The 57671-nt window shown below is 56.8% G+C and carries 47 protein-coding genes and 2 pseudogenes (2 of these 49 cut by a window edge); 28 read left to right on the forward strand and 21 right to left on the reverse strand.

Going from position 1 to position 57671, the window contains the following annotated elements; translation table 11 throughout:
• The 4 genes in view from LAC65_RS16860 to LAC65_RS16875 are tightly spaced (at most 10 nt apart) and all read left to right on the forward strand, a layout consistent with a single transcriptional unit that may run on beyond the window.
• Positions 1 to 202, forward strand: partial view of a GNAT family N-acetyltransferase gene (locus tag LAC65_RS16860; RefSeq protein WP_040113453.1) — the final stretch only. The gene continues 308 nt to the left of window position 1, outside the view; only the last 202 of its 510 coding nucleotides appear in the window; the start codon falls outside the window, past its left edge; its stop codon occupies positions 200 to 202.
• 10 nt (positions 203 to 212) lie between these two features.
• On the forward strand, positions 213 to 1139 hold the full coding sequence (locus LAC65_RS16865) for an amino acid ABC transporter permease (RefSeq protein ID WP_040113454.1): 927 nt from the start codon (positions 213 to 215) through the stop codon (positions 1137 to 1139).
• Complete coding sequence (locus LAC65_RS16870; protein WP_040113455.1) at positions 1123 to 1917, forward strand: amino acid ABC transporter ATP-binding protein; 795 nt, start codon at positions 1123 to 1125, stop codon at positions 1915 to 1917. Before LAC65_RS16865 ends, LAC65_RS16870 begins: the two co-directional genes overlap by 17 nt.
• Entirely contained in the window at positions 1917 to 2819 is a 903-nt protein-coding gene (locus LAC65_RS16875; protein ID WP_040113456.1) for an ABC transporter substrate-binding protein, read from the forward strand. Before LAC65_RS16870 ends, LAC65_RS16875 begins: the two co-directional genes overlap by 1 nt.
• Here LAC65_RS16875 and LAC65_RS16880 read toward each other — a convergent pair.
• The gene (locus LAC65_RS16880) at positions 2813 to 4207 is read right to left on the reverse strand and encodes a putative bifunctional diguanylate cyclase/phosphodiesterase (protein WP_052246544.1); all 1395 of its coding nucleotides are present in this window, start codon (positions 4205 to 4207) and stop codon (positions 2813 to 2815) included. The two genes, LAC65_RS16875 and LAC65_RS16880, sit on opposite strands and share 7 nt — an antisense overlap.
• Positions 4208 to 4544: 337 nt before the next feature.
• On the opposite strand from LAC65_RS16880, the gene LAC65_RS16885 reads away from it, so the two are divergent.
• From LAC65_RS16885 to LAC65_RS16900, 4 genes are all read left to right on the forward strand, one after another.
• The gene (locus LAC65_RS16885; protein ID WP_040113457.1) at positions 4545 to 5105 is read left to right on the forward strand and encodes a non-canonical purine NTP pyrophosphatase; all 561 of its coding nucleotides are present in this window, start codon (positions 4545 to 4547) and stop codon (positions 5103 to 5105) included.
• A complete protein-coding gene (locus LAC65_RS16890) occupies positions 5102 to 5896 on the forward strand; it encodes an SIR2 family protein (protein WP_034829783.1) in 795 nt (264 codons plus the stop codon). The genes LAC65_RS16885 and LAC65_RS16890 overlap by 4 nt, the downstream gene beginning before the upstream one ends.
• A 71-nt stretch (positions 5897 to 5967) precedes the next feature.
• The gene (locus LAC65_RS16895; RefSeq protein ID WP_040113458.1) at positions 5968 to 6291 is read left to right on the forward strand and encodes a YebG family protein; all 324 of its coding nucleotides are present in this window, start codon (positions 5968 to 5970) and stop codon (positions 6289 to 6291) included.
• A 520-nt stretch (positions 6292 to 6811) separates the two neighbouring features.
• Positions 6812 to 8752, forward strand: coding sequence for a methyl-accepting chemotaxis protein (locus tag LAC65_RS16900; RefSeq protein ID WP_040113459.1), 1941 nt, complete (start codon positions 6812 to 6814; stop codon positions 8750 to 8752).
• Positions 8753 to 8784: 32 nt separating this feature from the next.
• Here LAC65_RS16900 and cybB read toward each other — a convergent pair whose 3' ends face one another.
• Both cybB and LAC65_RS16910 read right to left on the reverse strand, forming a co-directional pair.
• Entirely contained in the window at positions 8785 to 9324 is a 540-nt protein-coding gene (cybB, locus tag LAC65_RS16905) for a cytochrome b561 (RefSeq protein WP_040113460.1), read from the reverse strand.
• Positions 9325 to 9416: 92 nt separating this feature from the next.
• Positions 9417 to 10214, reverse strand: a complete 798-nt coding sequence (locus tag LAC65_RS16910; protein ID WP_052246545.1) for an SGNH/GDSL hydrolase family protein — start codon at positions 10212 to 10214, stop codon at positions 9417 to 9419.
• 575 nt (positions 10215 to 10789) lie between these two features.
• Here LAC65_RS16910 and LAC65_RS16915 point away from each other — a divergent pair.
• From LAC65_RS16915 to LAC65_RS16925, 3 genes are all read left to right on the forward strand, one after another.
• The gene (locus LAC65_RS16915) at positions 10790 to 11917 is read left to right on the forward strand and encodes an acyltransferase family protein (RefSeq protein ID WP_040113461.1); all 1128 of its coding nucleotides are present in this window, start codon (positions 10790 to 10792) and stop codon (positions 11915 to 11917) included.
• A 220-nt stretch (positions 11918 to 12137) separates the two neighbouring features.
• Positions 12138 to 14120, forward strand: coding sequence for an autotransporter outer membrane beta-barrel domain-containing protein (locus tag LAC65_RS16920; RefSeq protein WP_203025538.1), 1983 nt, complete (start codon positions 12138 to 12140; stop codon positions 14118 to 14120).
• Between the two features lie 115 nt (positions 14121 to 14235).
• Positions 14236 to 14766: a DUF2058 domain-containing protein gene (locus LAC65_RS16925; protein ID WP_040113462.1), complete on the forward strand. Its 531-nt coding sequence runs from the start codon at positions 14236 to 14238 to the stop codon at positions 14764 to 14766.
• Positions 14767 to 14778: 12 nt separating this feature from the next.
• On the opposite strand, the gene LAC65_RS16930 is transcribed toward LAC65_RS16925, so the two are convergent.
• Together LAC65_RS16930 and LAC65_RS16935 are read right to left on the reverse strand one after the other, a co-directional pair.
• Positions 14779 to 15465 (reverse strand): RluA family pseudouridine synthase, encoded by a 687-nt coding sequence (locus tag LAC65_RS16930; RefSeq protein ID WP_040113463.1) that lies wholly within the window; start codon positions 15463 to 15465, stop codon positions 14779 to 14781.
• Between the two features lie 51 nt (positions 15466 to 15516).
• Positions 15517 to 16845, reverse strand: a complete 1329-nt coding sequence (locus tag LAC65_RS16935) for a glycoside hydrolase family 10-like protein (RefSeq protein WP_052246547.1) — start codon at positions 16843 to 16845, stop codon at positions 15517 to 15519.
• A 115-nt stretch (positions 16846 to 16960) separates the two neighbouring features.
• Here LAC65_RS16935 and LAC65_RS16940 point away from each other — a divergent pair, with 115 nt between their 5' ends.
• Positions 16961 to 17281, forward strand: a complete 321-nt coding sequence (locus tag LAC65_RS16940) for a hypothetical protein (RefSeq protein ID WP_040113465.1) — start codon at positions 16961 to 16963, stop codon at positions 17279 to 17281.
• 29 nt (positions 17282 to 17310) lie between these two features.
• Here LAC65_RS16940 and gabP read toward each other — a convergent pair whose 3' ends face one another.
• Together gabP and gabT are read right to left on the reverse strand one after the other, a co-directional pair.
• Positions 17311 to 18705: a GABA permease gene (gene gabP / locus LAC65_RS16945; RefSeq protein WP_071668316.1), complete on the reverse strand. Its 1395-nt coding sequence runs from the start codon at positions 18703 to 18705 to the stop codon at positions 17311 to 17313.
• A gap of 101 nt (positions 18706 to 18806) precedes the next feature.
• Complete coding sequence (gabT, locus tag LAC65_RS16950) at positions 18807 to 20063, reverse strand: 4-aminobutyrate--2-oxoglutarate transaminase (protein WP_040113467.1); 1257 nt, start codon at positions 20061 to 20063, stop codon at positions 18807 to 18809.
• 109 nt (positions 20064 to 20172) lie between these two features.
• Here gabT and pdxR point away from each other — a divergent pair.
• Positions 20173 to 21686: pseudogene (gene pdxR, locus LAC65_RS16955) on the forward strand (MocR-like pyridoxine biosynthesis transcription factor PdxR).
• Between the two features lie 49 nt (positions 21687 to 21735).
• On the opposite strand, the gene LAC65_RS16960 reads toward pdxR, so the two are convergent.
• The 3 genes from LAC65_RS16960 to LAC65_RS16970 form a co-directional block, all read right to left on the reverse strand.
• Entirely contained in the window at positions 21736 to 23202 is a 1467-nt protein-coding gene (locus tag LAC65_RS16960) for a pyridoxal phosphate-dependent decarboxylase family protein (protein ID WP_040113468.1), read from the reverse strand.
• Between the two features lie 12 nt (positions 23203 to 23214).
• Positions 23215 to 24597, reverse strand: a complete 1383-nt coding sequence (locus LAC65_RS16965) for a diaminobutyrate--2-oxoglutarate transaminase (protein ID WP_040113469.1) — start codon at positions 24595 to 24597, stop codon at positions 23215 to 23217.
• 213 nt (positions 24598 to 24810) lie between these two features.
• On the reverse strand, positions 24811 to 25566 hold the full coding sequence (locus LAC65_RS16970) for a prepilin peptidase (RefSeq protein ID WP_040113470.1): 756 nt from the start codon (positions 25564 to 25566) through the stop codon (positions 24811 to 24813).
• A 461-nt stretch (positions 25567 to 26027) separates the two neighbouring features.
• Between LAC65_RS16970 and arnB the strand changes: the two genes are divergently transcribed.
• The 10 genes and pseudogenes from arnB to LAC65_RS17020 all read left to right on the forward strand — a co-directional run bounded on the left by arnB (position 26028) and on the right by LAC65_RS17020 (position 36745).
• Complete coding sequence (gene arnB / locus LAC65_RS16975) at positions 26028 to 27176, forward strand: UDP-4-amino-4-deoxy-L-arabinose aminotransferase (protein ID WP_040113471.1); 1149 nt, start codon at positions 26028 to 26030, stop codon at positions 27174 to 27176.
• Positions 27166 to 28152, forward strand: a complete 987-nt coding sequence (gene arnC, locus LAC65_RS16980; RefSeq protein ID WP_040113472.1) for an undecaprenyl-phosphate 4-deoxy-4-formamido-L-arabinose transferase — start codon at positions 27166 to 27168, stop codon at positions 28150 to 28152. Before arnB ends, arnC begins: the two co-directional genes overlap by 11 nt.
• Positions 28149 to 30119: pseudogene (gene arnA / locus LAC65_RS16985) on the forward strand (bifunctional UDP-4-amino-4-deoxy-L-arabinose formyltransferase/UDP-glucuronic acid oxidase ArnA); the annotation flags it as partial. The gene arnC and the pseudogene arnA, both read left to right, overlap by 4 nt.
• A gap of 5 nt (positions 30120 to 30124) precedes the next feature.
• Complete coding sequence (gene arnD / locus LAC65_RS16990; protein WP_040113876.1) at positions 30125 to 31015, forward strand: 4-deoxy-4-formamido-L-arabinose-phosphoundecaprenol deformylase; 891 nt, start codon at positions 30125 to 30127, stop codon at positions 31013 to 31015.
• A gap of 13 nt (positions 31016 to 31028) precedes the next feature.
• Positions 31029 to 32684, forward strand: coding sequence for a lipid IV(A) 4-amino-4-deoxy-L-arabinosyltransferase (arnT, locus tag LAC65_RS16995; RefSeq protein WP_040113473.1), 1656 nt, complete (start codon positions 31029 to 31031; stop codon positions 32682 to 32684).
• Positions 32681 to 33007 carry a 4-amino-4-deoxy-L-arabinose-phosphoundecaprenol flippase subunit ArnE gene (arnE, locus tag LAC65_RS17000; RefSeq protein WP_040113474.1) on the forward strand — a complete coding sequence of 109 codons (327 nt, stop codon included), beginning with the start codon at positions 32681 to 32683 and terminating at the stop codon, positions 33005 to 33007. Before arnT ends, arnE begins: the two co-directional genes overlap by 4 nt.
• Positions 33004 to 33378 (forward strand): 4-amino-4-deoxy-L-arabinose-phosphoundecaprenol flippase subunit ArnF, encoded by a 375-nt coding sequence (gene arnF, locus LAC65_RS17005; RefSeq protein ID WP_040113475.1) that lies wholly within the window; start codon positions 33004 to 33006, stop codon positions 33376 to 33378. The genes arnE and arnF overlap by 4 nt, the downstream gene beginning before the upstream one ends.
• A 123-nt stretch (positions 33379 to 33501) precedes the next feature.
• Complete coding sequence (locus LAC65_RS17010) at positions 33502 to 34323, forward strand: TIM barrel protein (RefSeq protein ID WP_071668324.1); 822 nt, start codon at positions 33502 to 33504, stop codon at positions 34321 to 34323.
• A gap of 25 nt (positions 34324 to 34348) precedes the next feature.
• Positions 34349 to 35359 carry a bifunctional inositol 2-dehydrogenase/D-chiro-inositol 1-dehydrogenase gene (gene iolG / locus LAC65_RS17015; RefSeq protein WP_040113476.1) on the forward strand — a complete coding sequence of 337 codons (1011 nt, stop codon included), beginning with the start codon at positions 34349 to 34351 and terminating at the stop codon, positions 35357 to 35359.
• 147 nt (positions 35360 to 35506) lie between these two features.
• Positions 35507 to 36745 (forward strand): aromatic amino acid transporter, encoded by a 1239-nt coding sequence (locus tag LAC65_RS17020; protein WP_040113477.1) that lies wholly within the window; start codon positions 35507 to 35509, stop codon positions 36743 to 36745.
• Positions 36746 to 36785: 40 nt separating this feature from the next.
• Here LAC65_RS17020 and uraH read toward each other — a convergent pair whose 3' ends face one another.
• The 9 genes from uraH to malE form a co-directional block, all read right to left on the reverse strand.
• Complete coding sequence (gene uraH / locus LAC65_RS17025) at positions 36786 to 37199, reverse strand: hydroxyisourate hydrolase (protein WP_040113478.1); 414 nt, start codon at positions 37197 to 37199, stop codon at positions 36786 to 36788.
• A 127-nt stretch (positions 37200 to 37326) separates the two neighbouring features.
• Positions 37327 to 38430: an NADH:flavin oxidoreductase/NADH oxidase gene (locus LAC65_RS17030; protein ID WP_040113479.1), complete on the reverse strand. Its 1104-nt coding sequence runs from the start codon at positions 38428 to 38430 to the stop codon at positions 37327 to 37329.
• 206 nt (positions 38431 to 38636) lie between these two features.
• A complete protein-coding gene (locus tag LAC65_RS17035) occupies positions 38637 to 39425 on the reverse strand; it encodes an N-acyl amino acid synthase FeeM domain-containing protein (RefSeq protein ID WP_139239662.1) in 789 nt (262 codons plus the stop codon).
• A gap of 222 nt (positions 39426 to 39647) precedes the next feature.
• A complete protein-coding gene (locus LAC65_RS17040; protein ID WP_082032686.1) occupies positions 39648 to 40487 on the reverse strand; it encodes a class I SAM-dependent methyltransferase in 840 nt (279 codons plus the stop codon).
• Positions 40484 to 41686, reverse strand: coding sequence for a YcaO-like family protein (locus LAC65_RS17045; protein WP_071882945.1), 1203 nt, complete (start codon positions 41684 to 41686; stop codon positions 40484 to 40486). The genes LAC65_RS17040 and LAC65_RS17045 overlap by 4 nt, the downstream gene beginning before the upstream one ends.
• 46 nt (positions 41687 to 41732) lie before the next feature.
• A complete protein-coding gene (locus tag LAC65_RS18220) occupies positions 41733 to 41864 on the reverse strand; it encodes a hypothetical protein (RefSeq protein WP_255402130.1) in 132 nt (43 codons plus the stop codon).
• A gap of 456 nt (positions 41865 to 42320) precedes the next feature.
• Positions 42321 to 43211 carry a maltose ABC transporter permease MalG gene (gene malG, locus LAC65_RS17050; RefSeq protein WP_094111587.1) on the reverse strand — a complete coding sequence of 297 codons (891 nt, stop codon included), beginning with the start codon at positions 43209 to 43211 and terminating at the stop codon, positions 42321 to 42323.
• 9 nt (positions 43212 to 43220) lie between these two features.
• Positions 43221 to 44753 (reverse strand): maltose ABC transporter permease MalF, encoded by a 1533-nt coding sequence (malF, locus tag LAC65_RS17055; protein ID WP_040113484.1) that lies wholly within the window; start codon positions 44751 to 44753, stop codon positions 43221 to 43223.
• 58 nt (positions 44754 to 44811) lie between these two features.
• Positions 44812 to 46002: a maltose/maltodextrin ABC transporter substrate-binding protein MalE gene (gene malE, locus LAC65_RS17060; protein WP_040113485.1), complete on the reverse strand. Its 1191-nt coding sequence runs from the start codon at positions 46000 to 46002 to the stop codon at positions 44812 to 44814.
• Between the two features lie 362 nt (positions 46003 to 46364).
• On the opposite strand from malE, the gene malK reads away from it, so the two are divergent.
• From malK to malM, 3 genes are all read left to right on the forward strand, one after another.
• Positions 46365 to 47489 carry a maltose/maltodextrin ABC transporter ATP-binding protein MalK gene (gene malK, locus LAC65_RS17065; RefSeq protein ID WP_040113486.1) on the forward strand — a complete coding sequence of 375 codons (1125 nt, stop codon included), beginning with the start codon at positions 46365 to 46367 and terminating at the stop codon, positions 47487 to 47489.
• Positions 47490 to 47515: 26 nt separating this feature from the next.
• Positions 47516 to 48817 carry a maltoporin gene (locus LAC65_RS17070; RefSeq protein ID WP_040113487.1) on the forward strand — a complete coding sequence of 434 codons (1302 nt, stop codon included), beginning with the start codon at positions 47516 to 47518 and terminating at the stop codon, positions 48815 to 48817.
• A gap of 114 nt (positions 48818 to 48931) precedes the next feature.
• A complete protein-coding gene (malM, locus tag LAC65_RS17075; RefSeq protein WP_040113488.1) occupies positions 48932 to 49843 on the forward strand; it encodes a maltose operon protein MalM in 912 nt (303 codons plus the stop codon).
• Positions 49844 to 49932: 89 nt separating this feature from the next.
• On the opposite strand, the gene malQ is transcribed toward malM, so the two are convergent.
• On the reverse strand, positions 49933 to 51987 hold the full coding sequence (gene malQ, locus LAC65_RS17080; RefSeq protein ID WP_040113877.1) for a 4-alpha-glucanotransferase: 2055 nt from the start codon (positions 51985 to 51987) through the stop codon (positions 49933 to 49935).
• Positions 51988 to 51995: 8 nt separating this feature from the next.
• The gene (gene malP, locus LAC65_RS17085) at positions 51996 to 54398 is read right to left on the reverse strand and encodes a maltodextrin phosphorylase (protein WP_040113489.1); all 2403 of its coding nucleotides are present in this window, start codon (positions 54396 to 54398) and stop codon (positions 51996 to 51998) included.
• A gap of 275 nt (positions 54399 to 54673) precedes the next feature.
• Here malP and malT point away from each other — a divergent pair, with 275 nt between their 5' ends.
• Positions 54674 to 57376: an HTH-type transcriptional regulator MalT gene (gene malT, locus LAC65_RS17090; protein ID WP_040113490.1), complete on the forward strand. Its 2703-nt coding sequence runs from the start codon at positions 54674 to 54676 to the stop codon at positions 57374 to 57376.
• 81 nt (positions 57377 to 57457) lie between these two features.
• Positions 57458 to 57671, forward strand: the 5' portion of a protein-coding gene (locus LAC65_RS17095; RefSeq protein WP_040113491.1) for a phenolic acid decarboxylase. The gene runs 314 nt beyond the window's last position; the window shows 214 of its 528 coding nt (coding positions 1-214); it begins with the start codon at positions 57458 to 57460; its stop codon lies off the right edge, out of view.

Below are 57671 nucleotides of genomic sequence, written 5' to 3' on the forward strand. Positions count from 1 at the left end.
TGCGCTGCGCGCCGGCTATCAGCGTGTCTGGCTGACCACCGGCTTTCGTCAGCCGGAGGCGGTGCGCCTCTATATCGGCCACGGCTACCAGCCGCAGTTTGCCCTGCTGGAAGATATGGAGATCTACGGCCGGCCGCCGCACGACGGCCGCCTGCGCTTTCTGAAGATAATTGATGTCCACGCTGCGGCACAGGCGAGCTGAGGAGCCGAAAATGAGTGAGACGCAAAAACTGACCGTGGTGCCGGCACGCTATCCGGCGCGCAGCCTGGGCGCCGTGGCGGCGCTGTTTATTCTGGCAGCGGTGGTGGATTCCATCGCGTTCAATCCGCGCTGGGAGTGGGGGGTATTTGCGCGCTGGTTTTTTGACCCGGTGATCCTGAATGGCCTGGGTCAGACGCTGCTGCTGACGCTGGCGGGCACCGTACTGAGTCTGATTTTCGGCGGTCTGCTGGCGCTGGCCCGGCTCTCCTCCTCGTGGCTGCTGAGTACGCTGGCGTTTGGCTATATCTGGCTGTTCCGCTCGCTGCCGCTGATTGTAGTACTGATCATTCTCTATAACTTCTCCTATCTCTACGACACCTTATCGCTGGGGATCCCGTTTACGCCCTGGTCGTGGGGTCACTTCCAGACCATTAATGTGCTGGGCCAGTTTCCGGCCGCGGTGATTGGCCTGACGCTGGTGCAGAGCGCCTATAGCGCAGAGATTATCCGCGGCGGGTTCCTCGGCGTGGACCAGGGGCAGTTTGAGGCGGCGTCAGCGCTGGGACTCTCTTCTTCGCGCCGGACCTTCCGCATCATCCTGCCGCAGGCACTGCGCGCGATCATTCCAACCACCTTCAATGAAATCATCAGCCTGGCCAAAGGCACGTCGATGGTTTACGTGCTGGCGATGCCAGAGCTGTTTTACACCATTCAGATGATCTACAACCGCACTCAGCAGGTGATCCCGCTGCTGATGGTGGGCGCCGCCTGGTATCTGATTATCACAACGGTGCTGTCGCTGTTGCAGCACAGCGTTGAACGCTCGCTGGCGCGCAGCGTAACCCGCGAGCCGCAGTCATCGCGCTGGCGGCAGTGGCGTAATCGTTATTCAACCCCTGCTGTTATTGAGGAGCGCTCTCATGTCCGAAGCCATTGATTATCGCCCGTCCTATGCTGCCGGGGCGGTTACCATCACCGGCGTCAGCAAGTCGTTTGGTAAACACAAAGCGCTGGACGCGGTCTCGCTGTCGCTGGCGCCGGGATCCGTAACGGTTATTCTCGGGCCTTCCGGTTCGGGTAAGTCAACGCTGCTGCGCACCATTAATCACCTGGAGCGGGTCGATGAGGGCTTTATTCAGATTGATGATGACTATATCGGTTATCAGCGCCGCGGCGATAAACTCTATGAGCTTAAAGAGCGGGCGATACTGCGTCAGCGGGTCAACGTCGGCTACGTTTTTCAGAACTTCAATCTTTTTCCGCACCTGACCGTGCTGGAAAACCTGATTGAAGCGCCGATCGCACATCGTCAGCTTACGCGACGCGCGGCGATTGAACGCGCCGGTGAGCTGCTGGACACGGTGGGACTGCGGCATAAAGCTGACGCCTGGCCGCGCCATCTTTCGGGTGGTCAGCAGCAGCGTATCGCGATTGCGCGTGCGCTGATGCTCAATCCGCGCGTGATGCTGTTTGATGAGCCGACGTCGGCACTGGATCCGGAGCTGGTGGGTGAGGTTCTGGACGTCATTAAAAAGCTGGCGCGCTCCGGCACCACGCTGGTGATTGTGACGCATGAGATTGGCTTTGCGCGTGAAGTGGCAGACAACGTGGTGTTTATGGTTGACGGCCGCGTGGTTGAGCAGGGCAGCAGCGTGCAGGTGCTGAATCAGCCACGCCACGAGCGCACCCGACGTTTTCTGGCGCGGGTGCTGTGATGAAGCGGTTCATCCTGACGCTGGTGGCATCTGGCCTGCTGTTTTCAGCCGCGCAGGGCGCGGCGCTGGATGCGGCTAATAATGAAACGGCGATTCATATCGCCGCCGATCCGCAGGCGATAGCCAGAATTCCGGCGAACTATGCGTTTGTTCACCCCGGCTTTCTGACGGTCGCAACCAGCGCCACTAACTCACCGCCCATCGGGTTATGGGCGTCAGATAACAAAACGCTGATTGGCAGCGATCCCGATATGGCGCGACTTCTGGCTGAAAGTCTGGGCCTTACGCTAAAGCTGGTGCCCGCCTCGTGGGAGGAGTGGCCGCTCGGCATCAGCGCCGGACGCTATGATGTTGCCATGTTTAATATCGCCGTGACCGAGGAGCGTAAACGCAAATTTGACTTTGCCACCTATCGGGCTGACAACCACGCCTTTGCCGTACGGAAAGGGAGTCCCATCTCTGCGATTACCGGACGTCAGGATGCCGCGGGCAGGCGCATCATTGTCGGGTCCGGTACTAATCAGGAGAAGATCCTGCTGGGCTGGGATGCGAAAAACCGCCAGGAGGGATTAGCGCCGGTGCAGCCTGTCTATCTTAATGATGACGCTTCTGCCACGCTCGCGCTGTTGTCCGGACGCGCCGATGCCACCTTTGGCCCGCAGGCGGTGGCGGCGTGGAAAGCGGCGTCGCGCGGGCAAACAGCGGTTGTTGGTCACGGCCCGTATCGGGCATGGGTGGCCGTCACAACCAAAAAGGGTAACGGGCTGGCCCCGGCGCTGCAGCAGGCGGTTAATCATGCCATCGCCAGCGGACAGTATCAGCAGGTACTGACGCGCTGGGGAGAGCAGGATGAGGCGGTAGCGCAGTCGCAGATCAATCCGCCGGGCATCGTTTATCAGTAAAGACGGGTCGCACTGCGGCCCCGTTTTTCACCCTGATATTTTTTCACCCAGCTTATCACCTCTGCCGCTGGCAGAGGCCGGGCAAAGTAATAGCCCTGGAAGAACTGGCATCCGCGACTGCGCAGGTAGTGAAACATCTCTTCACTTTCAACGCCTTCTGCCAGCACGTTCAGCCCCATTTCGCGCGTCAGCTCAATGGTTTTATGCACCACAATAGCGGCAGATTCATTTTCAAAAATGTGCATAATCAGCGACTTGTCAATTTTAATATCATCAATCGAAAAATCGCTGAGCGATTTCAGCGAAGAGTAACCGACGCCAAAATCATCGATCGCCCATTTTACGCCGAGCTGGCTGAAGTGCGCGATAACAGAGCTGATATGCTGCTGATCGTAGATAAAGGTGCTTTCGGTGATCTCAAATTTAAGCCGCTGTGGCTGGATCCTGTAACGCGAGAGCAGCAGCAGAGTTTCAGCGGTAAAGTCGCGATGCATTAGCTGCAGAGGACTGATATTGACAGAAAACACCAGGCTGTCGCCGTGCCGGAGACTCTCCCAGGCAGCCATATGCTGCAGTGTGCGCTCCATAACCCATCGGCCAATCTCAATCATCAGGCCACTCTTTTCCGCTACCGGGATAAAAACGTCCGGTGAAATAAATCCTTTAACCGGATGTTTCCAGCGCAGCAGAGCTTCAAATCCGATCAGATGTTTACCGGTATCCACTTGCGGCTGAAAATAGAGTTCGAGCTGATCCTGGCTGACAGCGGCAGAGAGTTCGCGCTTTATCAGGTCAGTTTCAGAGTAATCGCCGCGAAAGGTCAGCGCGGTCAGCAGCAGAGAAAGTACGGGCACGATACAGTTAACAATGTAGAAACTGGCTTCCGCCGGCAGCGCAAAATGAAACGATCCCTGCTGCCAGGTCAGGCCGGTCTGGGTAAAAATGAGGTAACAGGCGAGGCAGATTAGCGGAAATATTTTGCTGAGATAGCGCGGCTGCTGCCGCAGGACGAGTGCCGAGCCGATGGTCAGCGCGATCAGATAATTACACGCAGAAGGTTTAACGGCAGGATGGTCATTGTCCAGCAGCAGCAGAGCTGTAATGATAAACAGCAGCGCATGCGTGACGATCGCCAGATGCCGCTGCAGTTTGCCGTGAAAGGCAACGGCGCAGATATAGAGACCCAGCGCCACGCCCAGATAGTAGAGCGACGGTATTGCTGGCGAACGGCTATGGGCGTTAAGCAGCGCCATATAAATGCCTGAGGTAGTGCTGGCCACACCCGCAATCAGCAGCGTAAAGCGCAGCTTCTTTTCTGCGCTCTCTCCCTTCAGGCTAAAGGGCAAATTACGTACGCGCGAATAGCCCGCAGTCAAAAACGCGATCATCACTCTGCTCTGTAATTGATTAGTTTTATTGTATTCAGGAGCGCTATCTTAGTGCTAAGCGAGACGGCTGTCACAGCGCTTTTTCTGCGCGTTGATCTGCTCCGGAGATTTGACATTAGAGATGATATTTATGCGTGGCGGGGGGTTATCGCGCAACTTTTCACGGAAGCGAACCGCAATCTGCCTGCGCTAAATTGCGCGCGTGGTTGTTCCTTCCGCCGGTCACAGAGTAGAATCACTCCCGGCACAGGCTGATGTGCTAAATATAATAACAGGCGGAAAACAGCCGGATCACCTCACTAATGCAGTTTAACCCTACTTAACATTACTGGTTGCAATGAAAATTCGTTTCTTATCGGCTAACGAGCTCAAACTCTCTGAAGTGCGTACCATCCTTGAACCGGTAGGGGTGGAAGTGGTGCCTATCGCGCGGCGGATTGAGGAGATCCAGACGGAAAATGAGGTTGAACTGGTACGCGATAAGCTCACTAAAGCGTTTTCCATTATCGGGCGGCCGCTGTTTGTCGAGCATACCGGCCTGTTTCTGGACGGGCTTAACGGTCTGCCAGCCGGACTGACGCGCATCTTCTGGAGCCGGCTCAATGCCGATCGCTTTACCAAACTGGTACGCGGCCTTGATACGCCCTGCGTGACGGCAAAAACCGTGCTGGGGTATTGCGATGGTCGCAAGATGTATCAGTTTGAAGGACAGCTGCGCGGTCGCATTGCGCCAGAGCCGGCCGGGCCGCAGGAGTTTCAGTGGGACTGCGTGTTTATCCCGGAAGGGTATACGCAGACCTTTGCTGAAATGGGCGATCTAAAGAATGAGATCTCCAATCGGCGCCTGGCGCTGGATCGCTTTGCCGCCTTTCTCAAAACCGCGCGGGGTTATGTATGAAGCCTGAACTCAAACGCGCCTACGATGCCGGCAAACTGATCCTGTTTGCCGGTGCCGGCATCTCCCGCAATCTTGGCCTGCCGGAGTGGCACGAACTGATTGCCCATCTGGCAAAAGAGCTGGGCTACGATCCGAAAATATTCAACACCTACGGGACACACCTGTCGCTGGCGGAGTATTACAAGCAGCGCAAAGGCTCACTGGGGCCGCTGCGCAGCTGGATGGATCGCGAGTGGCACCGGCCCGATATCGATGTGCGCAGCTCCGAAATCCATACCATGATCACCCAGGGTAATTTTTCGCGCATCTACACCACCAATTACGATCGCTGGCTGGAGATGGCTCACGAGGCGCACAACGTCCCCTATAGCAAAGTGGCTAACGCCGCCGATCTCGTCTCACTCACTGAAGATAAGCGCCACATCATTAAACTTCACGGCGATTTCGATGACGATACCTCGATTGTGCTGGATGAGAGCAGCTATTTTGAACGTCTCTATTTTGATTCCCCACTGGATATCAAACTGACGCACGACGTGATGGGTAACTCGGTGCTGTTTGTTGGCTACAGCATCAGCGATTTCAACATCCGCCTGCTGTTCTACCGGCTGACTAAAATGTGGGGACGAACCGGACTCGCAACGGCCCGGCCTAAATCGTATCTTTTTACCAATCGCAATAATCCGGTGGCTAAAGAGGTACTGGGGCAGTGGGGAATTGAGATGATTGTCTCGGAAGAGGATGACCCACGAAAAGCGCTGGCCACCTTTCTGGAGGAATTGCTTGCCTGAAACGCGGGCAGACTTGCTCATCGCTGCATAACAGAATATACTGTATATAAATACAGTTAATGAGGTGCATCATGGCAGTCGAAACCAAATATGTTGTAGTCAGAAAAGGTGAAGAGAAGATGACGTTTGCCAGTAAAAAAGATGCCGATGCCTGGGATAAGATGCTCGATATGGCAGATGCCTTTACCGACTGGCTGCAGCAGATCAAGCCAGAGCTGGCGGATGCGGAAGCGGAAACCTGGGGCATGCTGCTGGCAGAGCAGAAAGACGCGGTACAGCATATTCTGCGCACCAGCAAACTGCCTGATGCGGCGGCAGACAAAGATGCTAAATCTGAAGTGAAAGAGAGTGATTCTGCCCCTGAAAAAAAGGTGTGCGCGGTTAAAGCGGCCTGATCGTTGTGATGCACCCCGGCGCCGTCTTCCTGACGGCGTTTTGCTGTCGCCTTACTCACCTTTGCTACTTTCTGATTAAGCCTGAAAAAGCCCGGCATGCGGGCCATTTTATCAGTGTGAAAAGAGTGAAAAGGTTCCCGAGTAGTAGCTCACCATCCAGACAACATAAACCAGCCACACCAGTAAAAAACCGGTTAACCCCATTTTACCTGTCATTGTATGCTCCTGTAATCGTAAGGGCGGAAAGCCTGCAGGAGATACGTTGACAGCAGTTGCGCACAAAGTTCTTGCGCCAGATCAACCCGCCAGTGAAATACCTAATTAATCCCCAGGGGCGGCATTTATATGTCAGGGTCGCATTAATGCGACCCCTACGGGCATCGATATTGATTATTTTTTAATCCGGGTGCGAATGCCATCAAGTTCAGCACGGTTGAGCCGATAGAGTGATAAAGGATCGCTGGTGGCCCAGGATGTGGCGCAATTATTGCTCTGATTTGCCAACCCCAGGAGCGCCATCATGGCCACAAAAGCACTTATAACGCGAAAAATGCGTACCCGTACTCAGATGCTGCTGACGGGCGCGGTCACAATTACCCTTGGTTTTGCTATCACCATCGGCGTGCTCAGCTGGCAATCCAGCAGAGAACAGAAGTCGCTGGCGGAAAACTATCTGCAGCAGATTGCGCAGAGTCAGGCATTGCAGATTCAGCAGGAGCTGAGTTACGCGCGCGATGTGGCGCATAATCTGGGACATAGCCTGATTGCGCTGCCGGCGGCAGGGATCAGCGATCGGAAGGTGGCGGACCAGCTTCTTATCTCCACTCTGCGTGACAACCCCGATTACCTCTCCATCTCTGTGATATTTGAACAAAATGCGTTTGATGGCCGCGATGCGGAGTTTGTCAGTCAGCCTGGTGCTGCACCTCAGGGACGCTACGCCTATTTTGTCGATCGCGACAGTAGCGGCAGCTTCAGGCTGCATCCACTGGCCTCCATGCTGACGCCAGGACAGGGAGATTACTATCTGTTGCCACAAAAAAGTCGTAAGGATACGCTGATTGAACCTTACAGCTACGCCTATAACGGGGTGCCTGTGTTACTCACTTCCGTCGCCGCTCCCATTATCAGCCAAGGTAAGCTCTGGGGCGTAGTGACCTCTGATATCTCACTGGCGGCGCTGCAGGCGCGCATCAACAAGATCAGGCCCTGGGAAGGCAGTGGCTATGCGATGCTGCTCTCCAGCGGTGGCAGAGTGGTTTCCTATCCGGACCAGACGCAAACCGCGAAACCCTGGCAGGGAGAAACGCATGGGTTCAGCCGTGCCGTTACTGAACAGCATGACGCCATACTGGGGGAAGCGGCGCTGATAACATGGCAGCCAGTGACTATCGGCAGCAGCGACCAGCACTGGTATCTGGGTGTCGTTGCACCGGTGAGCAAAGTGATGGCGGCGGCGCACCGCCAGCTGATGCACGCGCTGATACTGATGCTCATCAGCATCGTTGCCGTGAGTTTACTGCTGGGATGGGTGTTTAGCCGGAAAGTGCTTAAGCCGATTGGCGGCGAGCCGGCCGAAGCCACGGCTATTGCGCTGGCGGTAGCCGGCGGCAGACTTGATAACGCGATTCCGCTGGTGTTACAGGATCGCAGCAGCCTGTTTTACGCGCTGCATACAATGCAGACGCAGCTGCGCGATATGGCAAGCCAGATTCAGGACGCCAGCGCATCAGTGCGGCAAGGCGCGGGCGAAATCGCCAGCGGCAACCTCGATCTTGCATCGCGAACCGAAGAGCAGGCGGCTGCGCTGGAGCAGACCGCGGCCAGTATGGAGCAGATTACCGCTACGGTGAAACACAACGCGGCAAATGCGCATCAGGCAACCACGCTGACAGAAAATGCCACGCATATTGCCAGCCGCGGCGAAACACTGGTGGGTGAAGTGGTGCAGACGATGGCGCAGATAGATAACAGCGCGAAAAAGATCGGCGACATTACTGCCATTATCAACAGCATCGCATTTCAGACGAATATTCTGGCGCTCAACGCGGCGGTGGAAGCTGCACGTGCCGGCGAGCAGGGGCGTGGCTTTGCCGTCGTGGCCTCTGAGGTTCGTAATCTGGCGCAGCGCAGCGCCAGCGCGGTGAGAGAGATTGCTGCGCTGATCGAGGAGTCCGGGGAGCGCGTCAGCAGCGGCGTCGGGCTGGTTCAGCGTGCCGGTAAAACCATGACTGAAATGACACAGGCGGTAAACTCCGTGCGCAATATTATCGATGAAATTGTTATCGCATCTGATGAACAGGCGCGCGGCATAAGCCAGGTGACCATTGCAGTGAATGAGATGGATAGCGCTACGCAGCAGAATGCGGCGCTGGTTCAGCAGATGTCGGCAGCAGCAAGCTCACTGGAAGATCAGGCGGCGCAGCTCGCTCACACCGCCGCACGTTTCACATTAAGCTGACTGACGCAGCCCGGCCGCGTGCCGGGCTGCCGTTAGCGCGGCTTGCGCGAAGGCATCATGCGCAGCAGCGTATTGTCCTTAAACAGATAATGATGCGCCAGCGCCGCCAGCGCGTGCAGGCCGATTAACCAGTAACCCAGCGGTACCAGCGTTTCATGCCACTTAATCAGCGTATCGGCCAGGTCGGGATCGGGCGCGGCGCTGACCGGCATCGAAATACCAAATAGCCACCAGTCGCGGCCAAGCCAGAATCGGGAGAGAATGCCCAGCACCGGCAGGGTAATAAACAGCAGGTAGATCGCCAGATGAGTAAGGTGTGCCAGGCCGGTCTGCCAGTGGGCGGGCTTCGGTACAATAGCCGGCGTGCGATGGCGAAACCGCATCACCAGACGCGACAGCATCAGCAGCAGCACGCAGCTGCCAGCAGAGAAGTGCGTCACCACCATAAAGAGACGCTGCCAGGAGCCGCGCGGCGCCAGGCCGCGAAACTCCATCGTGCAATAAGCGAGAACAATCAAAATAAATGTCAGCCAGTGAAGCAGAATCTGCGCGGGGGCATATTTTGTGCTCATTATTCCATTCCATTCGGTACGAAGCGGTAGCGCTACAATAGCCGAAAGCAGAGTGAAAAAAATGCCCTTTCTGCGTCATTGCTGCCTGAAACTCAGCGCCGGGCGACCTGTTGCGCCTCATTGCCTGACTTACCGGCCGCCGCAAGCTCACTGTTGAAATGTGCGGTCAGAACGGAGTAGGTCTCCTCAGCTTTCATACGATAGAGCTGTTCAGAGGGATGAATACAGTCAGGTGACATCAGCGACTGCCACTCTTTCATTTGCAGAATACGCTGATACTGGCGTGCCAGCGGCAGCGACTCGGCGCGCGCCAGTGCGTCCAGCTTCGTGACATAAGGCGCAACGTTCCACTTTTTTGCCCCGCCACAAATCGGGTGCGGCTCCTGCAATACCACCTGTTTACCCTCTTCGCGGGCAATCGCGATCAGCTCCGTCATCACTTTAGTATACTGATCCGGGCTGACGATATATTTCGCTTCGGTATCTTTGAAATGAAAGTGTCGCGCATCGTTGGTTGCGAAGTTCAGCAGGATTATTTTAGCGGGCGAGCGCTGCATCTCTTCACGCCAGCTTTTATTCTTTTTATAGAAGTATTTCGGGTGCAGTAAATCCATTGCCTGTGCAGAGGCTGCGCCCTTATTTACCACGCGGATGCCCGGGCCATACTTTTCGCCAAGCCACTTATTTATCAGGGCAATCTCATTGTCTTTGATGTTGATGTTATGTTGTTTGCCATTCTCTCTGACTGCCATTGCGCCCAGCGTACTTGAACCACCGTAAGCTTCAATAATAAAGTTATTACTGGTATCAGGCGTCGTTGCCCATGCGGTATTTTGCAGGATAAATCCGGTAACCAATAATGAAGCAAAACGAATCAGTGAATAAGGCATAGCAAATTTCCCGCCTGGTGAGGCTCAATAATATTTAATGGATCGAATAATTAAAACGTAAAATGTAACCATAACAGCTGTGACGCAGGTCATACAATCTTAAAGCATCAGTGAAAAATCAAAATCAGGTTAATTCTTAAACTCTGGTAATAACGCTGTGAAATTATTTGTTTAATCAGCATGATGTGCATAGTGACTATAAAATAGTCTGGACCTGATTTCAGGAGGGGGACAGGGGACTGCTCTGGAGTCTCAGGATGACCACGCTAACCATTTTTATGATTTTCACCTGTCAGGCCAGGATGTAGGAAAAGCGCTCAGGCTAGCGGAGCCGGGCTTCTTTGTCAGTAAGGCCGCCTGCCAGCGCGGCATTAACCCGGTTCAAAGCATTAACTCTCTAACACTTTCAAACAGATAACGCTGCTTTACTGAACAGGTCCGTAAAAAAGTTACAACTTTTACACAATAGCGAAATTCCGAATCGTTAGTCACAGGAATGTATACAGAATTTTCTGGTATTACGCCGTCCACGATTCCCCTATATTCCGCTCACTATCCCCATCAAGGTATGCGATGTGAAAACACAATCCTTTTTGTCCAGCCGAAATATCGGTCTGGATCTGCTGCGTGCCGGGCTAATTCTGGAAGGTGTCTTGTTACATGCCTCAAGAAGTTTGCCCGGCGAGAATCCCTGGTATTATACGGCGCAGCGCGATCCCGCTGAGATATTTACTGCGCTGTTGAGCATGTTTCATACCTTCAGGATGGAAGTCTTTTTCTTTTTATCAGGGATGTTTTCCGCCCTCATTATTCTCCGTAAAGGACAGCAGTTTTTTACCGAGAACCGTCGCAAGCGCGTATTTATTCCGCTTATTTCAGCCTATCTGTTTATTCCGCCACTGATGTATTTTATCTCTGGACAGATAAATGACCGCCCCTACTCGGCGGAAGGCTGGCTGAACAGCTACACCATGATGCATCACCTGTGGTTTCTGGTGTCGCTGAGCATTATGTCACTGGCCATACCCGGCAGCTTTTATCAGTGGAGCGCGCGCCAGCTGGGCAAACTCTCACTGCCTGCGCTTATCGCGCTACTGGTTGTGCTGGGTAACGCCTGTTTTGTGCTGAAATTCCTGGTAAAAGGGCGTGGCGAATTTATCGAGCTGATTCCGATTACGGCGCGCTTCCTGGTCTACTACACGGCAGGCTATGCGCTCTATATCAATCGCGAGAAGATTGCGCATTACGCAAACAGTAAGCTGATGAACAACTGGCTGATTGCCGCGCTGGTGGCTGCCGTCTGGGCGGGCTGCTACTACGTTGCGCATAATCATATCGGCGGCGTGGTGAAGTACGTGCCGGTAATGATGGGCAGCGTGCTGTCCGCCATGCTCTCTTACTGGATGGTGTTCACCTTTGAAAAAATCCAGGTTAAAGAGAATCGCATACTGACCGCTATCGTGGATTCAGCACTGATCATCTATCTGCTGCACTATCCGGTGGTGATTGCGTTCTCCTGGCTTATTGATGACTGGCTGCCTGCCAACTATGCCGTTCTGTATGTGCTGATTGACTGTGCTATCGGTATTGGCCTGAGCGCCGTCTGCTACTGGTTCATCAAGCGTTCACGCATTGCCTCTTTCATGTTTGGCCTGAAGCCAAAAGCGAAGAAGGTGCCGGTGCCGCTCGAAGCCCGCATGTAATCCGTTTTGCCCGTCAGCACGCCTGCTGGCGGGCCCTGCTTTATACCGCCCTGAACCCGATTATTCTGACGGATACCGCAAATCCCCGGTCACAATCTGGTAAATGCCTCTCTGAATGTCTACACCTTTCCTGCAATACCACGCCGCCTGCGGATAAGCCGCACGCGTAGTCCGCCCGTCTCGTCGCCAGCGTGGCGATCGGGTATTTCAGGAGTCTGATATGCCTCATTCCTGTTTTACGCCCCTGGCGCTTGCCGGTGCCATTGCTGCCACTCTTGTTGCCTCAGCGCCTGCTTACGCCTGGGATAGTCTGACTGTATTTGGCGATAGCCTGAGCGATGGCGGTAATGTCGGTCGCTTTACGTATGATGGTGCACAGCATCCCCTCTATGACGAAATTCTGGCAGCAGACTCTGGCCTGTCGCTGCGCCCTTCATCGCAGGGCGGAAATAACTACGCTCAGGGCGGCGCCGTGACCGTTCCGGCGCTTAACCCGGCGTTTAATACGCAGGATCAGCTGGCGCGCTGGCTGCAGCGTAACAACGGCCGCGCGGAGCGCAATGGTCTCTATATTTACTGGGCAGGTGCCAATGACATTGCGGCGGCGGTGCTGGCAAATCCGCTGACTGCGCCGCAGACCGTTGCAGCCAGCGCCAGCGCGGCGGCGGCACAGGTTCGAACGCTGCTGGATGCAGGTGCGGGTACGGTAATCGTGCCGAATGTGCCGCAGCTTGGCACAACCCCGCTGATGATTGAGACGGTGCTGCAGCTGACAGGCCCCCTGGCAGATTCAGCGCTGCAGGCGGCGTTTCAGTCGCTGAACGCGACGCCTGTGCTGAGTCAGGCTGCCCGCGAGCAGGCTATTCAGACCGCATTCAGCCGTGCGGCGGGAGAAGTCTCTGCGATCCCTGCCGTACGCGATGCGCTGGCGCAGCAGCTGTTCGCGCTCTGGCAGGTGCTGAGTGAGCAGGTGACGGCACTCTCTGATGGATTTAACCAGCAGGAGGAAGCGGGGCTGGCTGCGCTTAAAGGCAATATCGTGCGTGCTGATATCGCTGGCCTGCTCAGCGAAGTGATCGCGGACCCCGCGCGGTATGGTTTGAGCAACACCATCGGTATGGCCTGCCCGCCAGGCACATCCGCCGCCCAGTGTACGTCTGCCACGCCAGGCTTCAGCGAGGCGCAGCGCTTTCTGTTTGCTGACCGGCTGCACCCCTCGCCAGCGGTACATGCGATGATTGCCGATTATATCCGCTCGATTCTCGATGCACCGGCGCTGGTCTCATCGCTCACCGCAGCGCCAGCAGGCGCGGCCCGTGATATGCAAAATACGCTGGAGGGACATCTGCAGCAGCAGCGTCAGCAGGCGCAGAGTACCGGTGAGTTTAGCCTGTTTGGTGGCTACGCCGGGCAGCATGCTGACTATCACCGCAGCGATCTGCTTACGGGTGATGCCACTCAGGCCAGCCTGACGCTGGGTATGGGATATCAGCTAACCGATAGCTGGCAGGCGGGTCTGGTGCTGTCACGCAGCGACCAGCGCCAGCATCCTGACGATCGTTACTCATACAAGCTGCGCGGCAATCTGGTGGCGCTTTACAGCCAGCTTACGCTGTTCGAGCAGGGCTGGATCAACGCAGACGTGCACTACGGCGATCTCAGCTATGACGCTATTGAGCGCCGTGTTCAAATCGGGCCGGCCACCCGTACAGAACAGGGAAACAGCAGCGGTAAACTGCTGGGCTTTCGCGTGCAGAGCGGCTGGGATTTCCCGCTGACCGCACATCTCTCTACCGGTCCGGTTGTGCGCTATGCGCTCGATTACGCGCGCGCCGGTGGCTACCGTGAAAACGGAGAGAGCAGTACCGCAATGCGTTTTTCCGATCAGACCCGGCATACCCAGACTGGCGCAGCCGGCTGGCGTATCGACACCACGCGGTGGCCCGTCAATCCCTGGGCGGAAATCAGCTACAACCGTCAGTTTGGTGATGCTGAGAGCAGCGTTCGCGGTGGACTAAAATCAACGCGCACGGCTTTTACCCGTACGGTTAGCAATGGCGATGATAGCTGGCTGGAGGCGGCAGCGGGTGCCTCGGTGCCGCTGACTGACGCCGTCAGCGCGTTTACCGGCGTTTCTGCGATCGGCGGCAACAGCGATCGGCGGCAGATAACATGGAATATAGGCATTAATGCCACCTTCTGATCGCTGAGAGCGCCGTCTGCTGCAGATATCCGCTCACGCGGATGCGGCTGGCCGGTACAGCCCGGTGAATAACAGGTATAATCTGCCAGATTAGCCAACAGATTCAGGATCGGAAATGTCTAAACTTACGCTACAGGAGCAGATGCTCAAAGCCGGATTAGTCTCCAGCAAAAAAATGGAAAAGGTGCAGCGTACGGCTAAAAAGTCACGCGTGCAGGCGCGTGAAGCGAAACAGGCCGTTGAAGAGAACAAAAAAGCGCAGCTTGAGCGTGATAAGCAGCTTAATGACCAGCAGCGTCAGGCGGTGCTGGAAAAAGAGTATAAGGCGCAGGTAAAGCAGCTCATTGAGATGAACCGTATTACGACTGGACGGGGTGATATCGATTTTAATTTCACCGACAACAATCTGATTAAAAAAATTACCGTTGATAAAACGACGCAGACGCAGCTTATCAACGGGCGTCTGGCGATTGCCCGGCTGGTTACGGAGAAAAGCGACTACGCCATTATTCCGGCCAGCGTGGCGGATAAAATTGCGCAGCGCGACGCCAGCGCGATTGTGCTGAACAGCGCGCTGAGTCAGGAAGCGCAGGATGAGGACGATCCATATGCTGATTTTAAAGTGCCGGATGATCTGATGTGGTAAGCGCTCTGGCGTTCAGAACGGGGCCGGCAGCTGCAGATGCAGCGGCTGCTGGCTGACCGGATGAACAAACCGGATCGCACTGGCGTGCAGCATCAGACGCGGCGCCTCTTCTGTTCCCGGCAACTGCCGGCCACCATAAAAGTCGCAGCCCAGAATCGGGTAACCCAGCAGCTGGCAGTGCAGACGCAGCTGATGGGTACGTCCGGTTTCGGGCATCAGCATCACCCGCGTCAGCGGCGGCCCTTCAGGCGGGCAAAGGCGTGCAGTTACCTGATAACGCGAGCGCGCCGGTTTACCCTTCACCGGGCACACCGACATCAGCGGAAAGTGCGCGGGATCCTTTGCTATCGGCGCATCTATCACGCCTTCGTCATCGGGCAGATGACCGCACAGTAGTGCGGTATAGGTTTTTCCCACCCGGCGCGTACTGAACTGCGCGGAGAGCGCAGCGTTGATCGCTTTGTTCCGGGCGATGATCATCAGGCCGGATGTGCCAAAGTCGAGCCGGTGCACCAGCGAACAGCCGGGATAGCGCTGCAGCAGCCGGTAATGCACCGAATCGTTATTTTGCGGATTCTTACCGGAGAGGCTCAGCAGACCGGCGGGCTTACCTATCACCAGCAGGTGCTCATCCTGCCAGACTACCGGGATCTGTTCATGGCACGGCGGTGCAATAAACGCGTCAAAATCAGCAGACATAGCACATCCTAATCGGGCTAACGGGCGCTGATGATAGCGGATTGATGCGGGTCAGTCGCGGCTTTTCCAGCGGTTCTGCAGATAGCGCACGGCCTCCTGCGTCTGCGGCTGCGACAGATACCCTTCCCGGAAGAGAATGGTGCCATCCACATCCGGCAGCGACTCATTCAGCTCAATCTGCTTTTGCAGTTCGGGTACCCCATTCTGACGCGTCCAGTCGGGCTCCATTTTAGACGCCACGCCCACTTTATAGAGCGCAACGCCAATGTAGAGCTGCACCGGCGTCGGACGGACCACGTCCGCCCACCAGCGGGTCAGCACGTCATAGCGCGCTGCTGCGCGGGCAAACGGCCAGTAAAGCTGCGGCGCGATATAATCCAGCAGACCACGCTGAACCCAGAGGCGCGTATCGGCGTAGGCCTCGTCGTAGGCGGCTGCCCCGCGCGTATCGGAACCCGCCGGGTCGTGAGAGAGATTGCGCCATACTCCAGCCGGACTGACGCCAAACGCCACGCCGGGCCGCACTTTTTTAATCGTGCGGGAAACCTGTTCAATCAGCTGTAGCGTGTTATTGCGCCGCCAGTCAGCTTTAGTGGTAAAACCGGCGCCATATTGCCGAAAAGTCGCGCTGTCATTCAGAGGAGAGGCCGTGGTTTCCGTGTAGAAATAGTCGTCAAACTGCACGCCATCCACGGCGTAGTGCGAAACAACTTCAGCCACGATGCTGGTGATCCAGTCGCGTGCGGCGGGAATACCCGGGTCCAGTACCAGCCGGTCGCTGGCAGTGCGGATCCAGTCAGGATGCAGCACATAGACGCTGGCAGGCTGCTGCGCCAGCGTACGCTGTAGTTCGCGCAGGGTGCCGGGTTTGACGTTAGTCGAGACGCGATAGGGGTTAAACCAGGCGTGCACTTTTATGCCACGCTGATGGGCTTCTTTCAGCAGAAACGCCAGCGGATCGTAGCCGGGATACTCTCCGATATGGCCGGTCAGGGTATCGGACCACGGCAGGATCTTTGAGGACCAGAGCGCGGTACCGTCAGGCTTGACCTGGAAAAACACTGTGTTGATCCCGAGCTGCTTTAACTGGTCCAGTTTTGCGATAAGCGACGCCTGCTGCAGACGCACACGCTCAGCGGGTGCAGCCGTCACCGATGTCACTGGCGGCCAGTCGAGGCGCGAAACGGTGGTGAGCCATACGCCGCGCATCGGCACGCGCCGGGCGTCCGGAGCAGGCGTTACCGGCGGCTTTGCCGCGGGCGGCAGCGGCAGCGGCGTCACCAGCGACTTCGGGGGGGTACCGGCACAGCCTGCCAGTAGCAGCGCCAGCGCAGCGGTGCGCAGCAGCGCTGTCAGATGAAAACGCGATAAACAGGCTATGGTAAACTCCCTTTATAAACGGCTAAAACTGGCGCTGCCATTGTCAGGGCATGCGGCAGAAAGTCAACCTTAACGGGTGGTGCAGTGTCGCCATCCACGCGCGGGAATAAAAAATATGCAATATGAAGATCTCTATCGCCGCATCGGACAGATTATTTATAGCTGCGGGCCTGAGAACGCACGTCAGCTGACGGTACAGGCTGAACTGTTTGCTGATGAGGAGGGGGGACAGTATCAGTTTAACTATCTGGATGAGCAGGGCGAACCTGACTGGTTTGAGCCTGATGCGCGTGCCGTAGGCGACCTGACGGAGGCGCTGAGAGCGTTTCAGCACTATTTCATTGAGCATGAACTGTCACCGGGCCAGCCCGTCTGGACGCACTGCGTGGTGAAAATTGATGTGCCGGAGTCAGCCATCAGCATCGACGTATACTGAAACCGGGCATCCCTGCCCGGCACTGTGACTCAGGAACGAACGGCGACCATTCTGGCGTGGCGGCGTGCCGCGCGTTTGCGGTGTACCAGCCGGCTGGCAGCCAGCACCAGCAGCGTCAGAATAGCGGTTGCGATGATCTCCGGGCGATGCTGCTGATTAAACAGCATGGAGCCCAGCACGCCGATGATAAACACAATGGTTGCCCAGGTGAGTCCCGGGAAGAGCCACATGCGGTAGCTCAGGACCTCACCACGCGCCTCGCGCTTTTTACGCAGCACCAGGTGAGAGGCTGCAATAACCAGATAGACCAGCAGCGCAATGGCTCCGGAGCTGGCCAGCAGGAACTCAAAGACGGCGCTGGGTGCCACGTAGTTGGCAAATACCGCCAGAAACGCCGCTGCGGTTGAGAGCAATACCGCAACCCATGGGGTACCGCTGCGCGTGGTGCGTGATGCGGCCGCGGGGGCATCCTGACGGCGCGACAGCGAAAACAGCATACGCGAGGCGGTATAGAGCGCAGAGTTCAGGCAGCTGCAGACGGCAATCAGTACCACAATATCGACAATCAGACGCGCGTGCGGGATGTTCATTATCTCCATAGCGGTCTGATAAGAACCGTTCTTCATCAGCGCCGGACTGTTCCACGGCACCAGCGAAATCACCAGGAAAATTGACAGCAGATAAAACAGCGCGATACGCCAGATGACGGAGTTAGTCGCCTGGGTGATCTGCTTTTTCGGTTCACGCGACTCCGCTGCGGCAATGGTGACAATCTCCGTGCCCATGAAAGAGAACATCGTGGTCAGAATAGCCGCCAGTACGGCGCTGATTCCGTTTGGCATAAAGCCTTTGGTATCCCAGAGATGTGAGATCCCCTGCGTATTGCTGCCGGGCAGCAGGCCAAATACCGCCAGGCTACCGGCGACCAGGAAGCCGACGATTGCTACCACCTTCAGCAGGGCAAACCAGAACTCAAACTCGCCATAGTTTTTCACGCTGAACAGATTACTGATGGTCAGAAACGCCGTAATCGCCAGTGTATATTCCCAGACGTCTACCTGCGGAAACCAGCCGTGCAGGATAGTGCCGGCGGCGTTAGCTTCAAGCGGGATCACCAGCACCCAGAACCACCAGTAGAGCCAGCCGATGGTAAAACCGGCCCAGCGCCCCAGCGATTTATCAGCATAGGTGGAAAAAGAGCCGGAATCAGGCGAGGCGACGGCCATTTCAGCCAGCATGCGCATAATCAGCACCACCAGCGTACCGGCGGCAATATAGGCGAGCAGCACCGCCGGTCCCGCTTCGGCGATGGCGTGACCGGATCCGACAAACAGGCCGGCCCCGATAACGCCGGCAATAGATAGCATCCTCACGTGGCGCGGCTTCAGGCCTGGTGCCAGTACGTCGGCATTCTGAGCAGTCATAGTTTTTTCTCCGAATCGTCTCTCAGGCGACGTACAGCGCCGCCTGGCGTGAAGGTGGACAAGTCAGGCCTGCAGCGGACAGGCCTGAGGTGCAGCGCGGTTTAACGCTGCGGAGTGAGCAGACCGCCGAGAATATCGAGCGCCTGACGGAACTGCGCGTCCGGAATCGTCAGCGGATAGAGGAAGCGGATGACGTTACCCTGCGGTCCGCAGATCAGCAGCAGCAGCCCCTGCGCCATCGCCTGCTGCTGCAGCGCCTGTGCACTCTGCGCATCAGCAAACTCCACGGCCACCATGGAACCCAGCGCGCGGATATCGGTAATAGCAGGCTGCGTGGCGCGTACTCCCTGCAGAAATTCGGTCAGCGCAGCGCCAAGCTGTACGGAGCGTTCGCAGAGCTGCTCTTCGGCGATGACATCCAGCACCGCGTGCGCTGCCGCAATAGAGAGAGGGTTACCGGCATAGGTTCCCCCCAGGCCGCCGGGACCGGGCGCATCCATAATTTCTGCTCGTCCGCTGACGGCGGAGAGCGGCATACCGCCGGCGAGGCTTTTTGCCATAGTGATAAGGTCCGGCTCCACGCCATAGTGTTCCATGGCAAAGATTTTTCCGGTGCGGCCAAATCCGCTTTGTACTTCATCAGCAATCAGCAGAATGCCGTGCCGATCGGCCAGCGCGCGCAGCTGCGTCATAAATTCAGGGGGGGCGATATGGAAGCCACCTTCGCCCTGGACCGGCTCCAGCACGATCGCGGCCACATCCTGCGGGGCGATATCCTGCGTAAAGAGGTCATCCAGACTTGCCAGCGCATCTGCTGTGGTGATGCCGGTGACGCTGTTTGGATAACGGGCGTGGAATACGGAGGCGGGCATCGGGCCAAAGTCGCGCTTATAGGGAGCCACTTTGCCGGTCATCGCCATGGTCATAAAGGTGCGGCCATGAAACGCATTGCCAAAGGTGATGATACCGTGACGCCGCGTGGCGGCGCGCGCAACCTTAACGGCATTCTCTACCGCTTCAGCACCGGTGCTGAAAAACGCGGTTTTCACTTTACCGGCGATAGGAACCAGATCGTTAATGCGTTCCGCCAGCGCAACATAGTTCTCATAAGGCGTGACCTGGAAAGCGGTATGGGTAAACTTCTCTAACTGATCTTTGATGGCCTGCACGACGCGCGGATGGCGATGGCCGGTGTTCAGAACCGCAATACCGCCGGCAAAGTCGATCCAGCTATTACCTTCAGTGTCGCGCAGCGTGGCGTTTTCCGCCTGCTCAACAAACCACGGGCACAGGTTGCCGGTGCCGCGTGGCAGGGCGTCATCTTTACGTTGTTGCAGCTGGCTGTTTTTACCTTCCATAACCTTTCCTTAGCGATAAGCTTCTTTACAAATCACGACAAACACGCTTATTTATGCCTGCAGCGGCACAGGTTGCCAGAGCCAATTCAACGAAAAAGGATGGAGCCAATTGCGGAGTTTGTATGCCGATCATGTTCTGGAACGTCTGCAATTTGTTGCAGAGGGCACGCTGCAGCAGCGCCTGCTTATCTGCATGCAGCAGGCGATTGCTGAAGGTATTTTCCCGCGCGCCTCGCGCCTGCCCGCCACGCGCGATCTGGCACGCGAGCTGGCGGTATCGCGTAATACGGTGCTGAACGTCTATGAAAATCTCATTGCGCAGGGATACGTCACGGCGCGCACCGGCAGCGGCACCTGGATTGCTGAAACGCTGCCTGAGGGGTGTCTGAACAGCCCGCAGCGCGTTCCTGAGCCTGCTGCCGCGTTGACAAAACCTGCTGCGCTGTCGCGACGGGGGGCAACCCTGCTCGGCCACGCCAACGCCTCACCGTGGCAGTGGGGCGCATTTGTTCCGGGCGCGCCCGATGTGCGTCAGTTTCCGCATAAGCTGTTCAGTCAGATCCAGGCGCGGCTGAACCGCGATCCGGAGATAGAGCGGCTGATCTACAGCAGCAGCGGAGGCTGTCCGCTGCTGCGTCAGGCGCTGGCGGAGTATCTCAGCGTGGCGCGTTCGGTACGGGCGGACGCCGACCAGATTATTATTACCGAGGGTGTGCATCAGGCGGTGGATCTGGTGACGCGCGTGCTGTGCGACGCGGGGGATCCGGTCTGGATCGAGGAGCCGGGCTACTGGGGAACGCGTAATTTGCTGCGCATCAACGGCCTTAAAATCCAGGCGAAAGCGGTGGATGAGCAGGGCATCATTCCAGATCTGACGTCGCGCAGTAAACCGCCAAAAATGATATTTGTGACACCGTCACACCAGTATCCGCTGGGCGTACATCTTAGCCTGGAGCGTCGCAGGCAGCTGCTTGATTTTGCGCGAAAACATAAAAGCTGGCTGGTGGAAGATGACTACGACAGTGAATTTCGTTTTTCCGGCCAGCCGTTTCCGTCGCTGCAGGGCTTTGAGGCGGATGCACCGGTTATCTATATGGGCACGTTCTCTAAAACGCTCTATCCGGCGCTGCGGCTGGGCTATCTGGTGGTGCCAAAAGCGCTGGCACAGCCGCTGCGGCTGGCGGCAGCGGAGCTATACCGGGGCGGTCACCTGCTGATCCAGCGTGCGCTGGCAGAGTTTATTCAGAAAGGGCATTACATGGCGCATATCCGCCGCATGCGCAAGCTTTACAGCCAGCGGCGGCAGTTTCTGACCGGGCTATCTCCCGCTATCTTGGGGAGGCGTTTATGCCTGCGGTGAACTATCAGGCGGGTCTGCATCTGGTACTGCCGCTGCCGCAGGGGTGTGATGACGTGGCGATAGCTGCGCTGGCGCTCAGGCGCGGCGTGAAGGTGCGTGCGCTGTCGCAGTATTATATGCATCCGCAGGAGAAACGCGGTTTACTGCTGGGATATGCCTGCGTTGACGAGCGTCAGTGTCAGGATGCGTTTGGCGCGCTGAGAGGCTGTCTGCTGGAGGCGGGCGTGATCGCGCGTGGCAGCGGCACGGAAAATCTGGCATAAAAAAAGCCGGCAACCCGTGAAGGTTGCCGGCCTGATGTCAGCCGGAGAATCAGGCGCTCAGCAGCTGATCGGCGGTTTTTTCCACCAGAGCCAGCAGCAGCTTGATATCATCCAGCGTCACGGTCGGATTCAGCAGCGTCAGCTTCAGGCAGGTCACACCCTGATTTTCGGTCACGCCTACGTTAGCGCGGCCCGACTCCAGCAGCACATCGCCGATGCGCTGATTAAACAGGGCAATCTGCGCGATATCGGTGAGCTGCTGCGGACGATAGCGGAACAGCACGCTTGCCAGCTGCGGCTGCATCACCAGCTCCAGGCGCGGTGTCGCTTCAACATACTGCGCCACTTCCTGCGCCAGCGTGACGCCGTGGTCGATAATTGCCGCATACTGTTTCTGACCCAGCGCTTCCAGACCCATCCACAGCTTCAGCGCATCGAAGCGACGCGTGGTCTGCAGCGATTTAGAGACCAGGTTTGGTACGCCCGCCTCTTCATCAAACTCAGAATTCAGGTAAGCCGCCTGATAACGCATCAGTTCATAGTGACGCGCATCCTTCAGCAGAAATGCGCCGCAGCTGATGGTCTGGAAATATTGCTTATGGAAGTCCAGGGTAACGGAGTCCACCATTTCCAGGCCATCCAGATAGTGGCGATACTTCTCTGACAGCAGCAGCGCGCCGCCCCATGCCGCATCCACGTGCACCCAGATGTTACGTTCAGCAGCAATGGCAGCAATTTCGCGCAGCGGATCGATAGCGCCTGCGTCAGTGGTACCCGCCGTAGCAACAATCGCCAGTACCTGTTCGCCATTCGCTTCAGCCTGCGCCAGTTTGGCCTGCAGATCGTTGACGTCCATGCGCGCAAAGTCATCCGACTTCACCTGAACCACTGACTGATAGCCGTGGCCGAGCAGCGCCATGTTCTTCTGTACGGAGAAGTGCGCATTTTCAGAGCAGAACACTTTCATCTTACGCAGATCGCCGGTGATGCCATCCTGCTGCACCGAATGTCCCTGGCGGGCAAAGAAGGCATCACGCGCCAGCATCAGGCCCATCAGATTGCTCTGGGTGCCGCCGCTGGTAAAGACGCCCGCGTCGCCGGCAGCGTAACCCACCTGAGCACGCAGCCATTCAATGAGTTTGACCTCAATGATGGTCGCTGATGGGCTCTGATCCCAGGAATCCATGCTCTGGTTTGTGGCGTTGATCAGAACTTCAGCGGCCTGGCTTACCACCAGGCTTGGGCAGTGCAGATGCGCCACACACTGCGGGTGGTGCACTGACAGGCTGTCTTTCAGGAAATACTCAATTGCGCGCTCAATCGCGGCCTGGTTACCCAGGCCGTCAGGATTGAAGTCAAGCGCAATTCGCTCGCGCAGTTCGGCAACCGTTTTGCCCTGATACATCTCAGGCTGTTGCAGCCACTGCACAACCGCGGCGCTGCTCTGGGCAATCGCCTGCTGATACGCCTCAATGCTCTGCGCAGAGCCGGCCAGAATCGGGTTCACTTCACTCATTTACTTTTCCAGTCAAACAGGTTTGACGCCAGCGCCCAGCAGCGCCTGCTCAAATTTATCCAGGAATACAGCCAGCTCTTCGTTTGTGATAAGCAGGGACGGCAGCAGGCGCAGGACAGAACCGTGACGGCCGCCGCGCTCCAGAATCAGGCCCGCTTCGAAGCATTTCTTCTGCAGCAGCGCAGAAAGCTCGCCATCTGCCGGGAAGCTGCCCATGTGATCGGCTGGCTCATCAGGCTTAACGATTTCGATACCGATCATCATGCCCATGCCGCGAATATGACCGATAACCGGGAAGCGCTGCTGCATCTCTGCCAGCTGTGCTTTCAGCCATTCACCCTGTTCCGCAACTTTGGCAGCAATATTCTGCTCGATCAGCACTTTCAGGGTAGCCAGACCAGTCGCCATCGCCAGCTGATTGCCGCGGAAAGTACCGGTATGGTGTCCTGGTGACCAGGCATCAAACTGCTTTTTAATGCCCAGCACAGCGAGAGGCAGGCCACCGCCAACCGCTTTTGACATCACGATGATGTCCGGCTCAATGCCGGCGTGTTCAAAGGCGAAGAATTTGCCGGTGCGGGCAAAGCCTGCCTGAACTTCATCCAGAATAAGCAGGATGCCGTGCTCCTGCGTGACTTTGCGAATGCGCTGCAGCCACTCTGCCGGTGCCGGGTTCACGCCGCCTTCACCTTGGACCGCTTCCAGAATAACGGCTGCCGGCTTGCGCACGCCGCTTTCTACGTCATTGATCAGGTTATCGAAGTAGTAGGTCAGCGCTTTCACGCCTGCGTCGCCACCGATACCCAGCGGGCAGCGGTACTGGTGCGGATAAGGCATAAACTGCACTTCCGGCATCATGCCGTTAACCGCTTCTTTTGGCGACAGGTTGCCGGTCACCGCGAGCGCGCCGTGCGTCATGCCGTGATAGCCGCCTGAGAAACTGATAATACCGCTGCGGCCGGTGACTTTTTTCGCCAGCTTCAGCGCAGCTTCAACGGCGTCCGCGCCGGATGGGCCGGTGAACTGCAGGCAATACTCTTTGCCCTGGCCTGGCAGCAGAGAAAGCAGAGATTCAGAGAATTGATCTTTCAGCGGTGTGGTCAGATCAAGAGTATGTAACGGCAAGCCGCTGGTAATGACATTTTGGATGCTCTGCAGAACATCAGGATGGTTATGACCAAGTGCCAGCGTCCCTGCGCCAGCCAGACAGTCAAGATATTGCTTATTCTCAACATCCGTAATCCACACGCCGCTGGCTTTAGCGATGGCTAAAGGCAATTTGCGCGGGTAACTCCTGACGTTTGATTCAAACTCAGCCTGACGGGCTAAGAATGCGTCGTTGTTTCCGTTGAATGAGCTGGCACCAAAATTATCAATACGGACTTTATCCGTCATCATATCTCTCCTTCAACCGGGGCTCGCAGTGGCTGGCCGATTGACTAATTGAACAAAAAAGTATCAGTAATGTAAAAAGCGCGGCCAATATAGAGCCTTTTGCCTCACATCACAATGATTAATTTTGTGTAGAATTGTTTATTCTTTTCATATACGAATCATAACGTTGGACAGAAACTGGCCGCTGTTATTTCTCCGCTAAAATAGCCAGCTTTAAATTATTGAATGAATAAAGAGACTTATACCCGCCAGTGAAAGCCACGGACCAAACGGAACAGGGCGGTCTGGCCGCTGAAAACAGTAGGGTTTGATAAAGATCACAAAAATCAGCGCGCTGCCGCAGGCGATAAGCAGCAGCGCCGGCAGCGACGTCCAGCCAAGCCAGGCACCCAGCGCTGCCATTAATTTTGCATCCCCCAGTCCGATGCCGGGCTGATTTCTCAGCAGCTGATAGCACCAGCCGGTAAAGCGAATCACGCTATACCCGGCCGCTGCGCCGGTAACGGCATCACGAAGCGTACCGGGCATCGCATCACCGGCATGCAGTAGCAGGCCAAGCCAGAGCAGCGGCAGCGTAATCGCATCCGGCAGCAGTAGATGCGTCATATCGATAAGCGAAAGCGCCAGCAGTGACCATGCCAGCAGCAGTGCGGCAATCAGGCGGCTGTCCGCGGGCAGCAGCTGCATCAGCAGCAGGGCGATCAGCGACGTCGCGGCCTCGGTAACCGGATAACGACAGCTGATAGGGCCATAGCAATCGCGACACCGGCCGCGCAGCAGCAGCCAGCTCAGCACCGGGATCATGTCATACCAGCGCAGGGCGCGTTCACAGTGTATGCAGCAGGAGGAGGGAGCCAGCAGGGAAGTGAACGTGGCCGCCCCGGCGATGTGTCGTGGCAGCCGGTACACCACAACGTTAATAAAACTGCCCGTCGCCAGCGACAGCAGCGTCACCATTACCAGCATCATATTCTCCTCCTTCTCACATGACGTAATTCATCTGCGAGTAACCTACCTGATATCCGGCGAGTGAGGTATTTAAAATCAATATTTTCAGCGAGTTGCAGAAAAAATTGCGCGCCATATCCAGAAAAATCAGCGTGTAAAAATCTCAACGGCAGCCCTGCTTTTTGTCATACCGCGCTCTGCACAATTATCAATCAACCCTAAACGCTGAAGAAGTTGGCTGAGTAAACACTGCAAATTTAATGTTGCGTTAAGTTTCGTTGCTTATGGTGATTACGCAGGAAAAATAGCAGGTGCACTAATGTTTTAGTCGATCGGCTATGTCAGCGCTGAGCCAGTGAACGGGCGTGATGTTAACCGGTTTTTCACTATAACACGTTGAGAGTGCGTTGAAGTTGCGCAGAGTGACAGGTGCAGAGTTTATTCCTGCATTGTGGTCAGAGCATAATTGATAAGGTGGATTTATGTCTTTCTTACCTTTTTCGCGTCCCGCTTTGGGCGAAGAAGAGCTGGCCGCCGTCAGTGCGGTGTTCGCTTCAGGCTGGATCACCACCGGCCCGAAAAATGCTGCGCTGGAGCAGGCTTTCTGTGAATTGACTGGAAACCAGCACGCCATTGCCGTCAGTTCAGCGACTGCCGGCCTGCACGTTACGCTGCTGGCGCTGGGCATTCAGCCCGGAGATGAAGTGATCACCCCTTCGCTAACGTGGGTCTCTACGCTCAATATCATCACGCTGCTGGGAGCCACGCCGGTTATAGTTGATGTCGACCGTCATACGCTGATGGTGACGGCACCGCAGATTGAAGCGGCGATCACACCACGCACCCGGGCGATTATTCCGGTGCATTACGCCGGTGCGCCGGTTGATCTGGCGTCAATCTGCGCGCTGGGTGAGCGCTACGCCATTCCGGTGATTGAGGACGCCGCGCACGCTACCGGCTGCCACTATAACGGCCAGCATGTCGGACAGCGCGGCACGGCGATCTTTTCACTGCACGCCATCAAAAATATCACCTGTGCCGAGGGCGGCGTTGTTGTAACGGATGATGCTGAACTGGCCGACCGGGTGCGCAGCCTGAAGTTTCACGGCCTGGGGGTGGATGCCTGGGATCGCAATACGCACGGGCGCAAACCGCAGGCAGAGGTGATAGAACCCGGTTTTAAATACAATTTGCCCGATATCAATGCCGCTATTGCGCTGGTTCAGCTCGGTAAGCTTGAGGCTATCAACCGGCGCCGCCGGGAGATTGCGCAGCGCTACCTGCAGGCGCTGGCGGATACGCCTTTTCTGCCGCTGAAACAGCCGGACTGGCCGCATCAGCACGCCTGGCATCTGTTTATCATTCGCGTGGATGAAGCTACCTGCGGCATCAGCCGCGATGCGCTGATGGAGGCGCTGAAAGCGGAGGAGATCGGCACCGGACTTCACTTCCGCGCGGCGCACACGCACAAATATTATCGCGAGCGTTATCCGCATCTTTCCCTGCCTGACACGGAATGGAACAGCGAACGTATCTGTTCGCTCCCGCTGTTTCCTGATATGCAGGATGAGGATGTCAGCCGGGTGATCGGCGCGCTGCGTACGCTGGCAGGAGGCCGCCATGCTGGATGAAAAACCGCTTCAGAAAATCTCTGTGGTTATCCCGGTCTATAACGAAGAGGAGAGTTTGCCGGAGCTGGTACGCCGCACCAGCGCAGCCTGTAGCACGCTGGGTCTGAACTTTGAGATCCTGCTGGTGGATGACGGCAGCAGCGACCGCTCGGCGCAGATGATCGCTGATGCCGCTGATATGCCAGGAAGTCACGTCGTCGGCGTACTGCTTAACCGAAACTATGGTCAGCACTCTGCGATTATGGCGGGCTTCGCCCATGTATCGGGCGACCTGATTATTACGCTGGACGCCGATCTGCAGAACCCGCCCGAAGAGATCCCGGCGCTGGTCAAAGCTGCGCAGCAGGGTTACGACGTGGTGGGCACGGTACGCCAGAACCGGCAGGATAGCTGGTTTCGTAAACGCGCCTCACGCGCCATCAATCAGCTGATCCAGCGCGTGACCGGCAAAGCGATGGGCGACTATGGCTGCATGCTGCGCGCCTATCGCCGGCATATTGTTGACGCCATGCTGAACTGCCATGAACGCAGCACCTTTATTCCCATACTGGCCAATACCTTTGCCCGCCGCACTATCGAACTGCCGGTCGCACACGCTGAACGCGAGTTTGGCGATTCCAAATACAGCGTCATGAAGCTTATCAATCTGATGTATGACCTGGTGACCTGTCTGACCACGACGCCGCTGCGCCTGCTGAGTATTGCTGGCAGCCTGATTGCGCTGGCGGGCTTTGCCTTTTCGATAGTGCTGGTGATCTTACGCCTGTTTTTTGGCGCCGGCTGGGCCGGCGACGGTCTGTTTATGCTGTTTGCAGTGCTGTTCATTTTTGTCGGCGCGCAGTTTATCGGGATGGGCCTGCTGGGCGAATACATCGGGCGTATCTACAACGATGTACGCGCGCGGCCGCGCTATTTCATTCAGCGGGTGATCCACCCGCAGCAGGAAACTCCTCAGGTTCAGGAAATCAAACCATGAAAACAGTTGTTTTTGCCTATGCGGAAATGGGTTGCGCAGGAATCAACGCGCTGCTGAAAGCGGGTTTTGAGATTGCGGCGATCTTTACGCACACCGACACCGGCGCAGAGAGCCATTTTTTTGATTCCGTCGCGCGCCTCGCCGCTGAGCGCGGCATTCCGGTGCATGCGCCTGAAGAGGTCAATCACCCGTTATGGATTGAACGCATCCGCGCCTTGCAGCCTGACTATATTTTCTCCTTTTATTACCGCGCCATGCTGAGCGACGCTATTTTGGGATGTGCGGCACGCGGCGCGTTTAATCTGCACGGCTCGCTGCTGCCCGCCTATCGCGGACGCGCACCGCTTAACTGGGTGCTGGTTAATGGCGAAACGGAAACCGGCGTGACGCTGCATCGCATGGTTAAGCGGGCCGATGCCGGTGACATTGTCACGCAGGAAAGGGTGGCGATCGATGAGCAGGATGACGCGCTGACGCTGCACCGTAAGCTGGTCGCCTGTGCTACGCAGCTGCTGGAAGGTACGCTGCCAGCGCTGAAGCGCGGCGAGATTGTAGCCCGGCCGCAGGATGAGCGGCTGGCAACCCGGGTCGGACGCCGCACGCCGGAAGATGGACGTATCCGGTGGGAGCAGAGTGCGCAGCAGGTGAATAATCTGGTGCGCGCGGTAACCTGGCCGTGGCCCGGTGCTTTTGCCTTTGCCGGTACGGTGAAGTTTATGGTGTGGAAAGGACGTGTGCACGCCGGCACGCCGGGTGCCAGAGCCGGGACCATACTCTCTGTCGATCCGCTGCAGGTCGCCTGCGGCCAGGGCGCACTGGAAATTATCACCGGCCAGTGTGACAACGGCGTGTTTATGAATGGCAGCCAGCTGGCGCAGAGCCTGGGGCTGGTGCCCGGCGCGCTGCTTTACTCTGAGCCGGTGGCGGCTGTTAAACGCCGCACGCGGGTGCTGATCCTTGGGGTGAACGGCTTTATCGGCAATCATCTGACTGAACGCCTGCTGCAGGATGATAATTTTGAGGTTTACGGGCTGGATATCGGCTCTGATGCGATAAGCCGTTTTCTGAACGAGCCGCGTTTCCACTTTGTTGAGGGCGACATCAGCATTCATTCTGAATGGATTGAGTATCACATCAAGAAGTGTGACGTGGTGCTGCCGCTGGTGGCGATTGCTACGCCGATTGAGTACACCCGTAACCCGCTGCGCGTATTTGAACTCGATTTTGAAGAGAACCTGAAAATCATTCGCGACTGCGTTAAATATAAAAAACGCATCATCTTCCCTTCTACCTCTGAAGTGTACGGCATGTGTACCGATCGGCATTTTGATGAGGATAGCTCTAACCTGGTGGTCGGTCCGATTAACAAGCAGCGCTGGATCTACTCGGTTTCCAAACAGCTGCTCGATCGGGTGATCTGGGCCTATGGTGAAAAAGAGGGCCTGCGCTTTACGCTGTTCCGCCCCTTTAACTGGATGGGCCCCCGGCTGGATAACCTCAATGCTGCACGCATTGGCAGCTCGCGCGCCATTACGCAGCTGATCCTCAATCTGGTAGAGGGATCGCCCATCAAACTGGTGGATGGCGGGGCGCAGAAGCGCTGCTTTACCGATATCCGTGACGGCATTGAGGCGCTGTTTCGCATCATTGAAAACCGCAACGGTAACTGTGACGGGCAGATCATCAATATTGGTAATCCTGAAAATGAAGCCAGTATTCGTGAGCTGGCGGAGCATCTGCTGGCAAGCTTTGAGCGCCATCCGCTGCGCGACCGTTTTCCGCCGTTTGCCGGGTTCCGCGAAGTAGAAAGCAGCAGCTACTACGGCAAAGGGTATCAGGATGTGGAGCATCGCAAGCCCTCGATAAAAAATGCGCGCCGGCTGCTGAACTGGGCACCGGATGTGGATATGGATACCACCATCGATAACACCCTTGATTTCTTTCTGCGCACTGTTGAACTGCAGGAGAAGCCATGGAAAAAGTGGGGCTGCGGGTCGATGTTGATACCTGGCGCGGCACCCGGCTGGGCGTCCCGGCACTGCTGGAACAGTTCAGCCTGCATCAGCTGCAGGCGAGCTTCTTTTTCAGCGTCGGGCCGGACAATATGGGGCGCCATATCTGGCGCCTGCTTAAGCCGCACTTTTTTCACAAAATGGTGCGCTCGCGGGCGGCATCGCTCTATGGCTGGGATATTCTGCTGGCCGGTACCGCCTGGCCAGGACGCCACATCGGACGCGGCCAGGCGGACATTATCCGCGCCACCGCCGATCATCATGAGGTTGGCCTGCACGCCTGGGATCACTTCGCCTGGCAGACCTGGGCGGGCGTCTGGTCAGAACAGCGGCTGGCGCAGGAGATCGGGCGGGGCAGGCAGATGCTGGAAGCGCTGCCAGGTGACGCCGTCACTTGTTCAGCCGTTGCCGGCTGGCGGGCAGACAGCCGGATTATTGCTGCAAAAGAACCTTTCCATTTTCGGTACAACAGCGACTGCCGCGGCAGCGGCCCGTTTATCCCGCTGCTACCGGACGGTACAGAAGGCACAGTACAGATCCCGGTCACGCTGCCTACCTGGGATGAAGTGGTGGGGCAACAGGTGAGTGCTGCGCGCTTCAACGATTTTATCCTTGAGCGCATGCAGCACGCTGCGGGCACCGCGGTTTACACCATTCATGCCGAAGTTGAGGGGATCGCCGCGCGCGACGCCTTTAGCAACCTGCTCGATCGCGCCCGGCAGGCCGGTATTCACTTCTGTCCGCTCAGCGAGCTTCTGCCTGCCGATCTCTCCACTCTGCCGCGCGCGCCTGTGATACGCGGCCGGATTGCGGGTCGGGAAGGGTGGCTGGGCTGTCAGGCAGAAAACTAATCAGGGAGTTCTGATGCGTACAGGCACCAAAATTACGCTGCTGCTGATGCTGTTTGCGCTCTATTATCTGCTGCCGGTTCCGTTTCGCGATCTGTGGCAGCCCGATGAGCTGCGTTATGCAGAGATCAGCCGCGAGATGATTGTCAGCGGCAACTGGGTTGTGCCGCACTTTTTTGATTTGCGCTATTTTGAAAAACCTGTCGCCGGCTACTGGATAAATAATCTGGGCCAGCTGCTGTTCGGACACACTAATTTTGGCGTCCGCGCCGGCGCGCTGTTCAGCACGCTATGCAGCGGCCTGCTGATTTTCTGGCTGGGATGCCGGATGTTTGCCAGCCGCAACGTCGCCCTGCTGGCCAGCACCGTTTTTCTGACCTCGCTGCTGGTTTACGGAATCGGCACTTATGCGGTGCTGGACCCTGTTCTGCTGCTGTGGCTGACGGGAGCGATGTGCAGCTTCTGGTACGCGGTTCAGGCACGCACATTCCGGCAGCGCTTCTCCGGCTATCTGCTGCTGGGTGCGGCCTGCGCCATGGGGTTTATGACCAAAGGCTTCCTGGCGCTCGCGGTTCCGGTGCTGGCGATTGTGCCGTGGATGGTGTGGCAGCGCCGCTTCACGGAATTGCTGCGCTGGGGGCCGCTGGCGCTGCTGACCGCAGTACTGCTGAGCCTGCCGTGGGCGCTGGCGATAGCGCAGCAGGCGGGAGATTTCTGGCACTACTTTTTCTGGGTTGAGCATATTCAGCGTTTTGCTGAAGAAAACGCGCAGCACAAAGCGCCTTTCTGGTACTACCTGCCGGTGCTGGTTGCGGGCACGCTGCCCTGGCTGGGGCTGCTGCCCGGCGCGCTGATAAGCGGCTGGCAGCAGCGTCGCCAGCAGGCAGGCGTGCTCTATTTACTGAGCTGGGTCCTGCTGCCGCTGCTGTTTTTCAGTATTGCAAAAGGCAAGCTGCCAACCTATATCCTGCCCTGTTTTGCTCCGCTGAGCCTGCTGATAGCAGGTTATGCATCAGGAAACAGCGCACGCTTAAGCACCGCGCTGCGGTTTAACGGCTGGATTAACCTGCTGTTTGGCGCGCTGACCGCGCTGGCGGTGATAAGCGTACTGGCGCCGTGGGGGCTGGCACACCGGCCGCTCTACAGCAGCGACGAGAAGCTGCGTGCGACTCTGGCTGCGCTCGCTTTTACCGGCTGGGCGCTGGCGGCAGGTGTCAGCCTGCGCACCGGGCGCTGGCAGCTGGCGGCGCTCTGCCCGCTGGCGCTGGCGCTGCTGGTGGGATTTGCTATTCCCGACCGGATACGGGACGCCAAACAGCCGCAGAACTTTGTCCGCCACATCCAGGAGCGGCTTGCGCAGAGCCGCTTTATCCTGGCGGATAATCCCGGCGTCGGCTCGGCGATCGCCTGGCAGCTCAAACGCAGCGATATCCTTTTTTACAGCAGCAAAGGCGAGCTGGAGTATGGTCTCAGCTACGCCGATGCCCGAAAGCGCTACGTTGCCGGAGCGGAGTTTGCCGACTGGCTGCGCGTCAGTCGCAGAGAGGGTGATGTCGCGCTGGTACTGATGCTGGATGCCGGACAGAAAACGCCGGATGCGATGCTGCCGGTGCCGGATGATGTCTGGCAGCAGGGACGGCTGGTTTATTACAGCTACCGTCGCGCGCCATGAATCTGCTGCTGATTGTTCTGGTCAGCCTGCTCAGCTGTGCAGCCCAGCTCTGTCAGAAGCAGGCCGCGCTGATGGCGTCAGGCGGCAGGCGCATGGCGCTCTGGGTCGCGCTCAGCCTGCTGCTGCTGGGGGCGGCGATGCTGCTCTGGCTGCTGGTATTGCGCAGTGTGCCGGTCAGCCAGGCCTATCCGATGCTCAGCCTTAACTTTGTGCTGGTGGCGGCAGCCGCACGCCTGATCTGGCGCGAAGCCTGTACGCTGCAGCAGTGGCTGGGCACGCTGCTGATTGTCGCGGGGGTGGCGCTGATGGGGAGTCAGCTATGAAAGGTACAGGGCTGGCGCTCGTAAGCGTCGCGCTGGTGACGCTGGCGCAGCTGATGCTGCGCAGCGCGATGATGGAGTTTCCCGCGTTCAGTGCGCTGCTGCAGGGCGGCGCACGCCCTGTGCTGATGCTCTGCGCCGGCCTTGCAGCCTACGGGTTATCGATGCTCTGCTGGCTTACCGCGCTGCGCTATCAGCCGCTCAGTCAGCTCTATCCGCTACTCAGTCTGAGCTACGTACTGGTCTGGCTGGCTGCTGTCGTTCTGCCGTGGTTTCATGAGCCTTTTCGCTGGAGCAGTCTGGCGGGCGTAGTACTGATTGTGGCGGGTCTGCTGGTGGTATCGCTGCCGCGCGGTAAAAAACAGGACTGCTGATATGCGCTTAGTCAGCACGATACGGGGCTGATGTAAATCACTCAAAGAAGCAGCGGAGCCGCTCAGCCTGATGTTTTAGTATCCCTTCAGTTGCCTTCCAACCCGTACGCATCAGGACTGAATATGACCGGTAAACTAAGCAGCGACCGCCTCTGTATTAATCGCAAAATTGCTCCCGCTCTGAGCATCAGTGAATTTTTTGCGCTGGTGGCAAAGCTGGGGCTGCACAAGGTTGAAATCCGCAACGACATGAAAAGCGGCAGCGTGACCGACAATCTCGGTGGCGCGCAGGTCAGCGCGCTGGCGCGCGAGCACGATCTGACTATCGAAACAATCAATGCGGTTTATCCATTTAACCAGCTCAATGATGAGGTTCTGGCAAAGACCCGCGGCCTGCTGAAAGACGCAGCTGAAAGCGGTGCCAGAGCGCTGGTGCTCTGTCCGCTCAACGATGGTGCGCCGGTCAGCGACGCACAGACTATCGATGCGCTGCAAACGCTGGCGCCGCTGTTTGCAGAATACGGCATTCAGGGGCTGGTTGAGCCGCTGGGCTTTCCGCAGAGTTCGCTGCGTTCTGCCGCGCAGGCGCAGCAGCTGATCAAACAGGCCGGGGTGCCGTTCAAAATTGTGCTGGATACCTTCCATCATCATCTTTATGAAGGTGCCGAAGCGGACTTTGCCGGGCACGTTAACGTGCATGAGATTGGTCTGGTTCACCTGTCCGGCGTGACCGATACGCGGCCGGCGGCAGAGCTGACGGATGAAGAGCGTATTATGCTCAGCGCCGATGACAGACTGCAGACAAAACAGCAGGTGGCCCGCCTTGAAGAGATGGGGTATCGCGGGATCTATGCGTTTGAGCCTTTCTCATCGGTGATGGAGGGCTGGAGCGCTGCTGAGATTGAGCAGCAGATCCGCAGCAGTATCGACTATCTCAACCGCTAACCGCAACCGGCTCAGGAAACAGACTATGACACTCAATATTGGCGTAATTGGCACCGGTGCAATCGGTCGTGAACATATCCGGCGCTGCAGTCAGGTGCTGCAGAACTCGCGCGTAGTGGCGCTGAATGATATCGACCGCCGTCAGTGTGAAGAGGTCGCAGCTGCGCTACAGCTGCAGGCGGAGATCTACGACAGCGCGCACGATCTGATTAATGCGCCTGACGTACAGGCCGTGCTGGTGACCTCCTGGGGTCCCACTCATGAAGAGTTTGTACTGGCAGCGATCAAAGCGGGCAAGGCGGTGTTTTGTGAAAAACCGCTGGCAGTAACGGCGCAGGGATGTATGAACATCGTTGAAGCGGAGATGGCCGGCGGTAAAAAACGCGTACAGGTCGGCTTTATGCGACCCTATGACAGCGGCTACCGCGCGCTCAAGCAGGTGCTGGAGAGCGGGGAGATTGGCGCGCCGCTGATGCTGCACTGCGCGCATCGCAATCCGGAGGTGGGTGACAGTTACACCACGGATATGGCGATTACCGATACGCTGATCCATGAGCTGGATGTGCTGCGCTGGTTGCTGAATGATGATTACGTCAGCGCGCAGGTGATCTGGCCACGCAAAACGCGCCACGCCAGTTCACACCTGAAAGATCCGCAGATTGTTCTGCTGGAAACGGCGCAGGGTACGCGCATTGACGTCGAAATTTTTGTTAACTGCCAGTATGGCTATGACATTCAGTGTGAAGTTGTCGGAGAAAGCGGCATTGCCCGGCTGCCGGAACCTGTGGCGGTGCAGACGCGCAGTAACGCAGCGCTCTCTGTGGCCATCCTGACCGACTGGAAAAAGCGCTTTATCGATGCATACGATGTGGAGCTGCAGGCGTTTATCAACAATGTGCTTGCCGATGAGCTGACCGGGCCTTCTGCCTGGGATGGTTATGCGGCGGCGGTAGCGGCAGACGCCTGCGTCGCGGCTCAGAAGAGTGGCGATATTGTTCAGATTACGATGCCACCCCGTCCGGCTTTTTATCAGTAACCCCGCCTGAACTGCGCGCCTGCTCTGCAGGCGCGCTGCTGTCATTATCTGCTTACAACCCTGCCAGTCTGTTTTTGCGTTTTGTACTCTACATACTAGTACATGATGTGTATCATCCCGCCTTTGCTAATTTTCTGAGTCGTCTTAATGTCAGTACCTCAACTCACGCCGCGCCAGCCCTCAGTCTGGTGGGGCGCTATGATCATCTGTGGCACCGTTGTGGGTGCCGGTATGTTTACGCTGCCTGTGGTTATGGCAGGAAGCTGGTTTGGCTGGGGCGTGCTGCTGCTGTTTATCAGCTGGGGCGCGATGCTGCTCTCCGGCCTGCTGTTTATGCGCGTCAGCCTGCACTATACTGCCGGCGCCGGCTATGACACGCTGGTGCGCGATCTGCTGGGACGCGGCTGGGCAAGGCTCAACGGGTTAAGCATCCTGTTTGTACTGGGTATTCTGACCTACGCCTACATTTCAGCCAGCGGTCCGGTCTATCAGCACTCCCTTAATCAGCTGGGACTGCCGCTGACAGCGGCCGGTGCGAAAATTGCGCTGACGCTGCTGGTTGCAGGGGTGGTGCTGCTCGGCACGCGTGGCGTGAGCCGGCTTATGACCTTCTGCGTAGTGGCAAAAATTGCGCTGCTTATTATGCTGTTCGGCGGACTCCTGATGCAGGTTGACAGCGCCTCACTGCTGCAGCCAGCGCCAGAAGGCAGCGCTTACTGGCCCTATGCGCTCGGCGTGCTGCCTTTCTGCCTGGCCTCTTTTGGGTATCACGGCAATATCACCGGGCTGGTGAGCTACTACCATCGCGACCGGCGCAGGATCGCGCGTGCGCTGCTGCTCGGGACCCTGATGTCGCTTGCGCTCTACCTGTTCTGGATCGTCAGCACGATGGGAAACCTGCCGCGCAGCGCGTTTCCGGGTATTGTTGCGCAGGGCGGGGATATCGCCGCGCTGATGGCGGCGCTGGGCTCGCATCTGCAGGTGCCGGCATTAACCCTGATGCTGTCGCTCTTTTCCCATTTTGCCGTTATCGCTTCGTTTCTTGGCGTCACCGCAGGATTGTTCGACTATATCGCCGACCGTATGGGGCAGGGCGATACGCGCCGGGCGCGTGTGAAAACGGCGCTGCTGACCTTTTTGCCGCCGCTGCTGGCGTCGATTGTCTGGCCACACGGGTTTGTGGCGGCCATCGGCTATGCCGGATTGTTTGCCACCCTGTGGGCGGTAGCGATCCCGGCCTTGCTCGCATTACGGGCAGAAAAGCGCTTCGCTACGCATAAAAAATCCTCGCTGGCGATTACGCTGGTACTGCTATTTGGGGGGCTGAACATTGTGGCGTGGCTGCTGAGCTGGATGGAGTGGTTGCCGCGATTTGGCGGAGGCTGACAGGAGAACGCGCTGGCCTGACGCCAGCGCGTTTTAACAATCAGTTACCGCGATAGGTTGAGTAGCCATACTGGCTCAGCAGCAGCGGAATATGGTAATGCTGATCGCTCTTCTCAAGGTTAAAAATCACCGGGATTTCCGGAAAGAAAGTCTGCTGATTAACTGACTTATAATACTCCCCGGTTTTAAACACCACGCGATAAATACCTGACTGCGCCATTTTATCTTTCGGATAGAGTGCCGGGATCCGCCCCTGCGCATCCGTGGTGGCTTCCGCCAGTTTTGTCCAGTTATCGCCTGCTTTCTGATCCAGTTCTACTTTTACGCCAGCGGTGGGGATGCCGGTCTGCAGGTTGAGCACGTGCACGCTCACCGGGTTTTTCATGGTATCGGCCGCGGCGACGCCAGCGGTGCAAAGTAAAACAGCAGAAAGCAGAAGGTGTTGAGGTTTCATTTCATCGTCCTTTAATGTGAATGCGTGAAATGAAGCATAGAGGCTAAGGGCCGGAGCGCCTCACGCTGGCCGCAATCTGTGAAATTTCCCAGAGGGGTGCGGCAGGCGGAGCGCCTGCCGCAATGGATCACTTGCCGTTCTGTACCAGAGTGCCTTTCAGACCGTGCGGCTCTGAACGCAGATACTGCGGCGGAGCCTTAACGGTGGCGCCCAGCTCAGCGGCAGCGTGCCACGGCCAGTGCGGATCCCAGAGCATGCCGCGCGCCAGCGCAATCAGGTCCGTATCACCGGTGTGCAGAGCCTGTTCCGCCTGCTGCGGATCGGTTATCAGTCCGACACCGATTACCGGTATATCCACCACTTTGCGAATATCGCGCGCAAAAGAGAGCTGATAGCCTGGGCCGATATCGATCTCCTGATCGGGCGACAGTCCGCCGCTGGAGACGTGAATATAGGCACAGCCTGCGGCGGCCAGCTGCTGGCTGAACGCAATAGACTGCTCATTATCCCAGCCGCCTGCGACCCAGTCAGTTGCTGAAATACGCACGCCCACCGGTACTGAATCTGGCAGAGCATCGCGTATCGCCTGAAACACTTCCAGCGGATAGCGCATGCGGTTTTCCAGCGATCCGCCATATTCATCATCGCGCTTGTTACTGAGCGGAGAGAGAAACTGATGCAGCAGATAGCCATGGGCAGCATGCAGTTCAACCAGTTCGATACCGATGCGGACCGCGCGCTGCGCGCTGTCAACAAAGGCCTGTTTCAGGCGCATCAGCTCCTCTTTACTCAGCGCGTGTGGCGCCTGTTCGCCCGACTGGTAAGCCTCTGCGGAGGGAGCCACCGTCTGCCAGCCGCCCTGTTGAGCCGAAAGCTGCTCGCCGCCTTCCCACGGCACGGCACAGGAGGCTTTGCGACCTGCGTGACCCAGCTGGATACCTATTGGCAGGGTTGCCCATGGACGGATATCCTCCAGCACGCTGGCCAGTGCCGCCTCAGTCTCATCGTCCCACAATCCCAGATCGCCCGGCGATATGCGGCCGATATCCTCAACGGCTGTTGCTTCGATAATCAGTAAGCCCGCACCGGACAGGGCAAGCTGCCCCAGATGGATACGGTGCCAGGCGGTGGCTTTACCCGCCTCAGCGGAGTACTGACACATGGGCGCAATAATAATGCGATTCTCCAGCGAGAGCTGTCCCAGTTTCGTGGCGCTAAATAACAGACTCATCTTAACCTCATGTTTTCAGGGGATCTCAGGTGAAATAAGTGTAGATGGTCATCGGCGAACGGAGGCGGCCCGGCACAGGGATTCTGTTTCTAAGCGTTAACCGGAAAGATTTGGCTTTCTAGTTACAACATGCTACTTTACTATAAATACACCCTCTGCAGCCGCGGCAATGATATCGCCTGACAGGACTTGCGGTGGCCTTTAATTTACCTCTGAAGCGAGCAGAGATAACGATAAACAGCGGCATCCTGCGGATCCGGCCTGAAGCGCTGGCCATTACGACACTGAGCACAGATGGTACGATAGTGCCGGTTCAGTCCAAGTTCGCATAAAATACGCAGCCAGCCATTGGCTCCGTAGCACTGTTGTTCATAGATTTTTTCCCGCATCTTCTTAACGTCGAGACGCAATAACACAGCATTCAGATCGCTGTACTCAGGATGTTTTTTGGTTTTACCTATCCGGGTAAACATGAAATTGCGCATATAAAAAGGCGCTACGTTCTCTTTAACCTGAATAAGCAGATCGTCTACCTGCTCCACAAAAATCGTATAAATCATAATCCTGAGATAGAGCATAAACACCAGATTGTCCTGCTGCTGCGTCTGCTTGACCGACAGCGTACCCAGCTCTACGACTTTCCGGTTTTCCAGCCCGAGGGCGGCTATCTCTGCACCAAACAGCAGGGAGCAGGGCAGCTGCTGGTTTCGCTGAGCAATCACGCTGATTGTGCCGAGGATCTCCTGTTTTTTACGCGCCAGAAACAGGGTGCTGTCAGGATGAAGCAGGCCTTCGTTATAAAGGAACAGCGCACGCTTGCTCTTGATAATACCGCTACGCTGGTAGGCGCTATGCGTGACTTCCATGCCTTTCAAAAAATCGAGAAAAGCGGTCGCCGGCGCAATATCGATCAGCTTATCGCTATCATTAAGCAATCTGCATAGTTTGAGCGTTCTTTTACTCAGAACGCCATCGGATACTGCGCTGACAGTCACTGATTTCCTTAGCGAATCCACAATTATCCCTGACAATAGATTTTAGTATCGCTAATGTATTCAGGGTATCTAATGATTGGAATTAGTTTTGATCGAAAATTTAGTAATCACTGCTTAAAGTAAAATCTGTTATTCAGCTTAAAGAGCAGCAGCGCCACTGCAGCATTTTATGCTTAATGTTAAGCGGTATGTCGCACGTGCCTGTGGCCTCAGCGCAGTCTTTCAAAGTGTCTGTAACAGATAATACTGGAAAAAACCTGCTGAACGTTCGCTATAGCCGCTTGTCATTTTAAGAGCAATGTTTTTGCCTCGCACATGATTTTTAACATCACAATTTACAGGGGTATGACCAAAAATAATTAAATACCCTTTCTTATTAAGCAGCGTAATAAGTTTATCGATAACAGGTGCTGCCTGATCGTGTCTTATCACTTCATGATTGGCGAAGCGGCAAAAAATAATATCATACCTGTCACGGTCACAGGATTGCATAAAGTCGCTCTGTACAACCTGCGGCAGCTGCTGCCTGGCCTTCAGGACCATTTTTTCCGCGCGATCGGCAGCGAAATAGTTTAGACGGGGAAGCTTTTGTTTTACTGAGGCAAGGAAGGTTCCGGTAGAGCAGGCCGGGTCAAATACGCGGCAGTCGGGAAAAGCAATCTCACGCAGCAAATTTACGGTATGCAGGCGGAAGTGCGCTTCCTGTATGTCCAGCTTCTCCGGTGTACCGGCCATCTGGTCCCAGAATGATTCCGGGCATATAGCCTCATTCCCTTCATCATCCAGCGGCGGCCATGGAAAGTGGATATTGTAATCCGGGCAGGGGGGAAGTAATTTTTCACGCCACGCCGGATCGTCCAGCACTCTGATGCCGAGGGTTATTTCATCTTTGGTTTCATCCAGCGAAATGAGCGGGCCTTTTATCATATCGGGAAGAATGATGCTGTAAGCCACGTGGCTTAACGGCTTTCGTATGCCGGCAAAAATCGATTCAGAGGTTGTCATGATAAAAATATCATGCCGTTCCCGATTCGGGACCCGGATGTAAATCATTCTACTCATATCTGATCCTGATAGCTTCGGCAGGGAATAACGACGTTACCCAAACTGACCAGGGCAAATCGCTCCATACCGGGCATGACGGCACAGGCCAGTGATACGCCGGCAGGATCGCTGTCTATTTCTTTAAGCCATACAGGCAATCCGGCCATTTCGCACAGGGTTGTCAGGCGGTGAAGGTGCTCTTGCAGAGTCAGTTCAGCGCGTTTCTCTGGCAGCTCAACGCTGACAGAAGCGAGGCTGCCAAAATCGGCAACAAGGCTGCGATATAATTTTTCATGCTCTCTCAGGTTATGCTGGTGTTTTTCCAGTTCCTCAGTAAAGCAGGTAAAATTATCGGCCAGTTTATGCAGCTGGACCAGTTCTTTGATAGCCCGGGCAACCGCATGGTCAGCATAAAGTGAACAGCCAGCGCCGTAGATGTTTATCCCCAGGCGCGGCTTACTCTTACAGTAAGCAAGATAAACAGGAGGCAGTGACGGTTCTGAGGCATCAATAATATTGATTTCATCCTCTAAAGCAGACTGAGCATCATTGAAAATTTTTTCAGCTGCAGGGGGCAGTGAATCCGTATTAACAAGTCGAACCTCTTTTTGTGTACCATAGAAAAATGTTTTTGCCAGCAGGATACCTGTGCAGTGCCGCTCTATTATTTCTCCGATGGCGTGAATCGCTGCTTCAGTAAAACCATAACCCGCAGCGATACCTGCATTACTGGTATAGCGTCGCGCTGCGCTATAGTCTGTAGTGTCTCCCTGAATGATATGGCTGAAATATTCGCAATCCGTTAAAAAAAGAGGCCAGAGCAGTGACGCACAACCCTTTTTATCTGTAAATTCCACTGCTGCAATTTTGGCGGGTGATGATTTCGCAAGAATAGTCAATGGCAACATCCCGCGAAGTTCTGCCTGCTGAATGACTGACCCGAAGGGATATAACCTGCTTTTCTCTCTGAGTGCCGGAAAGCTTCTGTAATGTTCATAAGCTTCATAGAGTGCACCAACACTGGCTTCCTCTGCATAGCCTTTACCGCAGCCAGAAATCGGTTTGGTGCCACTTTCCCTGTTTAACAGCGTAACCGTAGCTGAAAGCGTATTGCCAAAGTTGTCATTTTTTATCTGAATATTCTGGCGGGAAAAATAACGCTCTATTGCGTTTCTTGACCGGGTAAGGGTGACAGATCTTTCAGGCAGGATAGTCATGATAAATGTCCATATTAAAGCGGCACAATAATGTGCCGCTGAAATGTTAGTCTTCAGACTGACTCTCTTCATCCGCCTGCGAGGCGGACGCTAACACTTCCTCTTCTTCAATAGTGAGTACGGCTTTGTTTGCATTCTCGCTATTGCTGTTGCTGATGCCTGAGTTTAAATATCCCATGATTAGACTCCTTTATTAGCAAACCGCTGATTGCGGCAGGGATATATTTAATTAACGTTCACTCTGAATTCAAACCCTGAATAATATAGTTGTGCGCCAGATCAATTTATACTTATTGAAGTTTTTGGCAGTTTTATCTTTAATTTTTCATATTACTTTCCCGGAAATATTACTATTTATAAAATAATTCCTTGCCGCTTTATCGTTCATTTTCCGGGTGATTGATTTCAAAGGTAATATGAGGATTTTTATCTGCACGGCTATGCCTCTTTTTTTCTAAATAATTTCCTGATGGAGTTGCATAAATCAATCATCTCTTATCCCAAGGGAGGTCGGGTTCAGTAAGAAAAAATGTTGATTATTTCCCTCGCCATAAAAAAAGACGGCCCGGGGGCCGTCAAACGCCCCAGCGGTGGTTAAACACCGGGGCAGCGAGGTCACACAATGATGAAGAGGTTAGCCTTTAACACCGCCCGCTGTCAGACCGCTGACCAGCCAGCGCTGTGCCAGCAGGAATACCAGCGTAATGGGAATGGCAGACAACACCGCAGCGGCGGCAAAGTCGCCCCAGAGATAGTTCTGCGGATTTAAATATTGCTGCATACCAACGGCCAGCGTATAGCTGTTAACGTCACGCAGCAGCAGCGAAGCGACCGGCACTTCGGTGACCGCGGCGATAAAGGCCAGAATAAAGACCACTGCCAGAATCGGCACCGACAGCGGCAGCAGCACCAGACGAAACGCCTGCCAGGGCGTTGCGCCATCCAGCGCGGCCGCTTCTTCCAGCGAGCCATCGATGGTTTCGAAGTAGCCTTTAATGGTCCAGACGTGCAGCGCAATGCCGCCAAGATAGGCAAAGATTACGCCGCCGTGCGTATTGAGTCCGAGAAAGGGCACATACTGACCGAGCCGGTCAAACAATGCATAGAGCGCGACCAGCGACAGCACCGCCGGAAACATCTGGAAGATCAGCATACCTTTCAGCAGGGTTGCGCGGCCGGCAAAACGCATGCGGGCAAAGGCGTAGGCACAGGTCGTGGATAGCGTCACGATACCCAGCGCGCTTATCGCTGCGATCTTCACCGAGTTCCACAGCCAGAGCAGTACCGGGAAGGGTGGCGGTGTGACGCTGCCATCCGGCTGAGTAACGCTGAATCCCAGCGCCAGCTTCCAGTGCTCCCAGGAGATCTGCTCCGGGATCAGCGAGCCGGTCGCAAAATTGCCGGAACGCAGTGAAATAGCGACCACCATCAGCAGCGGAAACAGGATGGCGGCAATAAAAACCAGCAGCAGCAGATGCGTCAGCAGCAAACGAAGCTTTTGTGATTTGGGTTGTACCATTGCCATAATTTTTCCTCAGTCAAACTTCATGCGCACGGCTTTCAGGTTGATGACCGCCAGTGCCCCGACCAGCATGAAAATCAGCGTTGCAATCGCCGCCGCGAGGCCAAAGTCCTGCCCGCCGCCGCCCTCAAACGCAATACGCCAGGTGTAATTGACCAGCAGATCCGTGTAGCCGGCGGGCGTGGTAGTCCCGATCCGATCCGGTCCGCCGTTGGTAAGCAGCTGCACCAGAACAAAGTTATTAAAATTAAAGGCAAAGCTGGCAATCATCAGCGGCATAAGGGGCTTAAGCAGCAGCGGCAGCGTGATGCGGAAAAAATTCTGCAGCGGACCCGCGCCATCCATCGCGGAAGCCTCATACAGATCGTCCGGGATAGCTTTTAACAGCCCCATGCACAGAATCATCATGTAGGGATAGCCGAGCCAGGTATTCACGATGACCAGCATGGTACGCGCCAGCGCGGGATCGCTGAACCAGGCAGGCTGGACGCCAAACAGCGCCTTGAGCATGACGTTAACTTCACCAAAACTCTGGTTAAACAGCCCCTTGAAGATAAGGATGGAGATAAAAGCCGGTACGGCGTAGGGCAAAATCAGCATCACGCGGTAGATAGCCTTACCGCGCAGCGCTTCCCACTGCACCAGACAGGCCAGCACCATGCCCACTGCAACGGTCAGGATCACCGTCACCAGCGAGAAGATCAGCGTCCAGCCAAAAATGGCGAGAAACGGTTTCTGGATCCCTTCGTCAGTAAAGACGCGAACAAAGTTTTTCCAGCCCGCGTTAACGGTAAATCCAGGGCTCAGCTGTTCACTGCCCCAGCTGCCGTCAGCCGCGATCTGCTGGTAAAACCCCGTGTCCTGATTAGCCTGATAGCGTACGCCAGTTTGCTGATTTTTCAGCACGCCCTGGTGCCCGGCAACATAGAGCGGACGGGTACCCGAGAACTGGCGTAAGGAGCTCATCACCAGCTCACGTCCATCCGGCAACCGGGCACGGATCTGGCTTAGCGCCTGGCGATGCATGGTGATGACTTTCAGCGTGGCGCGCTGAGTAGCGGGCAGCGGCGCCTGCTGCAGCGTCAGGGTCTGTACGCTGCCGAAATCGAACGGCGTGGAGACGTAGCGTTCATCGCTGCTGCTGTCGCTGAGCACCAGCTGCCAGCGCCGATCGGCCGGGTAGAGCGCAAAATTCAGCCCGGCGCCATCCTGATACTGCCTGCCAAGCAGCACCTGCTGCGCCCGTTCCTGCGAAAGCTGATTGGTACTGCTGTAATTGGTGAACGCGATAGCGATAGTGCAGGCCAGCGGAAACAGCACAAAAATAGCCATGCCGGCCAGGCCCGGATAGACATAGCGCCAGGCATAAGCGCGGCGATTAGCATAAATCCAGATGCCGGTTGCGCTGACAATCAGCGTCATGAGCGCAAACAGGTACTCTCCCTGCACATACATCAGCACCAGCAGATAGCCGACTAACAGACAGCAGCCGCCAACCAGTACGCCTTTCAGCATCTGGCTGTACCGTTCCGTTTTTCCTGACATGATCCGAAATTCCTCAACAGCTGATAAAAAGCCGGACAGCGCCGGCTTCAGACAGGGTTTACTTGTTCAGACGGGTCTGCGCATTTTTCAGCGCGGCGTCCACGCTCTGGCGTCCTTTCAGCGCGTTAAGGGTGGCAGTGCGCATGGCGTACCAGAAGGCCGACATCTGCGGGATGTTTGGCATGATATCGCCGTTCTGTGCGTTGCTCATGGTGGCGGCGATACGCGGATCTTTCTCCAGAATTGCCTGATACGATTTCAGCGCCACGGCGCCCAGCGGCTTGTCTTTATTGACCGCCTCAAGCCCGCTGTCGGTCAGCAGATAGTTCTCCAGAAACTCTTTTGCCAGCTCTTTGTTGGGGCTGGCGGCGTTGATACCGGCGCTCAGTACACCGACAAAGGTTTTAGAGGGTTTGCCATTGAGCGTTGGCAGGGTGGTCACCCCGTATTTGATGCCGCTCTTGTCGATGTTGCTCCACGCCCACGGACCATTAACCGTCATCGCCGTCTGCCCTTTATTGAATGCCGCTTCAGCGATGGAGTAGTCGGTATCCGCATTCAGCACTTTGGCTTTGACCTGATCCACAAGGAACTGCATGCCCGCTTTCGCCCCGGCGTTATCCACGCCGGTGTCTTTGATATCAAATCCACTTTGCGTAGGTTTGAAAGCATAAGCACCGCCTGCCGCCAGCAGTGGCCAGGTGAAGTAAGGCTCCTGCAGGTTAAACATGATGGCGCTCTTGCCTTTGGCGCGCAGCTGCTTGTCCAGATCGGCGATGGCTTCCCAGCTTTTTGGCGGTTCGGCGACCAGATCTTTGTTATAAATCAGCGAGAGGGACTCGACCGATACCGGATAACCAATCAGCTTGCCGTTGTAGCGCACCGCATCCCAGGTAAAGGGAAACAGCTTGTCCTGCACATTTTTGTCAGGTGAGATCTCCGCCAGCAGACCTGACTGCGCATAGCCGCCAAAACGGTCGTGAGCCCAGAAAATGATATCGGGGCCATCACCGGTGGCGGCCACCTGCGGATACTTCTCCTCCATCTTATCCGGATGTTCCACGGTGACTTTGATGCCGGTCTCCTGCTCAAATTTTTTGCCAACCTCGGCCAGTCCGTTGTAGCCCTTGTCACCGTTGATCCAGATAACCAGTTTTCCCTCTTCGATCTTTGCGAGAGCCGAAGCAGAGAACAGCACGGCGGAGAGCGCGGAGAGGGCGAATAAGCGCGAGACGGTTTTCATTGTCATAAGTCCATCCTGTAAACGAAAGCGGGAAGTAAGCGTCCCGTTTATTGTCAGGTTCTGCAGCACGGTTTCATCCTCCTGCTCTCTACGCCTGCAGGCGTAAACGCGTGATCCTGCCTGCAAAAATCCCTGTTTTTATGGGCTGGCGCACACTTTCTCTCGCTTTTTTCTGCGTCTGACATCACAAAAATTTCTTCATCCGGCAGCTGGCAGCCGGCACGCATCCTTTCTCCTCCTCCCGGCTCATCCCCCGTGCATTCACGTTGTGGTGGAGGATGTCAGCGGCTGCCGGGGCTTTCATGATGAGCCACAGAATCGGCCAGCAGTCATATCAGCCAACAGGGCACGTTGAGAGGAAAAGTATTATGGCGAGCGTTGCGTTACGTCATGTCTCCAAAACATGGGGTGAAACCGAAGTCTCGAAAGATATCAATCTTGAGATTGCCGAAGGTGAATTTGTGGTGTTTGTCGGACCATCCGGCTGCGGTAAGTCGACCCTGCTGCGGATGATTGCCGGGCTTGAAACCATCACTAAAGGCGACCTGCTGATCGGCGGCAAGCGCATGAATGAGGTACCGCCAGCAGAGCGCGGGATCGGCATGGTGTTTCAGTCATATGCGCTTTATCCGCATCTGGACGTTGCGGAAAATATGTCCTTTGGCCTGAAGCTGGCCGGCGTCAGGCGCGCCGAGATCCAGCAGCGTGTAAACCAGGTAGCCGAGGTGCTGCAGCTGGCGCATCTGCTGGACAGGCGGCCCAAAGCGCTCTCTGGCGGTCAGCGGCAGCGGGTGGCGATTGGCCGGACACTGGTGGCTGAACCGCGCGTTTTTCTGCTCGACGAGCCGTTATCCAACCTTGATGCCGCGCTGCGCGTCCAGATGCGCATCGAAATTTCGCGACTGCATAAACGGCTGAAGCGCACCATGATCTACGTTACCCACGATCAGGTAGAAGCGATGACGCTCGCCGACAAAATTGTGGTGCTCGAAGCAGGGCGCATCGCGCAGATTGGCAAACCGCTGGAACTTTATCATTACCCCGCCAATCGCTTTGTCGCCGGATTTATCGGTTCCCCGCGGATGAATTTCCTTCCGGTAAAAGTAACCGCCACCGCAATCGATCAGGTTCAGGTGCGTCTGCCCAACAATCAGCTGGTCTGGCTGCCGGTCGAGAGCACCGGCGTGCAGATCGGCAGCAACATGTCGCTGGGTATCCGGCCTGAGCATCTGCTCTCCAGCGACATCGCCGATGTCACGCTGGAGGGAGAGGTGCAGGTCGTTGAGCAGCTCGGCAATGAAACGCAAATCCACATTCAAATCCCCGCCATCCGTCAAAACCTGGTTTACCGCCAAGAGGACGTGGTGCTGGCAGAAGAGGGCGCCCTGATGGGCATCGGCCTGCCGCCGGAACGCTGCCATCTGTTTCGTGAAGATGGCAGCGCCTGTCGCAGGCTGCATCAGGAGCCTGGTGTGTACCCTGCAAAACAATAAAAGCAATGATCTCAGGAGATAAATAAATGATAACTCTGCGCAAACTCCCCGTGGCGATCGCTATCGCTGCGGGTACCCTGTCCGCCTCCTCTATGGCGGTGGACTTCACCGGTTACGCCCGTTCCGGCATTGGCTGGACCGGCAGCGGCGGTGAACAACAGTGCTTCCAGGCGACCGGCGCACAAAGTAAGTACCGTCTGGGTAACGAATGTGAAACCTACGCCGAGCTTAAGCTGGGACAGGAAGTCTGGAAGGAGGGCGATAAGAGTTTCTATTTTGACACCAACGTTGCCTACTCCGTATCGCAGCAGAATGACTGGGAGGCAACTTCACCTGCCTTCCGCGAAGCCAACGTTAAAGGCAAAAACCTGATTGATGCTTTGCCGGGCTCTACTATCTGGGCCGGTAAGCGCTTTTATCAGCGTCACGACGTGCATATGATCGACTTCTACTACTGGGATATCTCCGGTCCCGGCGCAGGCCTGGAAGATGTTGACCTCGGCTTCGGCAAACTCTCTTTCGCCGCCACGCGCTCATCAGAAGCGGGCGGCTCCTACACCTTCTCCAGCGATCGCATCCGCGACTACGCAACCAGCACCGCGAACGACGTGTTTGATGTGCGCCTGGCGGGTCTGGAGACCAACCCGGATGGCGTGCTGGAACTCGGCGTCGACTATGGCCGTGCTAACGCGCGCGACGGATATCGTCTGGAGGATGGCGCGTCCAAAGATGGCTGGCTCTTCACCGCCGAACATACGCAGAGCATGCTGAAAGGCTACAACAAGTTTGTACTTCAGTACGCAACGGACGCGCTGACTTCGCAGGGCAAAGGGCTGCCGCAGGGCACGAATATCAATAACGACGGCAAAATGTACCGCGTGCTGGATCACGGTGCCATCTCGCTGGCCGAGCGCTGGGACCTGATGTACGTCGCGATGTATCAGAACACCGACCTCGATAATAATCGCGGCAACGAGTGGTACACCGTGGGCGTGCGCCCGATGTACAAATGGACGCCTATCATGAGCACGCTGCTTGAGCTGGGCTACGACAACGTGAAGTCGCAGCAGGTCGGCGATCGCAACGGGCAGTACAAAATTACCCTGGCCCAGCAGTGGCAGGCGGGCGACAGCATCTGGTCCCGTCCGGCGCTGCGCCTGTTTGCAACCTATGCCAAATGGGATGAGAAGTGGGGCTATAGCAAAAATGCCGATGGCAACCTGACCACGCTGGCCGCTGCTGACAGCACCGGTAACGGCCTGTTCACCAACAGCCGGGGCGACAATGACGAGTGGAGCTTTGGCGCACAGATGGAAATCTGGTGGTAAGCCTCAGCGTTACCCTGTAACAGAATGGCCGCACCCGCCGGTGCGGCTCACCGATTAGGCAGCGCTGGCCATTGCCTGGTGCCGGCGCTGCCTCCAGCTATCAGAGATAAAACGATGAAAAAAACGCTTACCGCGCTCTGCCTGAGCGCTGCGCTGCTGACCGGCGTTACGCTGCCCGCTGTCGCTGATATTAATCTGGTGCCGCAGGATCTCTCCACCGCACCCGCCGTTTCACCTGAAACTCTGCAGCGCCTGAACTGGCAACCTGCTGACACGTCGCGTGCGGTAACCACTCAGCTGCGCGACAGCGGCACCGGAGATGCTCTGCCGGGGATCCGTGGTCCGGTTGCGGCGTATAGTCTGCCAGCCAGTCAGGGTGAGCTGACCGTTACGCTGAGCAGTGAGGTTGCTGACAACCGCGTGTTCGCGCCTAATGTACTGGTGCTCGATGAAAACCTGCGTCCGGCAGCGTGGTTCCCGTCGCAGTTCTTTGCTTACCAGCAGCCGGGCGTCATGAGCGCCGATCGTCTTGAAGGCGTAATGAAACTGACGCCGGTGCCGGGACAGCAGAAAATTTATCTGCTGGTCTTTACCACCGACCGGGATCTGACCCAGACCACCACGCTGGTCGATCCGGCCAAAGCTTACGCGAAAGGCACCGGCCATGCGGTTCCTGATATTCCCGATCCGGTTGCCACACACAGCCAGAGCGGCAGGCTGAAGCTGAAAGTCTCCACCAGTTCCGCGTCCTCTATTCTGGTCGGCCCGCTGTTCGGTTCATCGGCATCGGCTCCGGTTGTGATCGGCAATACTCAGGCGCCTGCGCCCGCTGCCGTGCGTCCCGCCTCTGCCGTGAAGCCGGTGCCGCTGGAAAACGACACCGAAAGTTACTTCAATCAGAATATCCGTCAGGCGGTCAGCCAGGGCAACATTGATAAAGCGCTGAAGCTTCTGAATGAGGCCGAGCGACTGGGGTCCACCTCAGCGCGGCAAACGTTTATCAGCAGTGTAAAAGGCAAGGGGTGAACCTGCCCCGACAGTGCTGAGTTGCAGCACCTGGTGCGCTCCGGCGCACCTTTTTTATTGCAGAAACCGCCCCGGTCCGGGGCGTCTGATCAGGGGTGCCGCTGACGCACGTGACTGACCTCCTGCAGCAGGTGCGTAATCCCTTCATCCGTAAACATCGCCTCCAGCGACAGCGTGAGCTTGCGGCGCCAGTTAGGGTAACTGTCCACCGTACCGGGCACGTTTACCGGCCGATCCATATCGAGCCACTCCTCCGGCTGCAGGCCAAGCAGGGCGCTGTTACTGGCCGCCACCAGGCGGTGAACCGCACGGTTTATCGCGCGGCGCATGGGCGCACGGCCGCGCTGAAGCGGATAGCGGTGTGCCAGCGCTCCCTGCTGCTGCAGCGTATGCAGCAGCGCCTTTTTTGCCGCCGCGCGCTCGCGGTACAGACCCGCCAGGATCGCTTTATCCGGATAGAGTCCCAGCCTGCTGCCCAGCGTTAAGTCATCACTCTGCCACCAGCCGCGCAGGGTAGGCATATCATGCGTGGTGACAACCGCCATCGCCTGCCGTGGCCAGGCTTCCGGCGCGCGAAACGCGCGCGTTGCCGTCTGCTCAAAGTAGAGCACTTTGTAGGAGTAGACGCCGCTGTCGCGCAGCTTAGCGACAATCGCTTCCGGTACGGTGCCCAGATCCTCACCTATCACCATACAGCGATGGCGCTGGCTCTCCAGCGCAAGAATGGCCAGCAGGGCATCAACCGGATAGTGAACGTAGGCGCCCTCAGCGGCCTTCTCATGTTGCGGGATCCACCAGAGGCGCAGCAGTGCCATTACGTGATCAATGCGCAGCGCGCCGCAGTCGCGCATATTGGCCCGCAGCAGATCGATCCACGGGGTAAACGCACGCATTGTCAGGATCTGCGGATCCATCGGTGGCAGCCCCCAGTTTTGCCCCAGCGGCCCCAGAATATCGGGCGGCGCACCCACGCTGGCCTGCAGACAATAGAGATCGCGTTCGCGCCAGGTCTCTGCGCCATCCTGCGCGACGCCCACCGCCAGATCGCGGTAGAGGCCAACCGGCATCTGCTGCGCGCAGCACACGGACCAGCAGGCCGCGAACTGAGAGGCAGCCAGCCACTGCAGCCAGAGGTAAAAGCGTACTTCGTCGCTATGTTCAATACGAAACGCCAGCACGGCGGCGCTGTCGGGATGCTGATACGCTTCCGGCCAGCTTTTCCAGCCGTACAGCGCAGGATTTTTGGCGCGCTGGTGCGCCTGCAGCGCATCAAACAACGCCTGACTCAGCAGGCTCTGTCCGCCCGCTTTAACAAACGCATCAAATTCCTGCATTACCGGTTCATCCGGCGAACGTCGCCTGAACTGTCTCCAGGCAAGGCGTAAGCCCGCCAGCTTTAGCGCGGTAACGGCGGCGTAATCCACGTATTCGCTGTCACGCGCGGCCGCAAGCCGCTGTTGGGTATCAGGCTGCTGCCACCACGCCTGCGCCGCCTCACTGAGTCTGAAATCCTCCACGCTATTGACGTCGATATAGAGCACATTCAGCCAGCGGCGCGAGGAGGGGCTGTAAGGGCTGGCACCCTCAGGATTAGCCGGAAAGAGGGCGTGCAGCGGATTAAGCCCGATAAATGCGCCGCCGCGCTGCGCGATCTCTGCCGCCATCTGGCGCAGATCGCCAAAGTCACCGATGCCCCAGTTATGCTGCGATCGTAGCGTATAGAGCTGCACGCAGCAGCCCCAGAGCTTGTCGCCGGCCAGCAATGCCGGTGGCTCATAGCAGCGCGGTGGCGCAACAATCAGGCTGCAGCGCGACAGCAGCGCCGGCTGCGTCAGGGTCAGCTGATGATAGCCTTCCGGCAGTGCCGGCAACCGCAGCGTTTCACCAGGCTGGCACTCACCTGACCAGCGCTCGCCCGCTTCACTGGTCAGCTCCCATGCTGCCGCCCCGCTCAGCGCTGGCTCTACTACCACGGCTTCTCCGCCACGAAAAATTGCTACCGGGGGCAGCGCTGACGGTGTAGCGAGAGGCGGCTGTATGATCGTGTGCAGCCACTGCTCGGTGGTGGCCGGAATGCGGCGCGGCCTGCCGTGAGCATCAATATATTCCGGCGCGATCAGCGCTGCCGGAGTAAGCGTTGTCATTGTCATCTTCAGCGCACCGCCTGCCAGATTCGTTGCTGATAGTCACGAATAGCGCGATCGGCGCTGAACATGCCGCAGCGTGCGGTATTCAGGATCGCCGCGCGGGTCCAGGCTTCACTATCGGCCCAGCGTTTTTCTGCATCCTGCTGCGCATTGAGATAGTGACGGAAATCGGCCAGTACCAGATAAGGATCGCCACCCTCCGCCCCGAGACTTTTCACCAGCGCATCAAATGCCGTGCAATCGCCGTCGCTAAACGTGCCATCCTCCAGCGCCGTCAGCACCTGATGCAGCTGTTTATCTTTTTTGCGCCAGACTGCCGGGGCGTAGCCCGCGCTCTTCAGCGCGCTGACCTGCTCCACGGTATGGCCAAAGATAAAGATGTTCTCGTCGCCAACCTCGCGGGCAATCTCCACGTTAGCGCCATCCAGCGTACCGATAGTCAGGGCGCCGTTCAGCGCCAGTTTCATATTGCCGGTGCCTGACGCTTCTTTGCCGGCCGTGGAGATCTGTTCCGAGAGATCGGCTGCCGGGATCAGCCTTTCTGCGACCGAGACGTTATAGTCCGGGATAAACACCACTTTCAGCCGATCGCCCACGCGCGGGTCAGCATTTATCGTCATGGCAACTTTGTTAATGGCATAGATAATATTTTTGGCCAGCGCGTAACCAGGTGCAGCTTTTGCGCCAAACAGCATCACGCGCGGCGCCAGGTTGGCCTGCGGATCGCTGACCAGCGTCTGCCACAGCGCAATAATATGCAGTAGCATCAGATGCTGACGCTTGTACTCATGCAGCCGTTTTATCTGTACATCAAACAGCGCGTCCGGATTGATCACAATGCCGGTTTTCTGTTCCACCCACTGTGCCAGATCGCATTTGTTCTGCTGTTTGATGGCGCGATATTCTGCGCGGAATGAGGCGTCCTCTGCCAGCGGCTCCAGCGCGCGCAGCGCGTCGAGATCGGTCAGCCAGGGTTTATTCAGCGAGCGGTCGATCAGTGCAGCCAGTGCCGGGTTGCACTGGTTGATCCAGCGGCGCGGCGTCACGCCGTTTGTCACATTGTGGAATTTCGCCGGCCAGAGCGCGTGATATTCCGGAAAAAGATCCTCTGTCACCAGTTTTGAGTGCAGGGCAGCAACGCCGTTAACGGCAAAACAGGTCACCACGCAGAGGTTAGCCATACGCACCTGATGATTATGCACCACCGCCAGTCTGGCCCAGATGGCAGCATTACCGGGCCACTGCGCCTCAACCTGCTGCTTAAGTGCCGCATTGATGGCATTCACAATCATTATGTGGCGCGGCAGCAGGGTACGGAACAGCGTCAGATCCCAGCACTCCAGCGCCTCCGGCATCAGCGTGTGGTTGGTATAGGCGAAGGTGCGCTGCGTCAGCTGCCAGGCGCTTTCCCAGCTGAAATCATACTCATCCAGCAGCAGGCGCATCAGTTCCGGAATCGCCAGAGTGGGATGCGTATCGTTGAGCTGAATGACTTCGCGATCGGCCAGCGTGTCAATAGCGTGACCCGCCTGCTGATGGCGGCGCAGAATATCCGCCAGCGAACAGGCGCACTGGAAATATTGCTGCATCAGGCGCAGTTTCTTACCCGCCTGATGGTTATCGTTAGGGTAGAGCACTTTAGTCAGCTTCTCTGCATCAATGCCCTGCTTTTCCGCCCGCAAAAAATCGCCGTTATTGAACCGCTGCAGGTCAAATGGCTGCGCGTGGCTCGCCTGCCACAGGCGCAGCGGCTGAACCACCCCGTTCTGGTAACCCACAACCGGCAGATCCCAAGCCTCACCCTGCAGCTGAAACGCCGGGATCCAGCGGTTTTTTCCCTGCTCAGTTTTCACCTTGCCGCCCAGATTAACCGTTACTGTCAGCGCCGCATTATGGCGAAACCAGGGGTAGCGATTTCGCCCCCAGTCATCCGGCCGCTCCTGCTGCGCGCCGTCGCTGAAATGCTGCCGGAACAGTCCGTACTGATAATTGAGGCCATAACCGATAGCGGGCTGACCCGTGGTTGCCATCGCATCGAGAAAACAGGCGGCCAGGCGGCCCAGACCGCCGTTTCCCAGCGCCGGATCGATCTCCTGTTCCAGCACATCGCTCAGCGACTGCCCCTGTTGCTGCAGCAAATCGTTCAGCGCCGGGTACCAGCCGAGGTTAAGCAGGTTATTGCCGGTCAGACGGCCGGTGAGAAACTCCATCGAAATATAGTTAACGTGGCGCTGCGGTCCCGCTGCCGGCTGCGCGGGCAGTTCAGCCAGCAGTTCGGCAAGCGCACCGCTCAGGGCATGCCACCACTGCTGCCGGCTCATCGCCTGCGCATCGGGCAGGCCAAAGCGCTGCCACTGTCGCGTCAGGGCAGCAGAAAAACGGTCGGAATCAAAAGGTAACTGGGTCATGGCTTAAGCATCCGTCAGAGGAAGAGGTCAGCGTGCATTTTGCCTGCGCCGGTTGTGTATCTCCTCCTCCCCGGCACTATTCAGGCAGGAGGATAGAGAGGGAGGAGAGGGTAAGGAAACTCCGAAAGCGTGACAGGAGTGTGATACCCCTCGCTTTTGTTAAGCCGCGCTGCTGAGTTCGCTTGCATTAAGATGGCGTATGGATAACGTGTATGTCGAATAATTACGAAGCGTAAAATAATACTGCGCAGACGTTAACGGAGGAGCGTGCGTCGATGTTGATCCCGTCAAAACTGAGTCGTCCTGTGCGCCATGACGCCATGGTGGTCCGTAGCCGTCTGCTGCAGAAACTGAATGCCGCCGCCGTTTACCGGTTAGTGCTGATTACCAGTCCCGCAGGGTACGGTAAAACCACGCTGATTTCGCAGTGGGCGGCAGAAAAGCGCGACCTGGGCTGGTATTCGCTGGATGAGGGGGATAATCAGCCGGAACGGTTTGCTGACTATCTGATTGCTGCGCTGCAGCAGGCCACTCAGGGCAGCTGCAGCCGCAGTGAATCACTGGCGCAAAAGCGGCACTACGTTAATCTCAATGCGCTTTTCTCGCAGCTGTTTATTGAGCTGGCTGACTATCAGCGTCCGGCCTGGCTGGTTATTGACGATTACCATCATATTACCAATCCGGTTATTCATGAGGCGATGCGCTTTTTTCTGAAGCATCAGCCGGAAAATCTGACCCTGGTGGTGCTGTCGCGCGGTCTGCCACAGCTGGGCATCGCCAATCTGCGCGTGCGTGAACAGCTGCTGGAGCTGAGCAGCCAGCAGCTCGCCTTTACGCACGATGAAGCTAAACAATTTTTTGATAACCGGCTGCAGGCGCCACTGCCCGGTGAAGAGAGCGACCAGCTGTGTGATGATGTGGCTGGCTGGGCGACCGCACTGCAGCTGATTGCTATCTCAGCCCGGCAGGGCGCAGGCTCAGCGCAGGACTCCGCGCGCCGTTTATCAACCATCAACGCCAGCCATCTCACCGATTATCTGGTTGAGGAGGTTTTGGATACTGTCGATGCCGATACCCGCCAGTTCCTGCTGAAGAGTGCGCTGCTGCGCTCGATGAATGATGCCCTCGTGACGTCAGTCACGGGTGAAGATAATGGCCGCATGCGGCTGGAGGAGATTGAGCGGCAGGGGCTGTTTTTGCAGCGCATGGATAATGCGGGCGAGTGGTTCAGCTACCATCCGCTGTTTGGCAGTTTTCTGCGCCAGCGCTGTCAGTGGGAGCTTAGCGCGGAGCTGCCGGCCCTGCATCGTGCGGCGGCGCGAGGCTGGATGAGGCAGGGTTTCCCGGGCGAGGCGATCCACCATGCCCTGGCCTCGGGTGATACCGATATGCTGCGCGACGTGCTGCTGGAGCACGCCTGGACCCTGTTTAATCAAAGCGAACTGGCGCTGCTGGAGTCTTCCCTGCGGGTGCTGCCATGGCCACTGTTGCTGGAAAACCCGGAGCTGGTGCTGCTGCAGGCGTGGCTGATGCAGAGCCAGCATCGTTTTTCCGAAGTTAACAGCCTGCTGGCGCAGTTTGAACAGCAGCGCTGCTGTGAGATGGATGCCTCTCTGCAGGGCGAGCTGCACGCAATACGCGCTCAGGTGGCCATTAACGATGGCAATGCGGAAGAGGCCGCGCAGCTGGCGCGTCTTGCTCTGCAGCTGCTGCCGGCGTCGAAAAGCTACAGCCGCATTGTCGCGACCTCTGTCCACGGTGAGGTCATGCACTGTAAAGGAGAGCTGGCTGATTCACTGGCGCTGATGCGTCAGACAGAGCAGATGGCGCGGCAAGAAGAGACCTGGCACTACGTTCTCTGGAGCCTGATCCAGCAGAGCGAGATTCTGTTTGCGCAGGGATTTTTACAATCGGCATGGGAGATGCAGGAAAAGGCGTTTCGTCTGGTTCACGAACAGCATCTCGCACAATTTCCGCTGCATGAGTTTCTGTTACGCATTCGCGCGCAGCTATTCTGGGCCTGGGGTCGGCTTGATGAAGCTGAACAGGCGGCTCGCAGTGGTATGCAGGTACTGCGCGGCTTTCCTCCGCAGCAGCAGATCCAGTGTCTGGGACTGCTGATCCAGTGCTCGCTGGCGCGGGGTAATCTGGATAATGCCCGGTCGCACATTACCCGTCTGGAGAATCTGCTCAATAATGGCACGCTGCATATCGACTGGATCGCCAACGCGGATAAAGCGCGTATCCTTTACTGGCAGCTGACCGGGGATAGCGCCAGCGCCAGTCAGTGGCTGCGCGTTACCTCCCGGCCGGCCAGCGCCAATAATCACTTCTTACAGGAGCAGTGGCGTAACGTGGCGCGGGCACAGCTTCTGGCGGGCGATCTGATTCAGGCGGAAGTGATTCTGGATGAGCTGAATGAGAATGCCCGGACGCTTCAGCTCACCAGCGATTTTAACAGCAACCTGCTGCTGCTTAATCAGCTTTACTGGCAGACTAATCGTAAACCCGATGCACAGCGGGTGCTGATTGCCGCCCTGAAGCTGGCGCGCAGTACAGGGTTTATGAGTCAGTTTGTGATTGAGGGCGAGATCATGGCGCAGCAGCTGCGGCAGCTGTTGCAGCTTTCGGTGCTGGAAGAGATAGATGAACATCGCGCCCGCCGCATCCTGCACGAAATTAATAAGTATCACCGGCATAAATTTGCCCATTTTGATGAGGGCTTTGTCAGCCGTTTACTCAACCACCCCGATGTTCCGGAGCTGGTTCGCACCAGCCCACTGACGCAGCGCGAATGGCAGGTGCTGGGTCTGATCTATTCCGGTTACAGCAATGAGCAGATTGCCGGCGAGCTTGATGTCGCCGCTACCACCATCAAAACCCATATCCGCAACCTCTATCAGAAGCTGGGAGTGACCCATCGCAATGAAGCCATGCACGAAGCGCGGTCGATGTTGAGACTAATGGGGTATGTGTAAACGTCGTTAAGCGATACGCAATCCCGTATTACGCGCTATACCTTACCAGTACGCTTTTTTTACCCATTGGTGAGGTGAAGCATGAGTTCAATCGCATCAGCGACAGAACAGGCCAGCGATCTGTCTGCATTTATCGGAACCCACTTTGTTTATACCTACGACAACGGCTGGAAATATGAGTGGTATGCCCGCAATGCAACCACCTGCGACTACCGCATTCATCAGGGGCTGGTAGGAGGCCGCTGGGTTACTCATCAGAAGATGCATGCGGTGCAGTTTGCGCCCGGTATCTATA

Source organism: Pantoea eucrina (assembly GCF_020079945.1).
Lineage (GTDB): Bacteria > Pseudomonadota > Gammaproteobacteria > Enterobacterales > Enterobacteriaceae > Pantoea > Pantoea eucrina.

Excerpts from the sequence above, each read along its gene's own strand:
- malQ (WP_040113877.1), bottom strand. The coding sequence starts at position 51,987 with ATGACAACGCTTACTCCGGCAGCGCTGATCGCGCCGGAATATATTGAT.
- LAC65_RS16885 (WP_040113457.1), top strand. The coding sequence starts at position 4,545 with ATGAAAATTCGTTTCTTATCGGCTAACGAGCTCAAACTCTCTGAAGTG.
- LAC65_RS16870 (WP_040113455.1), top strand. The coding sequence starts at position 1,123 with ATGTCCGAAGCCATTGATTATCGCCCGTCCTATGCTGCCGGGGCGGTT.
- LAC65_RS16965 (WP_040113469.1), bottom strand. The coding sequence starts at position 24,597 with ATGACGGATAAAGTCCGTATTGATAATTTTGGTGCCAGCTCATTCAAC.
- LAC65_RS17010 (WP_071668324.1), top strand. The coding sequence starts at position 33,502 with ATGACCGGTAAACTAAGCAGCGACCGCCTCTGTATTAATCGCAAAATT.
- malF (WP_040113484.1), bottom strand. The coding sequence starts at position 44,753 with ATGTCAGGAAAAACGGAACGGTACAGCCAGATGCTGAAAGGCGTACTG.
- cybB (WP_040113460.1), bottom strand. The coding sequence starts at position 9,324 with ATGAGCACAAAATATGCCCCCGCGCAGATTCTGCTTCACTGGCTGACA.
- arnE (WP_040113474.1), top strand. The coding sequence starts at position 32,681 with ATGAATCTGCTGCTGATTGTTCTGGTCAGCCTGCTCAGCTGTGCAGCC.
- malE (WP_040113485.1), bottom strand. The coding sequence starts at position 46,002 with ATGACAATGAAAACCGTCTCGCGCTTATTCGCCCTCTCCGCGCTCTCC.
- iolG (WP_040113476.1), top strand. The coding sequence starts at position 34,349 with ATGACACTCAATATTGGCGTAATTGGCACCGGTGCAATCGGTCGTGAA.
- LAC65_RS17070 (WP_040113487.1), top strand. The coding sequence starts at position 47,516 with ATGATAACTCTGCGCAAACTCCCCGTGGCGATCGCTATCGCTGCGGGT.
- arnB (WP_040113471.1), top strand. The coding sequence starts at position 26,028 with ATGTCTTTCTTACCTTTTTCGCGTCCCGCTTTGGGCGAAGAAGAGCTG.
- LAC65_RS16895 (WP_040113458.1), top strand. The coding sequence starts at position 5,968 with ATGGCAGTCGAAACCAAATATGTTGTAGTCAGAAAAGGTGAAGAGAAG.
- LAC65_RS17045 (WP_071882945.1), bottom strand. The coding sequence starts at position 41,686 with ATGACTATCCTGCCTGAAAGATCTGTCACCCTTACCCGGTCAAGAAAC.
- LAC65_RS17030 (WP_040113479.1), bottom strand. The coding sequence starts at position 38,430 with ATGAGTCTGTTATTTAGCGCCACGAAACTGGGACAGCTCTCGCTGGAG.
- LAC65_RS16925 (WP_040113462.1), top strand. The coding sequence starts at position 14,236 with ATGTCTAAACTTACGCTACAGGAGCAGATGCTCAAAGCCGGATTAGTC.
- malP (WP_040113489.1), bottom strand. The coding sequence starts at position 54,398 with ATGACCCAGTTACCTTTTGATTCCGACCGTTTTTCTGCTGCCCTGACG.
- LAC65_RS16970 (WP_040113470.1), bottom strand. The coding sequence starts at position 25,566 with ATGATGCTGGTAATGGTGACGCTGCTGTCGCTGGCGACGGGCAGTTTT.
- LAC65_RS16880 (WP_052246544.1), bottom strand. The coding sequence starts at position 4,207 with ATGATCGCGTTTTTGACTGCGGGCTATTCGCGCGTACGTAATTTGCCC.
- LAC65_RS16890 (WP_034829783.1), top strand. The coding sequence starts at position 5,102 with ATGAAGCCTGAACTCAAACGCGCCTACGATGCCGGCAAACTGATCCTG.
- LAC65_RS16900 (WP_040113459.1), top strand. The coding sequence starts at position 6,812 with ATGGCCACAAAAGCACTTATAACGCGAAAAATGCGTACCCGTACTCAG.
- LAC65_RS16940 (WP_040113465.1), top strand. The coding sequence starts at position 16,961 with ATGCAATATGAAGATCTCTATCGCCGCATCGGACAGATTATTTATAGC.
- LAC65_RS16875 (WP_040113456.1), top strand. The coding sequence starts at position 1,917 with ATGAAGCGGTTCATCCTGACGCTGGTGGCATCTGGCCTGCTGTTTTCA.
- arnF (WP_040113475.1), top strand. The coding sequence starts at position 33,004 with ATGAAAGGTACAGGGCTGGCGCTCGTAAGCGTCGCGCTGGTGACGCTG.
- LAC65_RS16920 (WP_203025538.1), top strand. The coding sequence starts at position 12,138 with ATGCCTCATTCCTGTTTTACGCCCCTGGCGCTTGCCGGTGCCATTGCT.
- malK (WP_040113486.1), top strand. The coding sequence starts at position 46,365 with ATGGCGAGCGTTGCGTTACGTCATGTCTCCAAAACATGGGGTGAAACC.
- LAC65_RS16960 (WP_040113468.1), bottom strand. The coding sequence starts at position 23,202 with ATGAGTGAAGTGAACCCGATTCTGGCCGGCTCTGCGCAGAGCATTGAG.
- arnD (WP_040113876.1), top strand. The coding sequence starts at position 30,125 with ATGGAAAAAGTGGGGCTGCGGGTCGATGTTGATACCTGGCGCGGCACC.
- LAC65_RS16910 (WP_052246545.1), bottom strand. The coding sequence starts at position 10,214 with ATGCCTTATTCACTGATTCGTTTTGCTTCATTATTGGTTACCGGATTT.
- gabT (WP_040113467.1), bottom strand. The coding sequence starts at position 20,063 with ATGGAAGGTAAAAACAGCCAGCTGCAACAACGTAAAGATGACGCCCTG.
- malM (WP_040113488.1), top strand. The coding sequence starts at position 48,932 with ATGAAAAAAACGCTTACCGCGCTCTGCCTGAGCGCTGCGCTGCTGACC.
- malG (WP_094111587.1), bottom strand. The coding sequence starts at position 43,211 with ATGGCAATGGTACAACCCAAATCACAAAAGCTTCGTTTGCTGCTGACG.
- gabP (WP_071668316.1), bottom strand. The coding sequence starts at position 18,705 with ATGACTGCTCAGAATGCCGACGTACTGGCACCAGGCCTGAAGCCGCGC.
- arnC (WP_040113472.1), top strand. The coding sequence starts at position 27,166 with ATGCTGGATGAAAAACCGCTTCAGAAAATCTCTGTGGTTATCCCGGTC.
- LAC65_RS16865 (WP_040113454.1), top strand. The coding sequence starts at position 213 with ATGAGTGAGACGCAAAAACTGACCGTGGTGCCGGCACGCTATCCGGCG.
- LAC65_RS16930 (WP_040113463.1), bottom strand. The coding sequence starts at position 15,465 with ATGTCTGCTGATTTTGACGCGTTTATTGCACCGCCGTGCCATGAACAG.
- LAC65_RS17040 (WP_082032686.1), bottom strand. The coding sequence starts at position 40,487 with ATGAGTAGAATGATTTACATCCGGGTCCCGAATCGGGAACGGCATGAT.
- uraH (WP_040113478.1), bottom strand. The coding sequence starts at position 37,199 with ATGAAACCTCAACACCTTCTGCTTTCTGCTGTTTTACTTTGCACCGCT.
- arnT (WP_040113473.1), top strand. The coding sequence starts at position 31,029 with ATGCGTACAGGCACCAAAATTACGCTGCTGCTGATGCTGTTTGCGCTC.
- LAC65_RS17020 (WP_040113477.1), top strand. The coding sequence starts at position 35,507 with ATGTCAGTACCTCAACTCACGCCGCGCCAGCCCTCAGTCTGGTGGGGC.
- malT (WP_040113490.1), top strand. The coding sequence starts at position 54,674 with ATGTTGATCCCGTCAAAACTGAGTCGTCCTGTGCGCCATGACGCCATG.
- LAC65_RS18220 (WP_255402130.1), bottom strand. The coding sequence starts at position 41,864 with ATGGGATATTTAAACTCAGGCATCAGCAACAGCAATAGCGAGAATGCA.